Genomic DNA, 57,671 nt, shown 5'->3' with positions numbered 1-57,671 from the left:
AAGCAGTTCAGCGACTTCTGCGTAGCCACGAACCACGGGCACGAGCCGGGCGAGTTCAGCCGAGAACCGGCTGACTTCGAACAAGCATTTGCGCGCAAACTGATCGACGCTGGAGCGGATGTATATATTAATCATGGGCCCCATCACGTCAGAGGTATCGAAATCTATAAGGGACGACCAATTTTCTATGCCTTGGGTAATTTCTTCAATCAGGACTTAAGGTCCCCAGTTGGTGCCGACATGTTCGACGCGCACGAAAAGGATCCTCGAATTCACACCGATGCTGAGGTAAGTGCTCACGAAATGGCGGTGGGATATCCGTCAGCAGAGGGGTTCATTCCGCTTCGCGACGCAGAGTTCTACGAAGGGGTCGTCAGCGTGAGCCGTTTCGAGGAAAACCAGCTGGCCGAGATTCGGCTCTATCCAATTGAGCTCCGTCGGACCGCCAGATTTGCCAACCGCGGTGTGCCACGCTTGGCGCCTCCGCAACAAGGAAAGGTAATCCTAAGCAGAATTAAAGAACTTTCTAAACCATTCGGCACGGAAATTGAGATCGACAACTGCGTCGGAACGATCCGCCTGCAGCCAAGCTAGACCCCACGAAGCTAGCCGGAAGCACCGCAATAGCCGACCGCGCACATGACGGCGATGTGAAGCGCGCGTTCGAGCTGGCTGTTGTTTGCCCAGCAGCGTCGAAAGTTAAAGGGACCAAGTTCGTCAGAAGGGGTAAGCTACGTTTCACGCCGAAGAGCTTTCTGACGCATTTGTTTCAATAATCCTTGTTGTTTGGCGTCAAACTGGCGCTCCCATGCTGTTGCATGGCAACTGAAGGACTCACCTCCGACGTGCAAGCGCAGAAGCCTGGCGGTTTCGGCGATGACAATGCCCCAATCGCCTCAACGCGTTCCAGGACTCATTGCAGTAACATAAAGATAGAGGATGCTGAGATGCAGACGGGGATGGGTGTGATTGATCCGAGGGGCTTGGCGGCCCTCAAATGGCGCTGCATTGGACCCACCAGAGGCGGCCGCGTTGTGGCGGTCGCGGGCGACCCGATCCATCCGATGGTGTTCTATTTTGGCGCCTGCGCGGGAGGTGTGTGGAAGACGACCGACGGTGGCGTTTATTGGCGCTGCATATCCGACGGTTATTTTGCGAGTGCAAGCGTCGGAGCGCTGGAGGTTGCCCGCTCGGACCCCAACGTGATCTATGCCGGCATGGGCGAAACGACGATCCGAGGCGATGTCTCTTACGGTGACGGCGTTTACAGGTCGAGTGATGCAGGTGGCAGTTGGACTCATCTCGGTCTCAAAGAGACCCGGCATATCGGTAAGATTTGCATTCATCCGCAGGACCCCGAGCTTGTCTTTGTGGCCGCGCTTGGCGATGTATTTGGGCCCAACGAAGAACGCGGCTTATTTCGGTCGAAGGACGGAGGTAAGAATTGGCAGAAAATCCTTTATCGCGGTCCCGATGCCGGCGCAGTCGACATCTCGATGGATTCTAAGAATCCGCGCATCCTTTTTGCCACGACCTGGCAGACACGTCGGAACTTTTGGAGCCTGAACAGCGGAGGGCCGGGAAGCGGATTGTTCCGGTCGTTCGACGGGGGCGATAGCTGGGAGGAGTTGTCCGGACGAAACGGGCTACCAAGTGGTCTGCTCGGTAAGATCGGTGTTTCAGTTTCCGAGGCGCAATCCGGTAGAGTCTACGCGCTCATTGAGGCAGAAGGTGACAAGATTGGGCTTTATCGCACAGACGATTATGGCGACCAATGGATCCAGGTCTCGCAGAACCGCGATCTGATGCATCGCCCTTTTTATTACGCTCATGTTTTCGCCGACCCTGGCCAGCCCGAAACGGTTTATGTCAACAATCTACAAATGTGGAAGTCCTCTGACGGTGGGTTGAGCTTCACCGAAGTCACGACCCCCCACGACGACAACCACGCTCTTTGGATCGACCCGGCTGATCCCAAGCGAATGATTCAGGGCAATGATGGAGGCGCCTGCGTAACCTTTAACGGTGGCGAGACCTGGTCGACGATCTACAACCAACCGACGGCGCAGTTCTATCGCATTGACGTCGATGACCAATACCCATACCGCGTCTACGCCACCCAGCAGGATAATACCGCGATCTCGGTCCCAAGCGCTTCGGAGTGGGGGGTCATTCCATTGAGCGACTGCACCTATCCTGGCACCGGCGAGAGTGGGTTCATCGCTGTCAATCCCGAGAATCCTAATATCGTGTATTGCGGTGCGGTCGGCTCAAGTCCCGGCAGCACTTCATCGCTACAACGTTATGACCATCGCACCCGTCAGATTCGCGTGGTCAACGTCTGGCCGGAATACACGGTCAGTATGGCGCCGAAGGACATGCGCTACCGCTTTGGCTGGACCTTTCCGATCTCTTTCTCACCGCACGATCCGAATATGATTTACGCTGGCGGGAACCGCGTCTTCCGAAGCATCGACGAAGGGTCGAGTTGGACGGTGATCTCGCCCGATCTGAGCCTCAACGACCCGGCTAGACAGGACTATTCGGGGGGGGGCCTGACCAGCGACAACTCCGGCGCGGAGGTGCATGCCACCTGCGCTTCGCTTGTGGAATCTCGGCACCGCAAAGGCGAGATCTGGGCTTCCACGGATGACGGCCTGGTTCAAGTGACAAGGAACGAGGGAGTTCTATGGAGCAACGTCACACCGACGGACATGCCCGAACTCGCCTATGTTGGGTCCCTCGAAATCTCCCCGCACGATGCAGACACCGTTTATGTTGCGGCCACGCGATACAAACTTTGCGACTACCGGCCCTACCTTTTCCGCACTAAGGATGGTGGCAAAACTTGGCGGTCGATCAGCGGCGACTTCCCGATAGGCGAGATCACCCGGGTGCTGCGCGCCGATCCGGTTCGGCCGGGGCTGCTATTCGTCGGCACCGAAACCGGAGTTTTCTTTAGCCTCGATGACGGTGCCCGTTGGTCGCGCATGGTCGGCGGCTTGACCGTGGTTCCGGTCTACGATCTCAAGATCAAAGGAAGCGATCTCATTGCCGGCACCCATGGTCGGTCCTTCTGGATCCTCGATGACATTACCCCATTACGCGAACTGGCCGCAGATCAGAAGGATGTAAAGCTTATTAAGCCACGCCCTACAGTCCGAACCAAGCTGGCATTGGCTGCCGGGCAGGGTTTTTCAAAAGTCGGCATCTCCAAGGCTGGGATAGGGTACCAGACTTGGGGAATTGGTGCCGCCACAGAGGTCATGGAGTTGGAAGATGGACAGATCGCTCGCCGATGTCTCGACTGCGGTGAGAACCCGCCGGACGGAGCGATTGTCTATTACTGGTTGCCGAGCGATGCGGAACAGCCCGTCAAACTGACCTTTCAGAACGCGGATGGAAGCGTAATCGCCAACTTCTCAAGCGATGATAAAGACTTGCCCCCGCACGCTAAGCCAGGCACGAAGGCCGGGCTAAATCGGTTCCTCTGGGATCTCAGGTATCCGGGACCGACCAAGCTGGACCGATCGTTGGAGATCCGAAAGTACAAGCCTCTCGCGGCGGATAGCGATGACCCGAGCGGCCCTGCCATCGTTCCAGGTAGCTACAAAGTCCAGCTTCAAACTGGCGGCGTGGATGAAACGGTCAGCTTCTCCGTCGTCAAGGATCCACGCATAACTACGACTGAGAAGGAATTCACCGAGCAATCCGCACTTCTGCAAGAGCTGTTCGGCAGGCTTTCGGCACTCAATCAGACCGTCAATCACATTCGGTCAATCAAGCGACAGACGACGGATGTGCACAAGCGGCTCGGTGATAGCACGCCACTTAGGGAGCGTGCGCAAGCGTTGGTCGGGCAGCTTGAGGCAATCGAAGGAGCACTGATCGACATCAAGCAGGAGACGCCGCGCGACCAAGAGCGGAACCCGCCTGGCTTAAAGGACAAGCTTGTCGATCTCATCAGTGTAGTGGCGGTCGCCGACGAGGCGCCGACGCTCCCAGCCCGCCAAGTTGCTGACGAAATCATGTCGAAGGTCGAAGAGGAGATTCAAAAGTTTGGCGTGCTTGTGGACGATGAGGCCGCGGCGCTCAACGTCGCCCTCAGGAGTGCGGGCGTCGAGCCCATAAGGTTCAGCAGGGCTGGCGATTGAGAAATACGATTGCTTATTCATCTGGAAGGAGAAACATATGGACTTTTTCGAGCGCATTTTCGGCGTGGCTCCGGATGGAGGCGACGGTACTACCGAGATGCTCTACATCGCCGCCGGGTTCGTGGTCATAGCGATGGTAGCCGGTCGCAGGTGGCTCCGCCGACACTCCAGCGCGCGACGCCGTTAGCTGTCCTCTGAAGTCGAGAGTCTCTGCAGCGCCATCACCCAATTCGACACTCAGCCAGTGGTTCTGGGCGCGAGTCATTCAGAATTGTGGCCGGTCCAAGGAGACGGCGACCATCGTCCGTCCGCTCTGACCGAATATGTGGAGAGCTATGATGGATTTTGGGTGATGGGGGTTGATCAAGCGGCGCTTTGCGGCTTCATTTCGATGACCTCGATCCCATCCTGGAACCTGGCACCTGCGAGCAGTTTCGGCAACTGATTTTGTCCCTTCAATCGACGCCAGGATTTGGCGGCGGCCATGACGAGCTTGAAGACCATCAGCCTGGCGGTCTTCGACGACAGGGAGCCCTTCGTGCGCACCGTTCGGTGGCGAACGGTGGCAAAGACGCTCTCGATCGGATTCGACGTTCGCAGATGATCCCAGTGATCGGCGGGGAAGTCGTAGAACGCCAGCAACGTCTCGCGATCCTTCGTCAGGCAGTCGAGCGCCTTGTCGTACTTCGCGCCGTATTTCTCGGCGAACACATCGATCGCCATTTTGGCTGCTGAGCGTGTCGGCGCGCCGTAAATCTCGCGCAAATCCGTTTTCATGTTGGCCTGCACCTAGAGCGGCACCTTGTTCAGGACCTTGGCTGTCTTGTGCACCCAACAGCGTTGGTGCCTGGTCCCGAGAAGCAACTCATCGAGCGCCTTCCAGAAGCCGAGTGCGCCGTGGCCGATGGCAATATCGGGCGCGATCTTCAGGGCACGCCGCTTCACGTCGACCAGCAACTCGCGCCAGCTCTGCGCGCTCTCGCGAACGCCGGTCTGGAAACCGAAGTTCTTTCCTGCCCTCGGGCGTGGCGCCGATCAGAACCAGCATGCATTCGGCTTGGTCTTCCATCCGCGCCTGCAGGTAGACCCCGTCCGCCCACACATAGACGTAGCGGCGCGCCGAAAGATCGCGCTTTTGCCAACGCTCGTAATCGGCGTTCCACTCCGCCGTCAGCCGCGTGATCACCGACGGTGAAAGGTTCGGCGCATCTTGCCCACAAGCGCGCTCAGCGCTTCCTGAAAATCGCCCGTCGAAACACCACGCAAGTAGAGAACGAACAGACAAATGGCAATTCTCCTCATCGCCGAACACGACAACGCAACGCTTTCGGACCAGACCGCCAAGGCGCTTTCGGCGGCACTCCAGATCGGCTCGGACGTGCATGTGCTGGTTGCCGGCAAGGGCGCCAAGGCGGCGGCCGATGCCGCCGCCAAGCTGAAGGGCGTCAGCAAGGCGCTGCTCGCCGAAGCCGACGAACTCACCGAGCAACTCGCCGAACCGATGGCCGCGCTCGTCGTTTCATTGGCTGGTAGCTACGACACCATCATCGCGCCGGCGACCTCGTCGGGCAAGAATGTCGCGCCGCGCGTGGCCGCCCTGCTCGATGTCGCGCAGGTGTCCGAGATCATCGAAGTCGTATCGCCCGACACCTTCAAGCGGCCGATCTATGCCGGCAACGCCATCCAGGCGGTGCAGTCGAGCGACGCCAAGAAGGTCATCACCGTTCGCACCGCTTCATTTCCCGTCGCCTCCCAAGTCAATGCGGCTGCCGTCGAGATTATCTCGGCGGCAGCCGACCCCGGTTTATCGTCCTTCATTGAGAACAAGCTTTCCGGAACTGATCGTCCGGAGCTGACCTCCGCCAGAATTATCATCTCGGGTGGTCGTGCGCTGGGCTCCTCGGAAAAGTTCCAGGAGGTCATCCTGCCGGTCGCCGACAAGCTCGGTGCGGCGGTTGGTGCTTCGCGCGCCGCGGTCGATGCCGGCTATGCGCCGAACGACTGGCAGGTCGGCCAGACCGGCAAGGTCGTGGCGCCCGACCTCTACATTGCGGTGGGCATTTCCGGCGCCATCCAGCACCTTGCCGGCATGAAGGACTCGAAGGTCATCATCGCTATCAACAAGGACGAGGAAGCACCTATCTTCCAGGTTGCCGATTACGCATCGTAGGCGATCTGTTCGTCATCCTGCCGGAGCTGGAAAAGGCGCTCTCAGGTGGCCGAAGCGAGAAAGATGGCTTGGTTCGATCCTCTCGGTAGTGGTTAGGAAACGACGGCATCCTCTGGTCGGTACGCCACTAAAATTCGAGCGGTGACAGAGTGAACTTAATAAACAAGAGATTTGTGATCGAGCGGCAATCGGACGGCGTAAATCTAGATGTCTACCCATTCATGCCTTTGGCTGATGGAATGACGGAATTCTTGATAGTCCTTGTTCCGGGATTTTCACAACTGTGTATGTCGTCGTTCATCGATCCATTGCGGTACGCAAACAGATTGTCCGGCTGCGAGCGGTTTCGATGGAGGTTGATAAGCGACGACGGCACCCCTGTTATGTGTGCCAGTGGCGTCCGAGTGTGCGTGGATGCAAGTCTTAATGAAGAAGCCAAGCTTCTGAAATCGAAACGTTTACCCGATGGCATCGTGGTTTGCACGGGCGAGGGAATCGAGCACTATCAATCAGCACCACTGGTGGCGCTTCTACGCCTCTGTGCGCGTCGCAATGTGAGGCTTTACGGACTTGGCACCGGCGCGTGGATCCTTGCTGCGGCCGGTCTGTTGTCAGATACGCGCTGCACCATCCATTGGGACACGATGGCAGCGTTCTCGGAGACATTTGAAGGCCTCAAACTGACCGACGCGCTGTTCGTCGAGCAGAAAGGAATAGTTACTTGCGCCGGTGAATTTGCGGCGTTTGATCTCGCGATCAGCTCAGTAGAACACCGATGTGGTTCCGATGTGGCGCGATCAGTCTGCCGCTTCCTCACAGCCGATCGATGGCGCGAGGGGGAAAGCTGCCCCAGCTCCCCTTGGGCTTCGCTTCAGCGGCGCGAGCGAAAAGCTAATCCGCCTCATTCGCATTATGGAAAATTCTGTAGATGAGCCATTGACGATCCGCGCGATTGCTCAACAGCAAGGCCTTTCTTGCCGGGAAATCCAGCGCCTCTTTCTTCATCATCTCAAGGCGACGCCGATGCGATACTATCTTTTGCTCAGAATGGCGCGGGCGCGCCAACTACTCGAATTGACCGATATGTCCGTGCTGCAGGTGCCGATTGCTTGCGGTTTCGTCTCATCATCGCATTTTTCAAAATGTTTTCGTGATCACTTCGGTGAAGCACCCAGCAGTCTTCGACGCGGTTAAGTCGATTTTCTAGCGATTCCGGACCCTCGCAGCTAAGGCGAGAAGTATGTTTTGGTTCATTGGAGCTGCCCCCTCTAGAACACGCGTTCCTTTATGTTGAGATTGAACCAAAACGCTGGTTATTGGGTCGCCGTCCTGGCGGGGGAGGTCTCGACTGTCACCTTCTCGGGCTACCCGGGCATAACTGCTTTTATCTTAGGCACTCGCTGAGGTGGGCTGCGGATCGAGGATCATAATGCCCATGTCTTATGTGCGCGCCTGTGCCTTGTCCCGAAGCTGGGCAAGGGGTCCCAGCAGTCCTCGTGATATCGCCGCCGCGCATGTTTCGACATCTTCTCCCTACTGCCCGGCGACAGCGAAGTGATCAACCAGGTCGATCTACTCAGTTCCAAGGAACGAAGATCGCGCCAAGATCGGTGCGGATAGCGGCAGGCGCCGGAGATCGGATCGGCTACAACACGCATGATTGGCCTCAGCAGAGTTGTTGGTCAGGAGCCCCACCCGTACCCATCCGGTGAAGACCGCAGACGTGTATCCGGCAGCCATGAGGACCTGAGCACCGCGGTGCCGGCGTCAAGTTTTTGATGGGGAGACGCGATGATATTCTTCGAGGAGGAGTTCGACCTCCTCGATGCCTTCATCGGTGAAGGCCAAGATCCCGTCGTCGTCGTTGGCGCCGTAGACCCAGATGACGCCGTCCTCGGGCTCGAGACCGAGGATCAGTTCCTGGATGAGCGCTTCGCTGACGCCGAGGTCCCTGGCGACACGTTCGACGGTGTAGACGTGATGCACCTTATTGCGCTGCATGATCAGGCCGCCGCTGATTGGGTCCGCAGTTGTGCGGATCTCCAATTCCACGGCAGCAAATCATCGATCCGATGGGCTGGGTGGGCTGCGATGCGCGCCAGGATATCGGCGAGCCAGGCCTGCGGGTCGATATCGTTCATCTTGGCGCTGACGATCAGGCTGTAGAGAACGGCAGCGCGCTGTCCGCCGCGATCGGAACCGCAGAACAGCCAGGACTTTCTGCCGAGAGCCATCGCAGTGTCATTCTGCCCATGTCGGGCAGATGGTGGAGTTTCATTATCGCTGGCATCCATATTACGGCGGTCGTTTTCAGCATGAAGGTCGCGAGGACCGGGCCAATGGCGCGATCATCCGGGTAGAGATCAGGCCGGGTGAGATCATCCAGGTGGCGGAGTGGATGCTGGATCGGGCGTTTTGCGCCGACATGGAGATGGGCGAACCGCGTGTTGCGGTGATTGGGCTTGTAGAGCTTCATAGACTGCTTACCGAGCGCGGTTTCAGGCAGACTTCGAGGGGTGGACTCACGGCCATCCAGGAGGCGCGCCATGAAGGCTTTATCACTACCGCCGACATTACCAGTGCTGACCCAGCAGCTGAGCATGCCGTTCGATACGCCGCAGATGCGAGGCCTGAGCGACGGGGAACGAAGCATCGTTGTCGCCAGGCTGGCGACCCTCCTGATGGCCGCGGCCGGCGTCGCGACGAAGGAGACGAGCGATGACGGGCAATAATCTCCTTCCAGCCACGGTGCTGAAGCGCAAAGCTGTGGTCTACGTTCGACAGTCGACCCCGGGTCAGGTCCAGAACAACCTGGAGAGCCAGCGGCGACAATATGAACTTGTCGATGTCGCGCGACGCTGGGGTTTCCGTGATGTCGATGTGATCGACGATGACCTTGGTCGTACCGCCAGCGGTGCTGTAGACCGCCCTGGTTTCGAACGACTGGTGAGCGGCCTGTGCACGGGCAAGATTGGCGCAGTGCTCTGCCTCGACGCATCGCGTCTTTCTCGCAATGGCCGGGATTGGCACCATCTCCTGGAACTGTGCGGCCTGGTTGAAGCGCGCGTCATAGATCTCGACGGAGTGTACGATCCTTGTCGGCCTAACGATCGATTGTTGTTGGGCATGAAGGGCAGTATCAGCGAGTTTGAGCTCGGCATTTTGCGAACGCGCATGCTTGACGCGGCTCGCGCCAAAGCGCGGCGGGGGGAGCTGCGTCTCAGTGTCCCGATCGGTTATATCTGGCACCGCGACTATGGGCTGGGGCTTGATCCCGATTTGCGGGTACAAGAGGCGATCCGCCTCATCTTTTCGCGCTTCCGCGAGCTTGGCAGCGCCCGCCAGGTGCTGATTTCGCTGACGGCTGATAATTTCCATTTTCCTCGCCCTTCTGACGGGCGCAAAACGGTGTCCTTCGACTGGGTGCCGGTTCGCTATCGAAGCGTTATTTCGATCCTGAAGAACCCCTTCTACGCTGGGGTCTATGTCTATGGTAAAAGCGAGAAGCGAACCGAGATTGTCGATGGCAGGGCGCGTAAAAGCTACGGCCACGGCAAACCCTTTGGAACGTGGGACGTGCTGCTCCAGGATCATCACGAAGGCTATATCGATTGGAGTGAGTTTGAGAGGAACCAGAGCCACATCGCTGTCAATGCCTTCGGCCAGAAAGGCGGCATCAAGTCTGGTCGTGGCGGCCGCGCGTTGCTCGCGGGCTTGCTCACCTGCGGCCGATGCGGAAGGCGGTTGGGCGTTGTCTACTCGGGGCGGCCTCCCGGGCATCCCTATTACCGCTGCGAACGTATCAATCAGATGCTGGCCAAGCCACGATGCATGACTTTTGGCGCATCTCGCATCGACCCTGCTATCGGCAAAGAGATATTGAGGGCCGTGACGCCGATGGCGATCGAGGCCGCAATGGAAGCTGATCGCGCGCATCGGGATAATCTGGAAGAACGACACCGCATGGTGGAGTTGGACTTGCAGCAAGCCCGATACGAGGCCTCTCTCGCTGAACGTCGCTATGCTGCTTGCGACCCTGACAACCGGCTGATCGCTGCCCAACTGGAGAAGAGCTGGGAGGCAGCGCTCAGGCGCGTGGAAGCCTGTGAAGCTGGTTTGGCCCAAGCGCGACAAATCGATCTTGTCACCCCAGTTCCCGAATTTGCTGGCATTGCCACCGATCTGGAGGCCGCCTGGCGCGCACCTAACGTCGACATGCGATGTCGTCAGCAACTCCTTCGTGCTCTCGTGACTGATATCATTGCTGACATCGATGAAGAGCAGCGTGACGTCATTTTGACGATCCACTGGAAAGGCGGCCAGCACTCCCAGCTGCGCATTCGCAAACCCAAAGCTGGCGAACATGGCCAGAGTACTCCGGAGGCCGCCCTTGCCGTCATGCGGTCTATGGCGACCCGGTGGTCCGACACAGACATTGCCGCCACTCTCAACCGGATGGGAATGCAGACCGGGCAAGGCAAAACCTGGACTGGGCGCCGTGTCGGGGCACTGCGCACGGTCCATAAAATCCACGGCTACCGATCCGCCGAAAAGAATGGCGAGTGGCTCACATTGACCGAAGCCGCCAAAAAGCTTGGGGTTACTGCCCATCGGGTCCGTCGATTGATCAAGGAGGGCGTGCTCCCTACCGAGCAGGTGGTACCCGATGCACCGCACCAAATACGAGCTGCGGACCTGGAAAAGGATCAAGTGACCCAGTTTCCGCGTCACAGAGGCCCGTGTCGCATCAAAATGGAAAACCAAAAGTCCCTGTTTCCGGACATTTGAAGAGGAGGTGCAGTATGAATCGGTCATTGCGATGCCGCGCAGGGCTCGCTCGGCTGCATTGTTCGATAGGCAGATCCGCCCGTCGTCGAGGAACCGGGCGAAGGATGACCAGCGGCGCAGCATGTAGTTGAAGGCCTTGGTCAGATCATGTCCGCGCGAGAGCTTGTCGCGCGTCTCGATCATCCAGGTCTCGAGCTCGGTGACCAGCGGCACGCTCCGCTCCTGGCGCACGGCGTGGCGTTGGCCTGGCGACAGACCGTTGATCTCGCGTTCGATATCGAACAGGGCATCGATCCGCTTCACGGCTTACACCGCCAGCGGATAGACCAGGTTGGGCTTCTCGCCGTGCGCCTTCTTGCGCGCCGCCGCTTCGACATCGGCCAGCTCGAACACTTTGCGCCGGCTGTGGGCCCAGCAGCTGGCTTCCAGAATAGGCGCCGGCTGACGGCCCGTCGCATAGAGATCGCCATAACCACCAAAGGCATCGGCCTGCAGAATGCCGCTCCAGCCGGCAAGATGCGCCGCGGGATGTTCGCCTCGGCGATCGCGCGAATAATAGAACACCGCCGCCGGCGGATCGACACCGCCGAACGGTCGGTCATCACGCACATAGGTCCATAATCGGCCGGTATCGGTCTTGCCCTTGGCCAGGACCGGCACCGTCGTGTCGTCGCCGTGCAGACGTGAAGCGGCCAGCACATGGGCTTCGAGCCGCTTGAACAGCGGCATCAGCGCCGCGGCGCCGGCGCCGACCTGGTCGGCCAGCGTCGACAGGCTGAGCGGCACGCCTTCGCGGGCATAGCGTTCAGCCTGGCGGTTGAGCGGCTGATGCTGGCCGAACTTCTCGAACAGGATCATCGCCAGCAGGCCGGGACCGGCCCAGCCCCGCGGGGTGGCGTGGAACGGCGCCGGAGCCTGGCTGATCGCCTCGCAGTCGCGGCAGGTGAACTTCTCCCGCACGTGCTGGATCACCTTCCATTGCCGCGGCACCACCTCCAGCGTCTCGGTGATATCCTCACCCAGCTTGCGCAGCCGATGGCCGCCGCAGCAGTGGCAAGCGGTCGGCGCCGGCTCGACCATGCGTTCGCGCGGCAGATGCTCGGGAAATGGCTGGCGCGCCGGCCGCTTGCGCATGTAAGGCGCCACCTCGGTGGTCCGGGCCGCGGCCTGTTCGGCGGCGATCTCGTCTTCCGTCGCGGTGCTCTCGAGTTCCTCGAAGGTGAGTTCCATCTGGTCGTGCAGGCGGGCTGAGCGTTCAGAACTCTGACCATGCCGCCCGCTGCAGCTTCCGGATCGTCAGATGCTGATGCGCGATCAGCGCCGCATCATCCGATGCCTTGGCCCTGGCGACCGCCAGTTCGGCCTCGACCAGCGCAGCGCGTGCGGCCTCGTCTTCGGCTCTGGCCAGCGCCGCGCTCAGCGCTGCTCTCAGCGCGCCGATATCGTCCGGAACAGCATCCTGGGCGGTGGCAACCATGCTCTGGAGTGAATCATAAAACGCGTCCGCTGACTCGCGGAAAATGGCGCAAACGCAAAGAAAAACTCAGCCCGCGCGCTGCGGGCGGAACGTGTGAAGCGGGTTGCGCCAATCGATCCCGTCGAGCATGTAGGCGAGCTGCGCCGGTGATATGGAAACCGTGCCGTCCGCCGGCGACGGCCATAGGAACCGGCCCTTCTCGAGCCGCTTTGCATATAGCGACATGCCGAGCCCATCATGCCAGATAATCTTGATCAGATTGCCGCTGCGGCCGCGAAAGACATAAAGATCGCCGGCATGCGGATCCCGGCCCAACGTCTCCTGAACCTGCAGAGCGAGGCCTTGCATCCCGCGACGCATATCGGTTCGGCCGACCGCCAACCAGATCCGCACCTGGCTCGGAACCGGGATCATGAAACGCCCAGCGCCTTCACCATCGCCGCCGCCAGTGTCGGCGGCGTGGTCAGCGGTATCCGCAGCCGCACCTTGCCGGCGATCTTCAGCTCGATCACCGCTGGTGGCGCCGCCGGCACCGAAGCGGCGGCAGGCTCATCGGGAAGCACGATAACTTCGGCAAAGCCCGTCTCGCGGGCTCTCATCGTGCGGCGCCACTTATAGATCAGGCTGGTCGCGACATCGTACTGGCGCGCTACCGCCGCCACTGTGGCCCCGGGCGCGAATGCCGCAGCCAGTATCCGGCACTGATCCTCTTCACTCCAACGACGACGACGCTCAGGCCCGGTCAATAACGTCACATGGCTCATGCTGTGCTGCTAACTACGCTCGTAAGGACGACCTTAAGAGCGCAGCCTCGCTTCCGTGCCATGCTCGCGCAAGGCGGCCCTCGCCGGAGGCGTACCCCCACCCTGCCAGAGCGCAGGTCAGTTCCTCCACCGGTCATGGAATCTTTGCTGGGGCATCTGGCCGCGCAACCCGTTTCCGTCATCAAGCGTGCTGCGTTTCGAGAGGCTTGTTCAGGGACGCTTCGGTCTGATGATCATCACCGTCCGAGCGACCTGTGCATCATCTCGCCCAGTTTTGCCAGATAAGTTTCGTTCTGAGCAATCCATGGGAATGAGAAGTTGAGCGCTACGAAGTTTCGGAAGGAGGCCTCGATCGAGAAGATTGGACCTGGGAGAAAACTGAAGTCGGATTCTATCGCTTGAAGCAAAGCGCTAGTAGCATCGAAGCCGACAGGCCCTCGTACCCAGCACATGTACCCGCCGACGGGAGGCGATACAACACATTCACTTGGAAAATGTTCTGCGATTAGATCGAGGCCCCGTTGCATTCTCGCGGCAAGTGTGCCGCGCAACTGCCTCAAATGTCGATCCTGACTACGGGTAGCCAGAAACGTGGCGATCGCGCGCTGGACAATACCATCACCGCTGTTCAGTCCATGTGCATACTGGTGAGTCATCAAACGTCGTGTGTGCGTGCCGGCAATGATCCAACCTAATCCATACGCTGGCGGGAGCGAGGCCATGAAACTCCCGAATTGCACCACGATATCGGACGGATCGTGTTGCTTGAACGAAGGCTGTCTGCTGCCATCGAAGTTCAGGTCGCTGAACATGTCATTTTCGAGAATAAGTACTTGGTGTTGGCGAGCAATTTCCACAACACGGCGCATTGTTTGCTCGGAATAGGTCACGCCTGTGGGATAGTGATTGGAGCCCATAAGCAATGCCACGCGAACCGAATTAGAGCGGACAAGATGGAGGAATTGTTCGGGATCGATGCCCGAGCGCGGGTGGGAATAAATCTCCACCACGGAGAGGCTCTTGCGGTTCAAGCCGGCCAGCATTGGAAAATAAGAAGGACTTTCGACAAGAATGACGTCTCCTGGCTTGGTGAATGCATTGAGGCACATGTCGAAGCACGACATGCCCGTGTTGCCGACAACGATTTCCCCGTGCGATACGACGCTTCCCCGCCTTGAGGCGCGGCGCGAAATTTCATGTCGCAACTGCACGTCGCCTTGTGGTGAATCGCACCCAACAAGCCTGGTCTCGCCTTGGCGCAAGAGCTGGCGCAACAGCCGGTCTATGTCGTTGCGGTCGAATAGGTCCGGACTTGGGTAGAAGCTGCCGAATGCGCCAAGCTCATTTGAATACCAAATATGGAGCAAAGCCTCAGGCAGATTTTTTACAGTCTCTCCATGGACAACGTGGCCATTCTTCCCTGGGTCTGTCACTGGCGCCGGAACACCGACGACATAGAAGCCCGACCGGGGCCGTGCCTCGCATACCCCCTCAGCCTCCAAGAGCTCGTATGCATGATGCACTGTCATCGGGCTATAGCCGGTATCTTCGCTTAACTGCCGGACAGACGGCAGGCGATCACCGAGTCTCAGAGTCCCTGTGCGAATGCCGCGCTTGATGAGGTCAACGACAAATTCGTAGCGGCGCATAGCCACTGTCTTGGGGATATGGGGCAGAGGATTGGAGTTCATACCGTAAATGGCACCTGCGGTGTCTGCACAAGAAAGCTGTTTTACCTCTAAACGAACAATGGGTGGCAGTCCGATCCGTTGCAGTGCTTGGGCCTCCTGCACCGCCGTAGCCGGCCACCGAACAATATGGATCCTTCTGGACCGGCAAAATGCACAAAAGCCACCTATTCCGCGGAGCACAGTTTCTGGCAAGGAGGCGTTTCGAGGTTTGCTTTGGAACTGGGCCGTCTGTGCTGAACGAATTCGCAGGAATTTGACACTGGTGCATCTCCAGATTTTTGTTTCTTTTGTCATATTGGCAACGTTCAAATTTGCCAGGCGCTGAGGAAGGTTTATGGAAACGGTCGTTATCATCGGAGGAGGGCTAGCAGGACATCGTGCCGCCACAACGCTCGCCGAGCTGTGTCCTGAGCAGCGCACGGTCCTGATTCATGGCGAGAGCGGGACACCCTATGACAGGCCGCCGCTGTCCAAGGACTTTCTCTTGGAGGGCAAGAGGCCGACCCTGAAAGGGTCTGAGCTGTATGCAAAGGGCGTCGTTTTGCGAGATGGAACGAAGGCCACTCTCATCGACCCTCTTCGACGCATCGTCCATACTGACAACGGTGATCCGGAACACTACGACAAGCTTTTGATCGCAACGGGATCTCGGGTCCGGCAGCTGGAGAACTTCAATGTGGACCCAGCACAAGTTCATTATTTGCGCACTGAAGCAGACGCTTTACGATTACGCGCGGCTCTCGCGCGAGGCCGACGGCTGGCAGTTGTCGGCGGCGGTTTTATAGGACTGGAGGTATCGGCGATCGCTCGCCGCTTGGGCTGTCAAACAACGGTCTTTGAGCTGGCGCCGCGACTGCTGCCGCGTAGCGCCTCGCTCTCCTTATCAGAATGGGTCGCGACGCGCCACGCGAGCGAAGGTGGTGAGCTGCGTTTGAACTGTGCAAATCTGCGCATGTCGAATAATTCAAAGGGCGAGGTCCTTCTGACTTGGGATGGAGGGTCGGCCGTTGCTGACATGGTCCTTATTGCCATCGGGATCGGGCCAAATGCGGAAATCGCCGCTGACGCCGGCATCGACACTGCCGACGGGATCGTTGTGAATGAACGCTGCGAAACGTCCGTTCCGGGAATATATGCTGCCGGAGAAGTGACGAACTATCCTGTGCCCGCGCTTGGCCGGCGGCTACGCAGTGAGAGCTGGACTGTGGCCGGCGATCAGGCAGTCGTGGCCGCACAAGTCATGTGCGGTCTGGATGCACAGTATCAGGACCTACCTTGGTTCTGGTCCGATCAGTGCGGCGTAACCCTCCAGTCACTCGGACTGCCAGCCCTCGCGACGCGCCTGTATCGCATCGGGGACGTCGCGAGCGAACGGTGGCTGGAGATTGGCGCCGATGACCATGGGCGTTTTGTCAGTGCCGTGGGGGTCAACCCTGGTCGTGACATGACGCAGCTCCGGCGAGACGCAAAGGCTGCCAAGCCCATATCGCCGGATATTATGAGCCGGGCCGAGGAAGTCGATCCGTCCGACTTATACCTGGCAGCTGGCTAATTACGGAAGTCGGAGTGAACTGTGACAACAGCAGAAAAGAACATAGATACCGCGCTGCAAAATTCTGAATGGATAATACTTTGCGCCCTTTCCGATCTTGAAGAGGATACCGTAACGCCGGTCGAAATCGACGACAAACGGATTGCTATTTACCTAATCGACCACAAAGTATATGCGACCACCAACGTGTGTTCACACGCGTTCGCTCTCCTTTCCGACGGCTGGCTGGAGGGGACCCTTATCGAGTGCCCTTTGCATGGTGCTCAATTTGAAATCACCTCGGGTGAAGTGGTTCAAGGCCCGGCTGACTGCCCGATCACCGTGTTCGAGACGAAGGTGGAAAGTGGCCAGGTCCTGGTGCGTCTTCCCGTAGCGTGAAGTCGCGCCAGAGCTGGGGCCGAAACACGCTGTACGTTGGTGCCCGCGCACGTATTCGAGTGCCTATGACAGCGCTTGGGCAGACGGCATCGTCTTTCGCACCAGGTGCCATCCGAGATCTGTGACATCGCTTCGTCGTGTAAGCCTTGGGTCGCATCGACCAGCTCAAGTTGGGGAGGAACGGGGTGGATTACGTCAACGTTGGAAGGACCGGCCTCAAGGTTTCTCGGATCTGTCTTGGCTGTTTAAGCTTCGGCTTAACTGAGCGGCGCTGGGGTCTGAGCGAGGATCAAAGCCGACCGATCATCAAGCGTGCGATCGAAGGCGGAATCAATTTCTTCGATACCGCCAACGCCTACGGCAACGGCGCGAGCGAGGAGGTTCTGGGCCGAGCTGTCCATGATTATACCCGGCGCGACGAGGTAGTGATCGCGACGAAGGTCTACTACCCGATGCGGGCCGATCCAAACGGACGTGGCCTGTCACGCAAGGCGATCATGGCGGAGGTGGAGGCGAGCCTACGCCGCCTCAACACCGACTATCTCGACCTTTACCAAATCCATCGCTGGGACGACGCTACTCCGATCGAAGAGACGCTCGACACACTACACGACGTCGTCAAATCCGGGAAGGTTCGGTATATCGGTGCATCCTCAATGGCTGCATGGCAATTCTGCAAAGCGCTCCAACTCGCTGGCAATCATGGTTGGACCCGCTTTGTCTCCATGCAACCGCACTACAATCTCCTCTATCGCGAGGAAGAACGCGAGATGCTCCCTCTGTGCGAGAGCGACGGTGTTGGCGTTTTACCGTGGAGTCCGCTTGCGGGGGGGCGTCTCGCTCGACCTTGGCAGGAAGAGCCAGACACCCTTCGCGGGCGGACCGACGAATTAAGCGCGGGCAACTACGCCCGAACGCAAGAAGCAGACAACATCGTCGTCGACCGTCTTACGTCGGTATCGCAAACACGGGGCCTCCCTCATGCGCAGCTTGCCTTGGCGTGGCTGCTTTCGAAGCCGGTGGTGACTGCACCCATCGTCGGCGTGACGAAGCCGCAACATCTCGAAGACGCGTTCGCGGCTGTCGGCGTGAAGCTATCGGAAGATGAGGTCAAATTACTCGACGCGCCGTACGTGCCACATCCAGTTTCAGGACTTTAGCTATAGGCGATGGGAACGGCAGCGAGCACTAGATTACAAATTAACCTCGATCGCCGCGGCTGCCAAACTCATCCGCGCTTGCGAAACATCGACCCGATATTACCATCGGCAAACAGAGAGGCTAACCAGGATGAACAAAGTCTATGACTCGGTCATAGGTGCAATCGGCAGGACGCCGCTTGTAAAGCTGGATCGGCTTACGCGTATGCACCGGGTCGACGGCACAATCGTCGCAAAGCTTGACTACCTCAATCCGGGCTTCTCCAAAAAGGATCGTGCAGCACTCGCCATCATCGAAGAAGCCGAAGCACAGGGAATATTGAGCCCTGGGCAGACCGTCGTTGAGCTTACATCCGGAAACATGGGGACCGGTCTGGCTATTGTTTGCGCTATCAAGGACTACCCATTCGTCGCGGTTATGTCGAAAGGAAACTCTGTAGAGCGCGCCAGGATGATGCGTGCGCTCGGCGCTGAAGTCGTTCTCGTTGGCCAACTGCCTGGATCGCTACCCGGGCAGGTGTCAGGAGGTGATTTGGAACGCGTGAACGAGGAAGCGGTGCGCGTCACTGCTGAGCGAGGAGCCTTTCGGGCAGATCAATTCGTTCGCGACGGAAGTTGGCGTGCCCATTATGATCATACAGGTGTTGAATTTTGGGAACAGACCGGTGGCAAAATTGACGCCTTCGTAGACTTCTTGGGGTCCGGTGGCACGTACGCCGGTGTGACAAAATTACTCAAACAGCAAAACAGTGAAATAAAGTGCTTCGTTGTGGAGCCGATTGGCGCCGCAGCGGTTGCCGGTCACGACATTACACAGCCAGAGCACCCCATCCAAGGTGGTGGATACGTTATATCAAATCTGGCCTTTCTAGAGGGCGCGCCGATCGATGGCTGTCTGCAAGTGAGTGGTGACAAAGCGAAGCAAGTCGCCAGAGAACTCGCGCGGGTCGAGGGTATCTTTGCAGGATTCTCCTCGGGCGCGAACGTCGCTGCGGCTCTCCAACTGTTGCAAAGTGACCTTCGAGGGAAGACCGTCGCAGTGATGATTTGTGATTCGGGTCTCAAGTATCTTTCCACGGATTTATGGAGCTAGGAGGGCAACGGGGCACCGATGGCGGCGTTGTACTAACTCAATTTGGCGATATCTGCATCTAACACTGCGCCGAAGCTTGATGCTCTGCTTGGCGGAGCGCGGTCTCGAGAGAAGCCGGATATAGAGAACCAAGGCCTGCTAAATTAGACAAGCCGATGTCCATTCCCTCTCGCCATCGTAAAACGATCACCGTCCACATGTGACGATCTAAATCTCCTTAGAAACAAGTGTCGCATGCGGTGGAGAATAGTTTGATGACCATCCCGATCAATCGCCATGACCTCAAGGAATTCAGTGACTATGGAAAATGACTCTCTCAGCCTTGATGAAATCGTCCGCTGCGTGAACGCGAAAGCTGCCGAATACTGCGCCTTAAGCGACCGTATCTGGGCAATGCCCGAATTAGCCTTTGAGGAGCATCGCTCGGTTGCCGAGCACATTGCTATGCTCGAGCGGGAGGGTTTTCGCATCACCACGAATATCGGCGGCATCGCTACCGCCTTTGTCGCCGAATTCGGCGAGGGCAACCCTATCATTGGGATACTCGGCGAATACGACGCGCTTCCCGATCTTGCTCAAGTCGCGGGCGCAACTAAGCCCGAACCATCGATCGCGGGGGGACCAGGACACGGCTGTGGGCACAATCTTCTCGGCTCTGGCTCGGCGCTTGCAGCAGTTGCATTGAAAGATGCGCTCGCAGCTGAAGGTATAAAGGGTAGAGTTCGCTATTATGGTTGCCCCGCTGAAGAAAATATGGGGGGTAAGGCCTATATGGCCCGAGCCGGCGCATTTGATGATCTGGATGCTGCCTTTTGTTGGCACCCGGGGGCCCTTAATGAAGTGGTAACAAAATCCACGAACGCTGCAATTGGGGTTCGTTTCTCCTTCACGGGTCGCGCGGCCCACGCGGCGTGTAATCCCCATTTAGGGCGCAGCGCGCTCGACGCAGTGGAATTAATGAACGTGGGTGTCAACTACATGCGCGAGCACATGCCTTCAGATGCACGCGTTCATTATGCCATCACCAACACCGGCGGCGAGGCGCCTAACGTTGTGCAGGCATATGCTGAGTCAGCTTACTTGGTTCGTTCTCCGGATTTGCAAGATGCTGAGCGCGTGTTCGCGCGCGTGAAAAAGATTGCAGAAGGTGCTGCGCTTATGACCGAGACGTCTGTTAACGTGCAAATCACTGCCGGGTACTCCAATATTTTGACCAACAACGCGCTACAAGACGTCATGTACGAGAACATGCGCCGTGTCGGCCCGCCAGCGTTTGATAAAGCTGACTACGAGTTCGCCAAGGAGCTTCGTAAGACGGCCCTGACCGACGAAGATGTGCTGGCCAGCGTCGCGACGCGCGATATTGCACTGAAGGATAAGATTTTACACGATAGCCTCCTACCTTTGGGAACAGACACCTTCGATATGGGCTCGACAGATGTGGGCGACGTCAGCTGGGTCGTGCCGACTGCACAGTGCTACACGGCCTGTTTCGCAATTGGCACGCCATTCCACACTTGGCAGCTCGTCACTCAAGGCAATCTGCCCGCAGCCCACAAAGGAATGATATTGGCTGCCAAGGTCATGGCTTCTACAGCGGCAGATTGCATACGCAATCCAGATATCATCACTCGTGCAAAGGCGGAGTTCAAGCAACAAACGGGGGGGCGTCCATATCACTGCCCGATACCTTTTGACGTCATGCCGAGTGATCTGCGTGGGAAGGCGCTGTAAAGCTCCGCTATCAATACTCGCTCGACCGAGAAACCGATAGGTATTTTGGCTTAGAGCAGTGCGGGTCACGTTGGCAGCGACGTGCACCCAAACTCCGACGCCCAATTCCAGATATCACCCGATTAGGGAAAGAAATCGATGATTGAGACATATAGTATAGTTGCGCGCAACAATAGCGATAACACTATTGCAGATTTGAAGGACTTCTACTCACTGATAGACGGTTCGCTTGTGCGGGACGGCTTGAAATTGAAGGTCGTAAACCCGGCGACGCTTGACACTGTCGGAGTCGCAATAGTACCCTCTCTCAGAGATCTGCAGCAGGCGATCTACGCTGCCGACCGTGCTTTTCGAGCCTGGCGGGACGAGCCGTGGAAGGTGCGTAGCAGTCTCCTTCGTGGTCTCGCCGACGTTCTCCGCAGCAACACTGAGGAGTTGGCACGCCTTTTGACCCAGGAGCAGGGAAAACCGCTTCAACAGGCTCGAGACGAAACGATCTCCTGCGCAGGATTTCTTGAGCACTGTTCAGGCCAAGAGTTGCGCCCTGTCGTCTTGAACGAGAATCCGGAGACTTACGCGGAGCAGTTCTATCTACCCTATGGCGTGGTTGCGGGAATCGTGCCGTGGAATTTCCCACTCGATGTTGCGATATCAAAGATCGGTCCCGCGATCATCACAGGAAATTCCATTATCATCAAGCCGGCGCCGACGACTCCCCTGGCTACCCTGCGCTTCGGAGAACTGATCAAGGATGTTGTTCCGCCAGGGCTTATTCAGATCATCGCTGACGATGGATCAATTGGTCCAGCACTCGTTAGTCATCCCAGCATCGCAAAGATCTCTTTTACGGGATCCACCGCATCCGGGAAAGCAGTTATGGCGTCCGCCGCTCGGGGCTTGAAGCGTCTCTCGTTGGAATTGGGCGGCAACGATCCGGCAATCGTGTTTGAGGACGTCGACGTGACGCGTGTGGCGCAAGCCATTTTCAACGCGGCATTTTTAAATAGCGGACAGGTCTGCACTGCAATCAAGCGGGTCTATGTTCATGCGGCCATTGCTGATCGGTTCTGCGAATGCCTTGCCTCTCTGGCGCGAAATTCAGTTGTGGGCGATGGTTTGGACGTAAATGTCACGGTAGGTCCGCTGCAGAATAAGGCGCAGTACGATAAGGTTCTTCAATATTTGGACGAGGCAGAGAAGGTCGGCCGCATTGTGGCAGGAGGTAACGCACCACCTCTTGCTGGCTACTTCATCAACCCGACTATCGTCACCGATATTTCCGATGAAGCCTCACTCGTCAAAGATGAGCAGTTCGGCCCCATTCTTCCAGTCCTGACATTTACGGATGTAGATGAGGTCGTGCGCCGAGCGAACGGCACGCCTTTTGGTCTCACTGCTTCTGTATGGTCGGCTGATAAAGATCGAGCGGCGCGGATCGCTCGGCGGTTGGACTCCGGAGTAGTATGGGTGAACAAGCATCTGGAGTTCAGTCTGGACTATCCATTCAGTCCTTGTAAGCAATCGGGTTTTGGTACCGAGGGGGGTATCGAGGGGTTGAAGGAGTATGCTCAACTTCGCGTGCTAAGCTGACATGTTGAGGGCTTATTGTGGGTTGTAGTGCCTCACGGTTAAGCTCTTGATGTGATGCCTTGATCCATATCGTGAGCTATTTTTTTGGCGCTTGCATCGGGGCGCGCTGCCGGCTGGTTGGCGTGATCGGGACAGGTTGTTAATGTGCATTCCGTCGGCCAAAGTTGGGTTTGCAATAATTTCCTACCAGCGATCCACGGGCACCTGACTTGTGACGATGGTTGAGCGTCGTTCGTAGCGATCCTCAATGATCTCCAGGAGATCGCGGCGTTGGTCGTCATTGAGTTTTTCCGGTCCCCAGTCATCAAGGATCAGCAGGTCGGTCCTGGCAAGAGATTTGAGGATCCTGCCGTATCGCCCGTCGCCTCTTGCGAGCGCGAGGGCGGCGAACAGCCGGGGAAGCCGGTGGTAGGCGACTGAGAAGTCTTCGCGGCAGGCCTGGTGGCCAAGAGCGCAGGCAAGCCAGCTTTTGCCTACGCCGGCTGGCCCGGTGACAAGAAGACCGTGATGCTTTCTGATCCAGCCGCAGCCGGCAAGCGCCATGAACAAATTGCGGTCGAGGCCGCGTGCGGCGCGGAAGTCGGCATTCTCGATCTGCGCGTCATGGCGAAGCTTGGCAGCCCTGGCGCGAGCCTCGAAACGCTTCTGGCGGCGCATGGTCGCCTCGCGTCGAGCAGCATGGCAAGCCATTCGCCGTGCTCGAGGCCGCGCACTTCGGACTGTGCGTCGAGTTCCTGGAAAGCGGTTGCCATGCCGTAAAGGCCGAGCTCTCGCAGCATGTCGATGGTGGGATTGATCAGCATGGGCGGATCTCCTCAATGAAAGTAATCAGGGCCACGCAGATTGGCGTGATCGACGATGGCGGTTGGTTCGGTGGAATGGCGTGCGGCTTTGTGGTTGGCGATAAGCGAAGCGATGCTCTTGCAGTTCAGGCCACCGATCTCGACAGCGCGGGCTGACACGGCTTCGGCCCGATTGCGATCGATGTCGCGAAACAGACGTAGGATGCCCAGACATGTTCGAAAGCCCTGCTCGGGATGCGGACGGCTGGCGAGAATTGCGATGACCAGACCTTCGGTCTGCGGTCCGATCGACGTGGCCCAGCGCCGAAAGCGCTCCGGCGTCCATTCGGCATAGCGCCGGTGGGAACTGGGCATGTGATCCGGATCGGTTCCATGACGAGGACCTCCATAGCGGCGCTGATGCACCCGCGACGCGCTTGCCGCGGTGGAAGATCTCGATGGTGCGCGCCGTTGCTCTCAGATCGACCTGCTGACGAATGAGGCTGTGGGGCACGGAATAAAAGAAGGTCTTGAACTCGACATGATAATCCGTCGAGACGCGGGCCAAACGCCATTCGGCAGTGGAAGACTGGCCAAAAGCCGGGCGCTCGACGGTCTCGAAGAGCTGTCGGCGACTGACGCCCAGCCGGCGCATGACGTGGTCGTTGATGCGATCGAGCGCTTGGGCAATGGCGGCATTGGCCTCAGCCAGCGAGAAGAAAGTCTGGTTGCGCAGGCGCCCCAGAATGCAGGACTGGGCGAAACGCACTCCATTCTCCACTTTGGATTTATCCCGAGGCTTTCTTGGCCGTGCCGGAAGAACGCCGACGCCATAGTGGGAAGCCATCATGCCGTAGCTGCGGTTGATCTCGGGATCGTAGAAACTGGCGCGACTGACGCCCGACTTCAGATTGTCGGGAACGACGAGTCTGGGAGTCTGGGAACGCCGTGAAAAAAACGAAACATCCGGACATGCGAGCCAATCCAGTTGGGGAGCGTTTGCGTCCAGGTGGCCTCGGCAAAGGTGTAGCTGGACGCACCCAGCACCGCCACGAAGATCTCCGCCGCGCGGATCTCACCGGTCTTGCGATCGACAATCGGAATCTTTTTGCCGGAATAATCCACGAAGACCTTGTCGCCGGCCGCATGCTCCTGGCGCATCGTCGGTGACAGCCTGCTTAAATCCCCGTAGAAGTTCACAAAAGCGACTGTAGCCATAACCGTCGGGATGCGACCCTCGATACTCCTCCCACAGGATGAGCAAGGTGACGCCGGGCTTCTTGAGCTCGACCGCAAGATCGGCCCAGTTCGGTTCCGTGCGTCGTCGCGTGCCCTGTTTGACGCCGTTGCGACTGAAGAGCTTGTGCTCAAGCGCATCGTCGGTCAGCTCGCCCGGCGGTGCCGTAGCGGATCGTGTTGGAATTCGGCGGAGCAGCCTCCGGTAGGTTGAGATTATCGGTTCATGCGGCGAGGTCAATCTGCTGATCGAGTGGCTTCGTAGGAAGCGTCTGCCAGCCGTCGATCTTTCGCATCGAGATCTGGCCGGACGCCATCAATGCCCAGAAAAGCATGGCCGCGGTTTCGGCCGAAGGCAGCACGGTCTGGGTCTTGATGCGCCGCTTGAACTCCTCATGCAGACGCTCAATCGCGTTTGTAGTTCTGGCGCTTTTCCACTGGCTCGGCGGCAGCCGGGTGAAGGCGAAGAGACGCTCGCCGGCCTGCTCCAGGCTATCGGCCACCGCGCGGCATTTGAGCCGCCATTTGCGGATGAACGCCTGGCGGCGGGTTTTGATCTCCTCCGGCGTGGCGGCGTAGATCATGTCGGTGTAATCGGCGCTGATCTCCTCGTGCAGCCGCTCGGGGGCATGGGCAAGCAGGTTGCGATGCTTGTGAACCGTACATCTTTGCACCGGCACCCCGTCCCACAGGGCGGCGATCGCCCTGTCCAGACCGGGCGCGCCGTCGACGATGAGGAACTCGGGTCGGCGCAGGCCGCGCCCGACGAGATCGTCAAGGATGGCGCGCCAGGCCGCGGTCATCTCGCCGCCCATGTTCTTGACCGCAAGCAGGATCTTCTGGCCGTCCTCGCGCACGCCGATGACCACGAGCAGCGAGATCGAGGTCGCCTTCCGGTCCAGCCTGACACGGACCACCGTTCCGTCGAGGATCAGGCGCACGATCGGCGCGTCGGCCAGCGAGCAGGCGTTCCAGGCTTCCCAATCCGTCTTGACCTTGCGCCAGGTGCGGCTGACGACGTCCTTGCCGACCGCACCGCCGAACAGCGCGGCGAGCGCGCGCCGCACGCGCCTGGTGTTCGTGCCGGCGAGATAAACAGAGGCGATCAACGCGTCGGCGGCCATCGTGCGCCGCTGGTAGGCGCGCAAGGCCTTGCTCTTCCACTCCGCCGTCTTGCCGTCACCGGCATCGAGGCGCGCCCGCGGCACCGTGATCTCGGTGGTGCCGAAGCTCCCCGTCAGCGTGCGCGTCCGGCTGCCATGGCGGTGGCCGGCAATCCCGGCGCTTTCATCGCCCCGTGCGGCCGGCTGCCGGCCATGGCGGGGACGGGCAAGCACTGCTTCCAGCTCGGTCTCGAGCATCGTTTCGATGAAGCCACGCACCCGCTCGCGCAGGCCAGCTTCGATCGGATCAAACCAGTTGTCGAAAAGATAGCTCGTCGCCTCATCCGCAGGATGAACGGCATCGGCATTCATGGTAGTCCTTGTCATGGCGTAGTCTCCTGTCCGGCGCTGCAAGGCCGGATGATTCGAGGTTGAACACCCCGGAGACTACGCCAACTCCCAATTCCAACCACTCCCGCGACGGCACCCCGCCCGGCAAGGGCCAGCTCAATCCAACCGCGGCTGCACGCTGCAAATTATCCTGCACCGTACTGCGCGCTATCCCCAATACGACCGCAATCTCGCGGGAGCTCGTCCCGCTTCCGGCAAGCCGCAGCGTCTGTCTCAATTGTCTCATGGTCAGCCTTCTCTTTGCCGGCATCAAAATGTCCCCGTTCATGGCGAGGTGATTGATGCCAAAGTTGCTGACCCAGGAGGTAATCTTCAGTGCCGAAAACTGGCCGGCTTTTGATTGGAATGGTGGCCGGCTTCACGTCGGAATCCGCACCTCCGAGCCGCCAACAAGCAGTTGGACCGTTGGACCAGTAACTCCTCACCTAGAGCTCGGAAGCACATCCGCCCCGAAAATGATCCTGATTGCGCCCCTCGCAATTGCCGGCAAGTCATATTGGCGAGCGCCATATGATTCGCAAAGTGAGCCGCGTATGCGCTGGAACGAAGTGCTCGGTTCGGCTGCCGGCAGAATGCTACGCGAGCGGCTGCTCGAATAAGGTCACAAGGGCCGCAGTTTGCCCCCGCGGGCCCCCCCCTTGCATAATGCGCGGAACCTCCAGTCGATGCAGTAAAGTGGATAAGAAAGCTTGTCGCGCGGCGGGACCCACTACTAATGCAGATCGGCGGCACGTGCCGAGGCAAAGTACACGTCAAGTTCTGGCCATCTGCTAAGACCGCACTGGGGAGAACGTCACTCGGGTGCTCCATCGCTGAAGTAGCAGGCCGCCACAATAGGACAGGTTAAAAATGGTTGTCTCTCGCCTCGTGCCGCCGCGACCGTGACTGACGCTCGGCGTATGGGGCAGAGTGGCCTCTGCGTCACCGGCGGGGCATTGCATGGTGTGATGGCCAACTTTGGGGCGAACTGTATATTTAACTGCGCCGACAAAGCTGCCATCGTCCTGCCAAGCACACTCGCTTGCGTGCGCTTCACGCTACCAATTGAGAATACCAATGGAGGAAAACATGAATTCCGGGCCAGTGATGAGCAGTAGGAAGAAGATCACCATTGTGGACACCGATGTCCACCACTGCTACCGGACAAAATCGGAGCTTTTTCCTTACCTCAGCAAGTTCAATGCTGAGCGTTTTGAGGAGTTTGGCTTCGGCGGCCTCGAAATGGACCCTCACTCCTCTAGCGGAGGATATCACGGAACTCGGGTAGATTTTGAAGCGCAAGACAATGGGGAGATTTATGGCAGCAATGGTGACGCGCAGAGTTGCGGCAAGCGGCTGCTGGATGCGTATGGTATCGATGTAGGGATTCTCACTGGTGGTCCTGCACAAGTAGCGAGCGCGCTCGCCGACGTTGACTATGGGAGTGCTCTGTGTCGTGCGTTCAACGATTACTCAATGGACCATTGGATCGCCAAGGATCCGAGGTTTAGGCTTAACCTCGCAATCAATTCGCAGGACCCTTTAGGGGCGGCGGCTGAAATCGATAGGCTTGGCTCACATCCTTCAGTTTGTGGAATCATGTTCAGTTGTGGCGCACCAAGACCTTTTGGCCAGCGCTTTTATCATCCAATATACGAAGCATGCGTCCGGAACGGACTGGCCGTGACGATGCATTTCGGTTCAGAGGGAACGGGCATCAACCCGCCGCCCTCGCCGGCCGGCTGGCCAAGCTACTACATAGAAATGCGCATGCTGCGTCCCCCGTCTTATGCTGTGCACCTGTCAAGCTTTATTTTCGAAGGTGTGTTCGAAAAATTCCCGACCTTGAAGGTGGGCATGGTCGAAAGCGGATTTGCCTGGGTGGTGCCCCTGATGTGGAAGATGGATCTCGATTGGAAGGGGCTTCGTCGGCTCACTCCATGGGTTAAAAGGCTACCAAGTGAATACCTAATGGACCATGTTCGTTTCGGGACCCAACCCTTGGATGAGCCCGCCGATCCCGAAGCGATGAAGCACATTATCAACTGGATCGATGGTTCGCGAACGCTAATGTTTGCAAGTGACTTCCCGCACTGGGATTCGGATGATCCGACGATGACGTTGTCCGAACAGCCGGAGGCTCTGCGGCGACGCATCTTCGCGGAGAATGCCATCGAGACTTACAATCTGTCGCTACCGGCAATCTCTCAGGCCGCATAGGGAGCCATGCGCGGTGCCAAAGAAATATGAAGTTTGTTACGCAGACGAAATTCCGGTTGGCGGGCGACGGATTGTCAATATCGCGGGACGGAGCGTCGGGATCTTCAACGTCAATAACGAATACTATGCCGTTCGAAACAGCTGCCCACATAAAGGTGCACCCCTTTGTAGAGGACTTATCGACGGAATGGTCAAAGGCGCAACGCCAGGCCAGTACGAGTATGAGCAAGAAGGCGAAATAATTCGGTGTCCGTGGCATGGCTGGGAGTTCGCGATCAAAACGGGGCGGTCCGTGTTCAATCCCCATAAGGTTTGGGTGCGCGGCTATCCCGTGAGCGTGGAGGTCAAAAGCTCTGACTGCGCTGAAGCCAACCCAAACAGCATAGAGGAGGATCCATCGGTCGACACCTACCGTGTATCGGTAGAGGAAACTCACGATAACCGTCGAGCAGCGCTCTATATACATCTTTAGGTTGCCTTTATAGTAGGCGACTCTGCTGTGACAGGCGGTTGAAAGAACCTAAGCGCCTCAAATGAGGTGCAGTGGCTCACAACTCGCGCCTACGGTCCTCCGTCTCGTGGGTGGCAGACCGTGGGCGGAGGAGCAAAGCGATTTGGCTATACTGCCCTTGTTCGAAGCGGAAAATGCACGTCCTGCTCGAAAGGAGCTGGTCCAAATGGAACGCGATCGCTTGCGACGATCCGTTGTGGTGAGTGACTGAATTATCGTACGACAGCGGTAATAAGCCAATTGTGCAGGGATTAAAGATTAACCAACGAACGCATAAAAAAAGGGGAAGTGAGATGAAAGAACTGAATTTTCTTGCTGAGCGCGTCGCGAAAGCCAAGCTGTCCCGACGTGAGTTTCTAGGTCGGGCCGCGGTGCTTGGCGTCAGCGCGGCGTTCGCCAACAATCTTCTCGCCACGGCCGCAATGGCCGAGGGGCCTGTGAAGGGGGGCATGCTGAAGGCTGGGCTGCAAGGTGGGACGGCGACGGATAGCCTTGATCCGGCGACGATGACGAATGCATACCAATTTATCGCCAGTCGCCAGTGGGGCGAAACGATTGTTGAGCTGGACGCAGATAGAAAAGTGCAGCCGGGACTTGCCGAGGAATGGGGACCTTCGAAGGACGCCAAGACATGGACCTTCAAGATCCGGAAGGGCGTACAGTTCCATGACGGGCAGGAAATGAAGCCGGCAGATGTGGTCGCTACCATCGAGCGCCATTCCGACGCCAACTCGAAATCCGCCGTGCTGCCTCTTTTGGAGGGCATCGACAGGATTGCCGTTGACGGCCAGAACGTAGTCTTCGCGCTCAAAGAAGCCAACGCGGACTTTCCATACATTATCACCACGTTCCAACTGGTGGTCCAGCCGAATGGCGGCAAAGACAACCCGAATGCCGGCATCGGAACTGGACCTTACAAGGTCACGGTCAACGATGCTGGTATCCGGTTCGGCGGCGAAAGGTTTGGAGGTTACTGGCGGGACGATCGAGGCTTCGCCGATCAGATTGAAATCGTTGTCATCAATGACCCGACCGCCCGCACCTCCGCGTTGCAGAGCGGGCAGGTCCATATGATCAACCGAGTTGATCCGAAGGTAGTCGAACTTCTAAAGCGCTTTCCTGCAATCACCGTTCGCAACGCTAAGAGCCGCGGCCACTATATGTTTGTTTGCCAGTGCGATGCGGCGCCCTTCGACAACAATGACCTGCGCCTCGCGCTAAAATATGCCATTGACCGCCAGGAGATGGTTGAAAAGATACTGGGGGGCTACGGCTCAGTTGGCAATGACACGCCAATAAACAACACATATCCTCTGTTCACGGACATGGAGCAGCGCAGGTACGATCCTGACAAGGCAGCCTTCCATTACAAGAAGTCGGGCCACTCGGGATCGGTGCTCCTTCACACGTCCGACGTCGGCTTTCCAGGCGCTGTGGAAGCTGCCCAGCTCTACCAGGCGAGCGCGGCCAAGGCGGGCATTATTATGGAGGTCAAGCGCGAACCGGGCGACAGCTACTGGTCACAATATGAAAAAATGCCCTTCCACGTGAGCTACTTTGGGGGCCGTTCAACTCAGGACATGACGTATTCTCTCATGTACCATTCTAAAGCGCCATGGAACGAGTCTCGCTTCTTCAACGAGAACTTTGACCAGATGCTGGTCCAGGCACGCGGTGAGCTCGATGCCGACAAGCGCAAGAAACTCTATGCCGACATGGGGCAGATCCTCCGTGACGAAGGCGGCGCGATCCTACCGATGTTCAACGACTTCATCGATGCCACAGGGCCGCAGGTTGGCGGCTGGGCCACGGATGGCAACCAGGAACTTATGCACGGCTATGCACTATCCAAATGCTGGCTGCAGGCTTAAGGACCTACTATGGTTGCCAAGCTTATTGCCCAGCGCATCGCGCTGGGCATCCTGTTGCTAGCCGCCGTTTCGGTTCTGATATTTGCTGGGACCAATCTCCTGCCGGGCGACGTTGCGCAGGCCGTTCTCGGCAAATCGGCAAGCCCGCTGGCGCTCGAGAATCTCAGAAGGGAAATGGGCCTCAACGAACCTGCCCATGTCAGGTATTTCCACTGGCTGTTCGGAATTCTGCAGGGTGACCTGGGCACTGCGCTGACGACCAAGCTCGATATAGCCACTTCCATCAGGGAGCGGCTGTGGAACACACTGTTCCTCGCCTTCTGGGCCGCCATCGTGGCGGTCCCGCTTGCCGTCATCCTGGGGCTTGTCGCCGTGCATCATCACAACCGCCCGGTTGACAAGCTGATCTCGGGCTTGGCGCTTGCCTCCACTTCGGTGCCGGAATTCTTCATTGGCTACTTGCTGGTCTATTTCCTCGCGGTGAAATTCCAGCTCTTTCCAGGCATTTCTACCGTCTATGACGGCATGCCCTTCCTCGACAGGATGAAGGCGATAGCGTTGCCCTGCACCGCGCTGACCCTGGGCATCCTCGCACATATGATGCGAATGACGCGGGCCGCGATCCTCAACGTAATGCAGTCGGCTTATATCGAGACTGCCGAACTGAAGGGCTTGACGGCGTTCGAGGTCATCCGCAAGCATGCTCTCCCCAATGCCATTGCCCCGATCATCAATGTCGTGATCCTCAATCTCGCCTATCTCGTGGTCGGCGTCGTCATTGTCGAGGTGATCTTCGTCTATCCGGGCATGGGACAGTATCTGGTCGACCATGTCGCCATGCGCGACGTGCCGGTCGTCCAGGCGGTCGGCCTGATCTTCGCCGCCGTCTATATCTTCCTCAATGTCGTGGCCGACGTGGCATCCATTCTCGCCAATCCGCGCCTCAGGCATCCGCGGTAATGAGCACCATGCTAAGACGTATTCCCATCGGCGCGCTGATAGGCCTTGTTATCACCGCGCTTTTCTTCCTCGTGGCGATCTTTGCACAGTGGATCGCCCCCTACGGCCTCGGCGACGCCGCCGGCGGAGTCTGGGAGCCCATATCGGCGAAATTTCTCTTCGGCACCGACAATCTTGGCCGCGACCTGCTCTCGCGTATGATCTATGGCGCCCAGACGACGATCCTGATCGCGGTGCTGGCGACACTGCTTTCCTTCTCGATGGGCGCAATCCTCGGCTTCACCGCCGCCGTGGTTGGCGGCTGGTTCGATATGTTGATGTCCCGTTTCGTCGACCTGCTGATGGCAATCCCGACGCTGATCTTCAGTCTCGTGGTGCTCTCGGTCCTGCCTTCGACACTGGTCACGTTGATCCTGGTCATGGGCACTCTCGATGCGACTCGCGTCTACCGCCTGTCACGCGCAATCGCATTGGACTTGAACGTCATGGATTTCGTCGAGGCTGCCAAACTGCGCGGCGAAGGCAAGTGGTGGGTGATCTTCGCCGAAATCCTGCCGAATGCGCTGTCGCCGCTGGTCTCGGAACTCGGGCTGCGCTTCATCGGTGCAGTGCTCGTCCTCTCCGCGCTCTCCTTCCTCGGCCTCGGCGTGCAGCCGCCGGCAGCGGACTGGGGCGGCATGGTCAAGGAGAACAAGGATGGCATCGTCTTCGGCATCCCGGCGGCGCTGATCCCGGCTGCGGCGATTGCCGCGCTTGCCATCTCCGTCAATCTGGTCGCCGATTGGATCCTGAATCGCACCACCGATCTCAAGGGCGGGCGCGGCAATGGCTGATGTGCTGCTCGATATCCGCAATCTTCGCATTGAGGCGACCACCTATCCGCCCGGCGAAAAGCCGATGACGATCACCATCGTCGATGATGTGTCGCTGACGCTCGAGAAGGGCAAGGTGCTGGGCCTGATCGGTGAATCCGGTGCCGGCAAATCCACCATCGGGCTCTCGCCGATGGGCTATGGCCGCGGTGGTGTCCGCATCACCGGCGGCGAAGTCATCCTTACCGGGCGCGACATCCTCAAGCAGGGTAAGAACGGCATCCGCAAACTGCGCGGCCATGAGGTATGCTATGTCGCGCAATCCGCGGCGGCGGCCTTCAATCCCGCCCTGCGGCTGATGGATCAGGTGGTGGAAAGCTCGCTCAAGCACGGCTTAGCCAACCGCGCCGAGGCCGAACGCCGGGCGGTGGCGCTGTTCCGCAAACTCAGCCTTCCGGACCCGGAAAATATCGGCAAGCGCTATCCGCACCAGGTCTCCGGCGGACAATTGCAACGCGTGATGACGGCGATGGCTCTCTGCCCTGAGCCGGATCTGATCATCTTCGACGAACCGACCACGGCGCTCGACGTGACGACGCAGATCGACGTGCTCGCCGCGATCAAGCAAGCAATCCACGCCACAGGTGTTGCCGCGCTCTATATCACCCATGACCTTGCCGTTGTCGCGCAGGTGGCCGACGACATCATAGTACTGCGCCATGGCAAGATGGTCGAGACGGGGACCGCCCATCAGATCATCAAGGAGCCGAAGCAGGCCTATACCCAAGCGTTGGTCTCCGTGCACCATATCGAGCACGAAGAAAAGCAGCCGACGCCGAAACCGATCCTATCGGTGAAGAACGTCACGGCCGCCTACGGCAACGGCATTTTAAAGGTGTTGAAAAACGTCTCGGTCGATATCCATCCCGGCCAGACGCTGGCTGTGGTTGGCGAATCCGGCTCCGGAAAATCGACGCTGGCGCGGGCGATCACCGGCCTGCTGCCGCCGCAGCAGGGTGAGATCAGCTTCGAGTGCCGTAAGCTTTCCAACCGACTCGGCGGCCGCACCAAGGAAGACCTCCGCCAGCTTCAGATGATCTACCAGATGGCCGATGTGGCGATGAACCCGCGCCATACCGTCGGCACGATCATCGGCCGGCCGCTGACCTTCTACTTCGGTCTTAGAGGTGCCGAACGCGAAAGGCGGGTCAAGGAGCTGCTCGAAGAGATCGAGATGGGCACGGGCTTCATCGACCGCTATCCGGCCGAACTGTCAGGCGGTCAGAAGCAGCGCGTGTGCATCGCGCGTGCGCTGGCGGCGAAACCCAAGCTCATCATATGCGACGAGGTAACGTCAGCGCTCGACCCGCTGGTGGCCAACGGCATCCTGAAGCTATTGCTCAATCTCCAGCAGATTGAGCAGGTGGCCTATCTCTTTATCACCCATGACCTCGCGACAGTGAAATCGATTGCCGATTCCATCGCCGTCATGTATCGCGGCGAGGTCGTGCGCTATGGGGCGAAGAGCCAGGTGCTGACGCCGCCGTTCGACGACTATACGGATCTCCTGCTGTCGTCCGTGCCGGAGATGGAGCTCGGCTGGCTGGAGAAGGCTACCGCCGGGCGGAAGATGGCGAGCGCGGGGAATTAGCGATGTGAGTCTTCGCGAAACCGTGAGTTCAATGAGGTTCCTCTGCCCCGGCGGCTCTCTTCACCAGCAAGCCTGCTCGCGCCTTCCAGCCTGGCCTGTTCATCCGAATTTGCACGCGTCACAATGCCGGTCGGAGGCCGCAGACGCAAATCGGCGTGCCTGAGAACATATTGCGCGGACTATGCGGCGGGCGGCTGATCTTTAAAGACGGGGATTCTAGCGGCGTTGCTCGTCCACTTTACTGTCATTTGTCGAGCGACGTGAGTGGCATATTCTCAGCGTGACCGCGCTGGTCTATGCGTTGGACCCTATATAAACGGTGGGCATTGGCTGGTGTGATAGCCAACTTCTTGGCAAACTGTATATTTTGGGAACGCGAGAAACCTGCCATCTTCCCTAACAATAAATCATCTGATTGCGCGCAGTAGCATAAATCTATGGCTCCCTCCGACTCTAAGGTAAGCTTCCTTCCCTGCTTGGAACGAAGGCGTTCCAAGTGGGGCGGGTTGCTGCTGACCAACGCAGTTACCCCTCAGGCTACGCAAAGGATTGTTAAAATGCCAGGACACAAATTCGCGGAAACCATTAGGTCGGGAAAACCGCAAATTGGAGCCTGGATGCAGATTCCACACGTGATGGTCGCAGAGACACTGGCACAGACAAACCTAGATTTTCTATTGGTCGACGGTGAGCATGCACCCATTCCACCCGACGCACTTTTAGATATTCTTCCAGCGACCGAACGATACGGCATGCCTGTACTTTATAGGGTCGCCTGGAACAGGATTGAACTCATTAAAGCCGCGTTAGATCATGGGGCGAACGGCATCATGGTGCCGATGGTAAACTCCGGTGCCGAAGCCATCGAAGCTGTCTCGTCCGCAAAATATCCGCCTGCGGGCAAGCGCGGATCTGGAGCGTGGAGAGCATCTAACTATTATCAAAATGATGCGGAGTATCGCAAGAATGCGAACTCTAGCTTGGCCGTCGTACTCCAGATTGAAACACGAGAGGCCCTCAACAATCTCGACGACATAGCCTCAACGCCTGGTGTCGACGCGCTTTTCATCGGCCCGGCAGACCTTGCCCTTTCCTTGGGCATCGAACCGGGCAAGCTGACGCACGAGTTGCTGGATGCCTGTCAGGCAGTCGCCAATGCCGCTAAGAAGTACGGTATAGCATCGGGTAGTGATGTCGCATCCATAGACTATATGATACGGCTCCAAGAGCTTGGCCTCAGCTTGTTCACTTACGGATCGGACCCCGATTTTATTTTACAGGGAGGCCGCGCTGTGGCGAGAGATTTCCATAATGCGCTCGGCGGCACGATTGCCGAGATCGACGTCAACTCGGTCATCGCCTCGCCGAAAGATGCCATAGCGGTCGACGGCCTGATCATCCCAAGCAAGTCCGAAGGAGCACGGCAATGAGAGCGGCGATCATCGGCGGCGGAATTATCGGCGGCGGCTGGGCGGCGCGCTTTCTGCTGAATGGCTGGGACGTCTCGGTTTACGACGAGGACAGCAAGTCGATCGACCGCCTCCGGTATGTCATCGATCAGGCGCGGGTGAGCCTTCCGCAAATCTATGACGGTCAATTGCCTCAGTCGGGCAATCTTTCCGTCCATTCCGACCTGGCCAGCGCAGTCGCCGGGGCGGATTGGGTCCAGGAGTCGGTTTCCGAGCGCATCGACATCAAGTCGGCGGTACTCGGCGAAATCTGCAAGGCCGCTGACAAGGCCAAAGTGATCGGCTCCTCAACCTCAGGCTTGATGCCGTCGGTCCTCGCCGATGGGCTGCCCTGTGCGGACCGTTTCCTCGTCACCCATCCCTTCCACCCCGTCTACCTCCTGCCGGTTGTTGAAATAGTCCCATCGCCGAAGTCCTCCCAAGACACAATCTCCACGGCGAACGACGTCCTCGTCAGCATCGGCATGAAGCCGCTGCTGATGGGGCGCGAGATAGACGGCTTCATCGGCAATCGGCTCCAGGAAGCGATGTGGCGCGAGGCACTGTGGATGGTGAAGGACGGTATCGCCACCGTCGCCGAGATCGACGACGCGATCAAATACGGGTTTGGCCTGCGGATGGCGCAGATGGGCCAATTCGAAACCTATCGGATCTTGGGCGGTGACGGCGGCATGGCCCATTTCATCGCGCAGTTCGGTCTGGTACATCCGCTCTCGAAGCTCATGGACGCGCCCGGGCTGGATGACGTACTGGCCTCCACCCTCGCGGCGCAGTGGGACGAGCAGGTCGGCAACAAATCGACCGCGGAACTCGAACGGCTCCGCGACGCCAACCTCGTCGGCATCATCCGCGCGCTGCGGGCGACGAACAGCGGCGCCGGCGGCGCGGCCGTCGATCACGACGCGCGCGTGAAAGACAACGAACAGAAGAGAGGGGGGGCGGCAAGGGCTGAGAACTTTGACACGATCATCTCGGCGGCGGTCATAACGGCCTCACCTGACGATTCAATCACTTGACACAAAATGCTGAATTCCCTCACGAACATGTTGCAAACGGACAAATTGCGTCGGCTGAACGCGGTTATGCTGCTGCGTCGCCGTTCGGAAAGGCCACGACGATCCTGCCGGCCGGGTCCGGGCAATCGCCGACGGGACGCTCGACCTCGGGCAGATCGTTCACTTCTGACCTTGCCCCTCTTATCTAATCCGGTTTGAAGTTCGTTCTGGCCCATCGAGAGGACCAGGACATGAAACGTAGCCGCTTCTCTGAAGAGCAGATCATCGGAATTTTGAAGGAACATGAGACCGGGATATCGGTTGCCGATCTGTGCCGCAAGCACGGGGTCAGCGACGCCTCGATTTACAACTGGAAGGCCCGCTTCGGCGGGATGGACTCTCCGAGGCTCGGCGACTGAAGGCTCTGGAGGACGAGAACACGCGGCTGAAGCGGCTTCTGGCCGACGCCATGCTCGACAATGCCGCGTTGAACGATCTTGTGGGAAAGAAATGGTGACGCCCGCGGCCAAGCGGAAAGCTGTCGCTCGCCTGAAGGAAGGCTTCGGGATGAGCGAACGGCGGGCGTGTAAAGCCATCGGCTGTTGCCGCATGACGGTTCGCTACGAGACCAGCAGGCCGGACGACCGCGAGCTTCGCGAGCGGATGAAGGCGATCGCGCAGGAGCGTCGCCGGTTCGGCTACCGGCGTCTTCTCGTGATGCTGAGGCGGGAGGGCCTGGTCGTGATGACCTGCCACTGAATTTTCATCCGGCTGCAGTTAGAGCCTCGGCGGGTTTTACGTATGGCGCGGGTTGAGCAACGGGTGATCGGCGGAGCTGGTCGGGGTTGCGCAGCCGATCGTCCGTTGCGGTGAGATTGGCGGCATAGGCCGCAGGCGTGATGTATCGCGAATGTGGGCGCGATCGGTTGTAGTCGTCTGCCCATTCGGCGATGGTTGTTCGGGCATGGTCGAGGCCGAAGAACAGGGTTTCGTTCAGCAACTCGTCCCGCATCCGCCCGTTGAAGCTTTCGCAGAAGCCGTTCTGCATCGGCTTGCCTGGCGCGATGAAGTGCCATTCCACCTGATGATCCTTCGACCAGGCGAGGATCGCGTTCGAGGTGAACTCGGTGCCGTGGTCAGAGACGATCATGCCCGGCTTGCCGCGCCGGGCGATCAGTTCCGTCAGTTCACGCGCCACCCGGCGGCCGGAGATCGAGGTGTCCGGGATCGCAGCCAGGCATTCGCGCGTCACGTCGTCGACGATGTTGAGGACGCGGAAGCGCCGGCCGCAGGCGAACTGATCATGGACGAAATCCAGCGACCAGCGCGCGTTCGGCTTCGCCTGGACCAGGATCGGAGCCCGCGTGCCGACTGCTCGCCGTCTTGCCCGGCGCTTGCGCACGGCCAGTCCTTCTTCGCGGTATAGCCGGTAGATGCGGTTGATACCCGATGCCTCGCCCTCGCGCCTGAGCAGAATGAACAGCCGCCGATAGCCGAAGCGCCGGCGCTCGTTGGCAAGGTCTCGTAGCCGGCCGCGCAGTTCCATCTCAGGTGGGCGACAAGAACGATACCGGATCATCTTGCGATCAGCGCCCACAAAGGAACAGGCCCGCCGCTCCGACAAGCCCATCGTGGACTGCAGATGCGCGACGGCTTCGCGCTTGGCGGCGGGCCCTACCATTTTTTTGAAAGAAGCTCGCGCAGTGCCGCCGCTTCGAGCATCTGGTCGGCGAGCAGCTTCTTCAGCTTCGCGTTCTCGTCTTCTAAGGCTTTCAGCCGTTTGGCATCGGAGACGTCCATCCCGCCATACTTCGCCTTCCAGTTATACAGCGTCGCCTCGGAGATCCCATGCTTGCGCGCCAGGTCGCCCGCCTTTGCCCCCGCCTCATGCTCGCGCAGAACCGCGATGATCTGCTCTTCCGTAAACCGCTTTCTGTTCATCAGTCCGTCCTTCAATCGAGGCCGGACTCTAATCTCAGTTGGAGGAAATTACCCGTGGCAGGTCAGTGAACCACAAGAAGCTGTTCCGGCTCTATCGGGAGGAGAAGCTCGCCGTTCGCCGCCGTGGCGGCCGCAAACGGGCGATCGGGACAAGGGCGCCGATGCTGGTGCCGCTGAGGCCCGACGAGCGCTGGTCGCTCGACTTCGTATCGGACCAGCTCACCGACGGGCGCCGCTTCCGCATCATGGCCGTCGTCGACGACTGCACGAGAGAGTGCCTGGCACTCATCGTTGATACGTCTCTTTCGGGCATGCGGGTTGCCCGCGAATTGGACCGGCTCATTACCGAGCGCGGCCGGCCGAGGATGATCGTCAGCGACAATGGCAGCGAGTTCACCTCGAACGCCATCCTTTCCTGGGCGGATCAGAGCCGCGTCGAATGGCATTACATTGCGCCCGGCAAGCCGATGCAGAATGGCTTCATCGAGAGCTTCAACGGCCGACTGCGCGATGAACTGCTCAACGAGACGCTGTTTACCTCGCTGGCTCAGGCGCGCGTCGCCATCGCCGTGTGGCGCGCCGATTACAATCCTGTTTCATAACACCCATCTGTCTATGTCGTTGAAGTGAATAGGTTTTGCTGATCTGGATGCGATCCCGTGGGGTATTTTGGGTTTTGCCGCGCGCGATGAACGATGCGCTGTGCCGCAGGTTCGCCAAGCGTTGATCGGCTGAAGACCCATGGACCATCCGGCAGAGGATGAACGCCTTCGATCTCGCCCGCCTCGGCGGCGAGCCTGAGGGTCTTCGGTGCAACGCCGAGAAGGCGCGCCGCCTTGTTCAGGTTAAGCCATGGCTCTTTGCCGTCCGCCGCTGGCCGGAAGACAGGGATCTTATGATGCGACCTGTGCGCGGTGACCCGTTCGCGTGTCCATCGATTGCCGTGGCCGGTCACCAGTCCATTGCGGTTGAGGATGCCAGCAATCAGATCATCATTGGCGATGAGCACCAGTTGGCGGACGGCCGCGATGATATCGCCGGACGTGCTGTTGCGCTGTCCACGGCGCCGCTTCGGCAGGCGCAGTTCAGTATGGACGCCGCCAACCCAATGGATCAGAAGAACGATCTCTGACGCTTCGTCATCGATATCGGCGACCACCTCCCGGATGACGCGAACGATGCGCTTCTTGAGCCTTGCATCCGTCGTCGGCGTCGCCCACACAGCCTTGAGATCGGCGGCGAGCGCGGTGACGTGTATTGGCGACAGAAGTGATGGCTCCGATGTCGAGGCATCATGCGCGGCAATCCTGCTCTCGATCTCGCCGACACGCGTAAGCGCCCGGTTCCATCGCAACTCCAGTTCCGCCGCGACCAGCCGGTTCTGCGGATCGATGGCGTCGTATTGCCGGAACGCCCGATCGGCGTTGTAGCGTGCCGCCTCGCGATCGCGCATCAGAGCATCGCGGACCTGATCGCGGCGACTGGCCGCTTGCGCTTCGGCCTCGACGGCCGCGGCTATCGCTGCCGGCTCGACAACCCGCAGAAGAGCTTCCTCGATGGCGGCGTCGACGCGTAGTCCACCGAAGGCGATGCAACGCGGCTCGCCATTGTCAAGCAGACCACGCCAGCAGGATAGCGCGGAATGTTGTGGTTGGTTCCCGTGTAGCGGACCGTCAGCTTGCGGCCGCAGCGCCGGCAGCGGACAAGGCCGGCGAGCAGAGCGTCGCCATGCTTGGGCGCCCCGTGATGCCGGCTCGTGGGCACGTTGTCGCTCACCATCTTGCGGATCGCTTCCGCCCTTTCCCAGCTGACGTAGCCTTCGTGTGCACCCGGGATCAGCGCCAGCCATTCATCACGCGCCTTACGGCGGCTGCGCGAACGAATGGCTGTTGCATCATATCCCGACGCAGCACGAGTCTTACCATAGGCGTAGGCGCCGCCGTAGATCGGGTTCTCGATCATTCGGTGGACGGTCGCATAGCTTGGCCTGCGCCAGACCACATCGCCATTGTTGCGCTTGGCAGGCAAATCCAGCCCATGTTCGAGGAACCAGAGCAGGGCCTGGCGGGCACTGCCGAGTTCCGCCACCTTGTCAAACACAAGGATGATGGCCTCCTGCATGCGACGGTCGGGATCCTTCTCCAGCCGGTCGCCGACCTTCACGAAGCCGACCGGGGAAGCGACGACGAGTTCACCGCGCCGGGCCTTCTCATAGCGGGCCGACAAGGAGCGCTGACGCAGAAGATCGAGCTCATACTCGTTGAGACTGCCCTTCAATCCCAGCAGCAGCCGGTCATTGCCCTGGCGCGGTGCGTAGACCGTCTCCTGGTCGATCAGCACGGTATCGACGACGCGGCACATCTCGATGAGCTGCTGCCAGTCGCGGCTGTTGCGGGCGAAGCGCGATACCTCCCGCGCCGCAACCGCCCCAACCTTGCCGAGACAGACTGCTGCGACCATCCGATCGAAGCCCGCTCGCGCGACACCGCCAGCAGCAGAGCGGCCGAGATCGTCATCGACCGTCTCGATGCAAGACCAGCCGAGCGCGACCAGGCGATCGCGCATCGCATACTGCAGGGCGCTGCTCTCACGATTGTGCAGAACCTGATGGGCCGAGGACTGCCGCACATAAAGGATCGCCTTTCGCTCCAGATGGTGGGGCCGGATCTTCTCATGCATCATGGCGTGCCTCCTCCCGTGGAACGGCGCGCTCGCCGTCGACGTGGTCGAGGATCAGGCGCACCATCAGCTTTGTCAGCGTCAGGCGCGTCTCTTCCGGCAGCGCCTGCCATGGTGGCATCTGCGCGGTCTCCGCATCGTGCGGGTTGGAGAACAGATCGAACTGATATGTCGTGGGCTGGCGCGGCATGGACCTCTCCCCGATTCGCGTCGTGAGGATCCGATGCTGCGCCCGAAACCTCCAATTGCGATGGGGTGTGGGAATTGGCCGTCGCGTCCTGCAGCAGTGTCACCAAGACGCCAAGCGTTCTGGGATCGACATGTGGGGCAGCGGCAATGCGCCACGCGGTGCAGACCGCGCGATCAAACATCCAGGCCGGAACCTCCAGCCACCGATCGGAGGCGTGGCCAGAGAGACTGCAGCGGAAAACCTCCCGGTCAGCCTTCTCGATCACCTCATGAACGTGAACACAACGCCCGGCCCAGGGATGCCATGGATAAAGAAACTTGCGTTCCTCGGTCCCGTGGGCGTTCTCTCGTCGTGTTGTACAACACCGCCCGGCCGCACTCCCAAATCGCCTGGCAGACACCGGCCGAGTTCGCCGGCACCTTCAATCCGCGACGGTCGCTCGCGCTGCGCGATGCCAAAGGCTCCGCGCCAGCGCCCGTCGCTTCACCCGCCCAGCAGGGCACAACCCACGCCGGAAACGAACTCAAAACTGGATAGAAACTGGGGGCAACGTCACTTCGATCCTCGCGAAAGTTGCCATCGCCCGATCGGCCTCGGGCTCGCCGCCGGCCATCTGCTTGCGCCTAGCATAAAGCTGTGACGGAGCTGCGCCGAACACCTCCGCGACCTCGGCCACCGACGAACCCGCCGCGCTCGCCAGATCGACCAACGCGCGCTTCTCCGTGCAACTCCACAGCCGCCGCTGCCGCACGCGCCCAGGCACCGCTGCACAATCTTCGGCCGGCGCCCCGCCGCTGATCTCTGCGACCATATCGCCCTTCGCATGTTCCAATGTCATCGCGCGAAAGCTCCATGTTCATGGGCCTATTGCAAGGTGCTTTGGCGCATCGCTTACGCCGACATTGTCGATGGCGCGATAGAGACACATCGTAAGCGTCATCCCGCTAGCACCTTCTCCGGGGTGATGTAAGGGCGCAATTTGACGATCCGCATGGAGGATCGTTTTGTGCCTGGACTTGACCATAGACTTGAGCCGGAAGGCGAGGTTCGGCGCTTTGAGGTGATCAACGGCGCGATGGGGCGTCGGCGCTGGAGGGCTGACGATCGGGCACAGATCGTGGAGGAATCGCTTGCGCCTGGCGCGGTAGTTTCGGTAGTGGCCCGCCGACATGGGCTGACTATCGTTGCCAAATCACCGGAATTCATGGTTGAATCCGCTTCGTGACCGACGCGGCCACTATCCTTCCCAACGATCCTCATGCGCTCTAGGCGATGCTTCTGGCCGAGCGCGCGGAGAACGAGAGGCTGCGCCAGATCCATCAAGGAGCTGCAGCGCCATCGCTTCGGCCGGAGGGCCGAGAGCCTGCCTGAGGACCAACTGCTCCTCGGACTGGAGGAAGCCGAATAGGTGAAGGCGGAAAGCTTCGCCAGCGAGGAAGCGGCAGACCCTGCGAAGCGTGATGCCCGGACTAGCAAGCGCCGCACTAACCGTGGCTCGTTGCCCGCTCACCTGCCGCGCGTCGAGCAGGTGATCGACGTCTCCGACAAGCTCTGCCCGTGTTGCGAAGGCCAGTTGCATGTAATGGGCGAGGACGTCTCCGAACGTCTCGACATGATCCCCGCTCAGTTCCGGGTGATCGTCCCTCGTCGGCCAAAGTATGCCTGTCGCGCCCGCGAAGAGGTAGTGGTCCAGGCGCCGGCCCCAGCCCGCTTCGTTATCCATCACCGGCTTGCCAAAATGCATCTGGAACGACTCCGTCGCCGGGGCCACGTAGTTGAGACAACGCATCTGGGCATATGCCATCTACGTAGAGCGCGGAGCAGGCTCTGGAAAGTCGTCTTACGAGACGCCGTCACACCATCGTTTGAGGAACGATCGCCTCTGCCGAAAGTCCGGCTGCGGCGCCAGAGGCCCCGTTACCTATCTAGACAAGATCGCGCGCAATCTGCCGGTGCCAGGACCGGGAGAATATGCGCCTGTCATCGTCATAGGCGCGCAGGTTGGCCTCGACGAGAAAATGATCCGGGGTCGAGAAAAGCGCAGTTTCGACCTCCACTCGACTCCGCCATCCAGGATGGGCAAAGTCGTAGGTTTCACAAACTTCCATGCGGGCACTTGTCGGTTCGTTCGGCCGGATTCGGTAACGGACCTCCTTCATAGACGCGACCTCCACGCCAATGGCGTCGATGATCCAATTCCCGTCGTCGCGGATCACCGTGTGAACTGTCTCGCCTGTGACGATGTCCTGTCCGATAGTACGCTCGACCTTTCCCTGCCGCACCAATGTATACTTCGTCCGCGGTGCCGTCACGGGTTCTGCAAACCTAATCTCAGCATCCTCGGCGCGCCCGCTCCGGGTTGGCAACACAAGGTTGCTGGCGCCCATGAAGACGGTCAGCGTGACCGACCGTGGAGAGGGCCAGACAATCGGCCAATATGCCGTGGACAACGCAAGCCGGATCCGGTGCCCCGCCGGAAACATGTGGCCAATTTCATTGAGCTGGACCCTGACTCGATACCGCGCCCCCGGCTCAAGCGGCTTTGGCGTCTCATGGCTCTCCCGGTGCGTTAGATTGAGCACACCATATGTAACGCGGGTGGAGGTTCCATCTGGCGCAACATCGTTCAGCCGAACAGCGACGAGGCCGTTCGGCTGGTCGGCCGATATCTCCAGCACGGCAATCGGTGCACCTAGAATCTCCACAGGCTTTGTCAGTGGTGCGGTGTCGAACACGAGCGACTTACCGTCTTCCTCGCGCTGGTCCAGGGGCAACTCGGGTGACAACCCGCCCATGCCGTACGGGCACCATTCGCCGCCGTGCATCCCCGTGTTCCCGGGTGAATTCACCACCTGCGTCGTCTGATCGTTTGGTTTTTCACCGAGGGCGTGCGGCGCTAGCCATAACGTCTTGCTTTGAATATTCTCGCTGGGCCACGACGGCTCTCCGATCCAGTGGCCCGGACGCACATCATAATGCGATGCCGGAGGAACGCTGTCTTGCAGATAGGCTCGGAGCATCGGCTCGTCCATGATGCCCGTTTTGGCGCCCTTTAGCCAGTGATCCCACCAGCGCAGCGCTTCCTGCAAAAACCCAATTGCAGGGCCGGGAACTCCGGTGTGAGGATATTTGTGGCCCCATGGACCGACGAGACCGAGGCGCGGCCCCTTCAATCCGGCCAGCAAACGGAAGATGGCGTTGGAATAGCCGTCAGCCCACCCGCCCACGGCGAAGACTGCGGCCTCGATAGCGGAGAAGTCCTCACAGACCGAGCCGTGTCTCCAGTACTCGTCACGCCGCTGATGCTCGAGCCAAGTGGCGAACACCGGGGTCATGGCATCGAGCCGCTCCATCCACATGTCGCGCCAGCGTTCCTCGCCCACCATCAGCGGGTCCGGCGCGCGCGACATCCAGCCGAAGTAACTAGTCCCCCAGGCCAAGATGTCCGTGATGACACAGCCGCCCATGTAGTGCATGTCGTCGGCATAACGATCATCGGTAGAGCAGACGGTTATGATCGCCTTCAGCGCCGGCGGGCGGCGCGCCGCCACCTGCAGCGAGTTGAAACCGCCCCATGAGATTCCCATCATGCCGACTGCGCCGTTGCACCAGGGCTGCTTGGCGATCCAGGCGATCACCTCGACGGCATCGTCCTGCTCCTGCTTCAGATACTCATCGAGGATCACGCCATCAGAATCGCCGCTCCCGCGGATATCCAGACGAATGCTGGCATAACCATGCGCAGCAAAGTAAGGGTGGGCGAGGTCATCACGGGCGCGCGTAGCGTCACGACGCCGATAGGGGATATATTCGAGGATTGCCGGCACCGGATTACTCTCGGCGTCTTCGGGCATGAAGATGCGTGCGGCCAACCGCGTGCCCTCTGACAAGGGGATCCAGCACAATTCGATCTCGCGGACTTTGCGCATGTTTGACGGGTCGAGGGACATCATTATCTCCGAAGTCTATGGACCTGCTGTGAAATTGGCCCGGCGGCGCTACGCAGCCGGCCTACAGGATTAGGCCTTCTTCGGCCGGGGCAGGTGTACGGGCAATTGGGCGGCAGGAGCATCGGGCCATGTAGTCCCTGTAAACCAGGTTCGATACCAAGAATTCGGTTTCGTTGAGAATTTCTATCGTAGCTTCTACCAACACGAATGTACTCGGGGATCGCCAAACTAAGATCGCATCAAAGCACCGCTCGTATCGTATAGTGGTTCGATCATCACCACCGCTGGAAACATTTGTCCGTCGATTTCGACATCTAGCGCGGTGCCGTTAGTAGCGAACTCGACAGGAACGTAGCCTAACGCCAAAGACTTCTTGACGCGGTACCCATAGCCCCCGGAGGAAATATAACCGACCGCGACCCCATCCTTGAGCAGCGCTTCGTCTCCAACGACGTCACGGTCGTCGACATTGATCATCAGACCGACAAGCTTCCGAGCGGGCCCCGCGTCGCGCGCCTTGGCTGCGGCTTCCTTGCCGACGAAGTCTTTGTTCCAGTCGATGAAAGCGGCCAGTCCGCTCTCAGCTGCGTCGAAATCCGGGCGGAAGTCCATTGTCCAAACCCCGCAGTTCTTCTCGAGGCGCATCGACATGAGGGCCCGGCTTCCGTAAAAGCGCAGCCCGAGGTCACCGCCTGCGTGTTCGACCGCTTCAAACAAACGAATGAGGAACTGCGGACGGCAATAGATTTCATAGCCCAGTTCGCCTGAGAACGAGAGGCGCGAGAGGATAACCGGAACGTCACCCACGACGCATTCCCGGATATCGCGGAATTTGAACGCGTTGTTAGACACGTCCTCCCGCGTAATCCGCGATAGCAGTTCTCTTGATTTCGGACCCGAGATCGCCAGCCCGTGGAGCTCGTCCGAACGGTTCGTATAGGTTACCCCCTCGGTCGGCAGGAGCCGCTCGAACCATCTCCGGTGCATTTCCTGTGCCGCTCCTGATCCGAACAACATGAAGCGGTCTTCCGATAGGCAGGCGACGGTGAGGTCCCCATAGAGTTTGCCTTTGGGGGTCAACATTGGCGTCAACGCTATCCGACCAGGCTTGGGAAGTTTTCCGGCAAGGACGTAATCGAGGATCGCTTTCGCTCCCGGTCCGGCAAATTCGTGCTTCGAATAGTTGGCGATCTCGATGGCGCCCACGTTCGTGCGAACGCTCTCGATTTCCCGAGCAACGTAGTCATGGCTCCGGTTGCGCTCGAACGTCGGCTCTTCGTGCGCATCCTCCGGCCCGTCGGCGAACCAGAGAGCATGCTCCAGGCCAAAACTCACCCCCATGACCGCGCCCTTCGCGACCAGGCGATCGTAGAGCGCTGTCGTCTTCTGCCTCCGTCCTTTCGGCAGGGTCTCATTGGGAAACGTCATGACGAAACGGCGTTCATAGTTCTCTGAGGACTTTACCGTGCCCCAGTCCGCGGTCGCGAAGTTGCCAAACCGCGCGATGTCCATCGCCCAGACATCAATCGACGGTTCGCCTTCGATCATCCATTCCGCAATCGACCGGCCGACACCACCGCCCTGGCAGAAGCCGGCCATTACGCCGACCGCGGCCCAATAGTTCTGCAGACCGGGGACCGGGCCGATCATCGGGTTTCCGTCAGGGCCGAACGTGAAGGGCCCGTTTACAACGGTTTTGATACCCACCTGGCTAAGGGCTGGAATGCGTTCAAACGCAAGTTCGAGGCGGTCTGCGATCCGCTCCAGGTCGGATGGCAGCAGTTCGTGGCCAAAGTCCATTGGGGTGCCAGCCACCTTCCAAGGCGTGGACTTCGGCTCGTACGTGCCCAGCAGCATGCCGTTACGCTCCTGTCGGAAGTAAATGTTAGCCTCGTAGTCGATGCCCGCCGGGAGGCGCTTGCCGGAAGCCATTCGTTCGACGATTTGGGGGATATCCTCCGTAATCAGGTAGTGGTGCTCCATAGGCTGCACCGGCATGGTTACGCCAGCCATCTTGCCAGCTTCTCGCGCCCAGAGCCCGGCGGCGTTGACCACGTGCTCTGCACTGATGGTTCCCTTGGGAGTGGCCACGTCCCAGGTACCGTCCTTCCGTTGGCGAGTCTCAATAACAGGGGTGTGGGTGTAATACTGCGCGCCGTGCACGCGCGCAGATTTTGCGTAAGCGTAGCAGACACCCGAAGGGTCGACATCACCGTCGAGCGGGTCCCACAGCGCCGCGAGATAGTGGCTTGGATCGATGAGTGGGTGCCGGTCGGCCGCTTCTTTGACGCTGATGAATTCCTGGTCAATCCCCATGTAGCGGGCCTTCGACCGCTCCCGCTTCAGGTATTCGTACCAGGTGTTGTTCGACGCCAGGTAGAAGCCGCCCGTGTTATGAAGCCCGACCGAGTGGCCCGACGTCTCCTCGATCTCTTTGTAAAGATTGATTGTGTAGCCCTGGAGGCGGCTGATGTTCGGATCCGAGCTGATGGTATGGATCTGACCCGCCGCATGCCAACTTGACCCGCTGGTTAGTTCGTCTCGCTCAAGGAGCACACTGTCTTTCCAGCCGAATTTTGCGAGGTGGAAAAGGATGGAACATCCGACAACGCCGCCGCCGATGACGACCGCGCGGGCGTGCGTTGGAAATTGTTTTTCAGCTGTCATGTTTGTCCGCTTTTGGCTGGAAGAGGCGATCGCTTTTTAGTTCAGGGACCGGCCGGCTTAGCACTCGCTAAGCGAGGGGAAGACGTCTGAACCGACCAGCCTGAGCTGGGTCAAAGAAGTGGTCGAGAGGTCCGTGCTCAACAAAATGTGCGTGCCATGTCGCTAACGCACTTCTGTCGAGTTCCACACCCAGGCCAGGGCCTTCGGGCACGGTGACGACATTGTTGGTCTGACGGAACGGACCACCCTGGATGACATCGCCGATCTGCCATCGAAACAGGGACTGGGATGGCTCCGTAATCCACGGCATTGCCGCCGACATGTGCAGGTAGGCCGCCGTTGCTACCCCGGCGTCGCCCGAATAACACCAGAACCCGACGCCCATGGTCTCACAGGCGCCGATAAATCGAACGGCGCGGGAAATGCCGCCCAGAACCGCAAAATTGGTGACGATGAAGTCCGGCACGCCGATACGAACAGCCCAGCGGAGATCCGGCACGTGGGTGGAGAAGGGTATGGCCGAATGTCGGCGCAATACCTCCATCTCTTCGAAGGTGGCTACGGGATCCTCATAGTTCCTGATATCGAAAGGCTCGATTTCGCGAAGGATCCGGATGGCAGTCGGTAAGGACCACTGCATATTGCTGTCGAGCCGGATCATGTCTCGCGGCCCCAAGGCGGAGCGGAGCGCCTTCACGGTCTCGATCTCAAGAACCGGATCCCCCAAGATGAGTTTCCCCTCGAACATCGTCGAGCCGTGAAGCTCCCGCATGTGTACGCAATAGTCAGCCACCGCCTCGGGCGACATTTCTCCTCCCTCACGGAATCCGAAGTATTCGGTAAAGGGAATTTCCTTCCTGACAGCACCGCCCAGCAGCTTGTAAAGGGGCTCTTGCGCCACTTTGCCTCTGATATCCCAGAGACCGATTTCAATCGCGCCGAAAGCTTTGACAACGGAACTATCGTCGGTGTTTTGGACGATTTGCCATGGTGGGACAGTCAAGGATTCACAATTGGCGATGTCGAGGGGATCCTGACCGACCAGCCTTTCGCCCATAGCTAGAATGGTTGCCAAGACATCGACCGAAGGCGCCTCACCAAGACCGACAAGCCCTTGGTCAGTTTCAACTTCGATGATCACCTTGGATGTGCCGGGATAATGTCCGCCAGTCCACCAAAGTGGTTTCTCAAGCGGTATGTTTACCGGAGTCGCCTTTACGGAACGTATCTTCATTGCCTTGTCCGAAATCGAGAAAATTGAGCTGGTGCTGGCCTTGACTGCTCAGTACCACTGGTCAGTCTGCTGGGACTTCTTCCGCGCGCAGAAATCGGCCAACGCGTTGTCGATGGCCGGATCAAGAGGCGGCGCCTCGTACTCGGCAAGCAGCTTCTTCCACCGCGCGTTGGCTCGGACCAGGGAATCTTTTTCCCCGGCGTCACGCCACTGCTCGAAGCTGTTGTTGTCAGCGACCTCCGACTCCCAGAAAGCCGTTCGATAGTTCGCGATAGTGTGGGCGCAGCCAAAGAAATGCTTCCCTGGGCCTACCTCGCGGAATGCGTCGAGCGCCAGCTGGTTGGGATTGACTGAAAGGCCAGCCATGTAGACGTGCAGCGCGCTGCAGAAGTCGGCATCCAGGATCAGTTTCTCGTAGCCCATGGTCAGCCCGCCTTCGAGCCAACCTGCCGAATGCAAGATGAAATTGGCGCCGCACTGGACGGCGGCCTGCATGGCGACGGCGCTTTCCATCATCGCCTGACCGTCAGCCACCTTTGACGACGTAAAGGCGCCTGAGCAACGCAGCGGCAGGCCCAGACGGCGTGCGAGCTGGCCCACCACCAGCGATCCCAATGCCGGTTCTGGGGTACCGAAGGTTGGTGACCCGGTACGAAGGTCGGTCGAAGACAGAAAGTTGCCGAAGATGGTGGGGGCGCCTGGCCGCACCAGCTGGGTCAGGGCGCACCCTACCATCGTCTCCGCAAACGACTGTGCGATGGCGCCGGGCGTTGTCACCGGACCCATAGCCCCGCCCAGGATGAAAGGCACGATTACCGTCCCCTGATTGGCGCGGGCATAGACCTTGAGCGCGCCTGTCATGGTGGCATCGAATACGAGCGGAGAGTTGGCATTGATATTCGCGAGGATGACGCAGTTCTGGTCGGCGAACTCTCGGCCGAAAACGATACGGGCCATCTCGATCGAGTCTTCGGCCCGTTCGACCGAGGTGACCGAGCCCATGAAAGGCTTGTCCGAGTAGCGCAGATGGGCCGATACCATGTCGAGGTGCCGCTTGTTCACCGGAATGTCGACGGGCTCGCAGACAGTGCCGCCGGAATGGTGCAGCCACGGGATGGAGTAGGCGAGTTTGACGAAGTTTTCGAAATCGCCGAGCGTCCCGTAGCGTCGACCGCCTTCCAGATCGCGTACAAAAGGCGGGCCATAGGCCGGCGCAAACACGACATTTGGGCCGCCAATTTTGAGGGAACGCGCCGGGTTCCTGGCATGTTGCGTAAAAGTCGAAGGCGCGGTTTTCAGGATCGGACCGAGCATGCCCCTTGGAAAGCGGACCAGTTCGCCCTGCACCACGGCGCCCGCAGACCGCCACAGATCCAGAGATTCCGGATCTTCTCGGAACTCGATGCCGATTTCCTCCAGGATCACGGCGGCGGCGTCCTCGATCGCCAGTAGGCCTTCCTCGGAAAGCAGATCGTAGGGGCGGATCCGTAGCTCAACGCCGGCGAGAATGGCCGCCGCCTCATGGCCCCCGGCTGGAGGACGTCGGTTCGAGCGACCGCGTGCTCGAGGTGTCGGCGCCTGTAGCTCGGACATGCTTTTCCGTCTTCCCTTTTTCTTTTCCTCCTATAAGTTTGATTGGTGAAAACCTCGAGGTAAACCGCAATTAATCTGATGCGCGCATAAGTGGAAGTTATGCATGTCCCGTTTACGCATTCCGAGCCCTGCTGGCCTCATTACATTTGAGGCCGCGGGACGGCATCTGAGTTTTACCAACGCGGCCGAAGAGCTTCGCGTCAGTCAGGCCGCTGTGAGTTCGGCCATCAAGAGCCTCGAGGGTGACCTCGGGGTCGAGCTGTTCGTCCGCCAGCATAAACGGATTCTATTGACCGAAGCCGGCCAGCGTTTCTACGCCGACGTGGCGATGGGCCTCGGCCATATTGCGCGATCGGCCGAGGCTGTCCGCCGGACCACGGAGGACAAACATGTTGTTTTGTCATCGTCGACGGCGTTCGCCAGCCATTGGCTGATTCCGCGGCTCCCAAAGTTTCGTGCGTTGCACCCGGATATCGAAATTCGCATCCAGACGGCAGACCGAGACACCGATTTGGGGCCGGATCCCCATTTGATCGGTGTCCGCCGCGGGCTGGGCGATTGGCCTAACTATCGCGCTTTCCGTTTCGGCGGTGAGAGCCTCATCCCGGTCTGCAGCCCTAGCTACCTACTTCAGGCCAGCGCGCCACGCGATCTGCCCGATCTCGCTGGGCGGACCCTCATCCACCTCGACGAGCCCCACCGGCCACGTCCAGCGTGGAAGGACTGGTTCGCCCATTTCGGGGTTGACTTCACCGACGTCGGGGAGGGCCTGCGTCTCAACGATTACAGCCTTGTCGTCCAAGCCGCAGTTGGCGGGCAAGGCATCGCACTGGGCTGGACGCATCTCGTCAACCATCCGCTGAGCGAAGGTTTGCTTGTCCCAGCCCTCGATGCCAACTGGGCAACCGGATATGCCTTTTTCATCGTCAGCAACAGAGCGGTGGACCTCGCTCCGGAAGCTAAGCTGGTCAAGGACTGGATCCTCGAAGACGCTCCTGACAAGCTGGTTTGACCGACGTCATACAGGCGTCAGCCGCGGCTAAAGTAAACAGCCGAGTGCGAAGCGTGCCACCGCCCGAAGCCTCAGAGATCGCCGTTAGCTTCGCCATTCTCTCGGTGTCTTGCCAAAAATTTCGCGAAAGCACTTCGAGAAATGGGAAGACGAAACAAAGCCACAGGCGACCGCTATCTCCAGAAATGGCATATTTGTCTGCTCAATCAGGCGTTTGGCTCGCTCAAGTCTCAGGCGTGCGTAGTACCGGGCGTTATCAACTTAACTCGCGCTCAGGGATTTGCGGCACAGAGCGATGGCATGAACACCGCGACCATCAGCTACAAGCGCCATCGTTTCCCGCCGCAGACTATCGCCCATGCAGTCTGGCTCTACTACAGGTTCCCCTTGAGCCTGCGTCTGGTCGAGGAAATGCTGCTGGAGCGCGGGATCGTCGTTTCGTATGAGACAATCCGCCGGTGGGGCATCAAGTTCGGTCCGCACTACGCTCGCCGCTTGCGCCGCAAGCTGCCCAGTCGAAACGATGTCTGGCACCTGGACGAGGTCGTTATCACCATCGCCGGCAGGAAACATTGGTTGTGGCGTGCCGTCGACCAGGATGGCTCTGTGCTCGACGAGATCGTCCAGAACCGCCGCAACACCAAGGCGGCCAAGCGCTTGCTGACGCGGCTGTTGAAGAAGCAAGGCGTCGCGCCGAAGCGCATGATCACCGAATGGAGCAGCCAAGCGACAGGTGATGCCGGACATCGAGCATCGGTCGCACAAGGGATTGAACAACCGGGCGGAGAATGCCCGTGTGCCGTTGCGAAAACGAGAGTGGATGATGCAAGGCTTCCGATCACCAGGAGCATTGCAACGCTTCGTTTCGGTCTTCTCGGCTCTGCGCAATCTCTTCGTCCCGCCTCGCTCAAAACGCTCTGCTCTCGCTACACATATTCACCGCCTGCAGGCCATGGCGGAATGGCAAGCCGGTGGCCGTAGTCAGCTGACATCAGCGGCCGCAGGTCTCAACTCCTGTATATGCAGACAACGTGACATCGCCCCTGATTGTGCTCCCCCCTTTACCCCGGCCGCGCAACGATGCGCCCGCACGGCCGAGGAATCGATGAGAAGCTGGGTCGGCGGTCCATCCGCACCGGCAAGTGCATGGAAGATATCGCTCCATACTGCCATCGGCCTTCACGCTCTTGCAACTGCAGCGGACCGTGGAAGCGCTCGCCGGCCGGCTTATCAACAAGCAGAACTTTCGCCGGCTGATAGAGCAGCAGGAACTGGTGGAGGAGACCGGCGAAAGTGCTTTTGATACCGGCGGTCGGCCGGCGAAGCTTTATCGCTTCCGCCAAGACGTCCTCGACGAAACGGCGGCCGCCGGGACAAAATTGCCGCTGGCGCGGGCTTGACATCCCTTATAGTCAACGTAGTGATATGCCCTTATAATCAATTCGATTATAACGGGATATTCCCTCGCACCGTCCGAACCCACGATCTCGCTGCCGGGAAGCCCCTATGAGTGGATCGAAGTGATCTTGGAAATGAAACGCCCGAAGACGAGCTTTCAACCTTTGTCATGAAGGAGGTGCCGCGCGCCGAGCCAATGCCTTGCGGCAACGGCGAAGGATGTATACCGCCAGTAAATGCGCGCGTCAAAGTCGCTGTCGAATGTACAGTTCGTCCAAATGTGCAATACGTTCGGTTTGTGCAAGTAAAACTTGGAAAATTGTTGCATAAAAGCAACGTCTAATTATATAACGCTGGCAAGCTAAACTTTGAACTTGCACAAATGGGCGTCGCGGATAGCGTCACGCCGTGAAGCATGCACTGCAATGTGTGTCTGTTTCGATCGGGGGGGGGGGTCGTCATTGTAATTATTACCTTTTTTTATTGAGAGGCACAAGTTGTAGCCGCAAGACGGCTGCTAGGTTGCGAGCATACGAAAACGCAACACATCGCCATCCCCCAAACTTCATATCTTCAACGCTCTTTCGGCGGCTTGCTGAGGGAATGCTATTGGGAAAGCCACATATGTCCGCGTCGAGTGATCTTGGGGATGAAACGCGCCAGACCGAGCTTTCAAGCTTTGTCATGAGGGAGGTGCAGCGCATCCTTGCCCAATGCGATGAGGCGAGGCAGCGTGACAAGGCGGCTGTTGCGCCTTCGGGTTCTCCTTCCGGCGATTTGACCGACGTGGCCGCCGAATTTCTTGGTAGGCTCGAGGCCGAAGCAGCGCGAGGGCTAAACGCCCAGGCGGGTGAGATCGCTTCGCGACCACGGGCAGCCGATCATCCGCTCGCGCATCCGGTTCTGAAAGATTGCCCGAGAGAAGGAGCGCGCATTGCAGAGTGGGCCGGTCCAGTTGCGGGGTCGACGCATCTCGAGAGACGTTTTGGAATACCGCGATCCACGCTGTATTGGTGGCAGCGGCATAATGATGTGGTTGCCTTCCGGCGAGGCTCCCGCAAGCATGTATTTCCCCTGGCTCAGTTCATCGACGGCAGGCCCATGCCCGGAATTAGGCAGGTCCTTTCCTCGATCTCCGATCCCAGATTGGCTTGGCTGTGGCTGATCAGCCCGTCGCCCCTTCTCAAGGGTCGCGTTCCTATCGAATTGCTCAGGGAAGGTATGAACGCAGAAGTCGTCGCATCCGCCGCCCAGGCTGTTTCTCTGATTGAATCTATCTGACGATTGGCCGGATGCCGACGGCTGTCCGCGCATTATGTACGTGCGCACAAAGCAGATGTGCCAATTGTGCGATTTGTTCAAATGTATAGTTGTCCAATTTGTGCAACTAATACTGGTGATTTAGTGGTAAAAATGCAACTGATACTTAGATAAGTGGCTGGCAAAAGGAATTTGAACTTGCACTAATTCGCCCGGTGAATAGCGTTGGAGCCGGGAAGGATGCATTGCGAATGCGCATCTTTTTCGATCGTGGGGACAGGGAGCGGTTCGTCCATCGACGTCCTCGCCCCTTTCAAATCATTGAATGGAGATCAAGTATGAACATCAAGAGCCTTCTTCTCGGCTCCGCTGCGGCACTGATCGCAGTTTCCGGTGCGCGCGCCGCCGACGCCGTAATCGTCGCCGAGCCAGAACCCGCTGAATACGTCAAGATCTGCGACGTCTACGGCGCTGGCTACTTCTACATCCCCGGCACCGAAACCTGCCTGCGCATCGGCGGCTATGTCCGTTACGACATCAGCGCTGGCGACGTTGGCTCCTACGACGGGGCGCGGACCCACGACGTCCAAGACGGTAGCGACCAGGGCACCTGGCGCAAGAACGCCCGCTTTGACCTAAGGACTTGGACCGGCCAGGAAACCGAACTCGGTACTTTGAAGACATACACCGAAACCAAATTCAATTTCGGTAACCGCAACGCCTATTCGGGTCCCGACAGTCCCCAGAACTATGCCTTCAACAGGGGCATCACACTGAACTTCGCCTGGATCCAACTCGGTGGCCTTCGCGTCGGCAAGGACGAATCGGCCTTCGATACGTTTATCGGCTATGCCGGCAACGTCCTCAACGATACGCTCGTTCCCTACGGCGATTTCGACACCAACGTCGTGCAGTACTACTTCGACGCCGGCAATGGCTTCTCCGCCGTGGTATCGCTCGAAGAGGGGTCTGGCGTCGTCGGCACGATCGACAGCTACGTTCCGCATCTTGTCGGCGGCGTGAAGTACGCGCAGGGCTGGGGCGCCATCACCGGCGTCGTGGCTTACGACAGCAACTACGAAGAGGTAGCCGGCAAGGCCCGCTTGGATGTGAACGCCACCAACGAACTGTCGCTGTTCATTATGGCTGGCTATGGGACCGACGACAACCTAACTGACGGGACCTACGCTATTCCTGCCGGCGGTCGCGGCTTCTACAAGCAGTGGGGTGGCAACTGGGCCGTCTGGAGCGGCGGCACCTACAAGTTCAACGAGAAGACCTCTTTCAACCTTCAGGCGGCGTATGACGAGTTGAAGAACCTCGGCATTGCCGCCAATGTCGCCTACGATATCGTTCCTGGTCTGACGATCACGGCCGAAGTCGACTATCTCCACGCTGGCAAGTTCGGGGATGTGGACTTCTCTAACTGGACCAATGCCGACAAGAAGAACAGCGTCGGCGGTCTCCTCCGCTTCCAGCGCTCGTTCTGAGGATTGAAGAGCCCGTTGCCGCGTTCGAAGCGGTAACTGTGAGCCTAATTTGCGGCTGAACCATTGTGGTGAGGCTTAGAGGTTTTCGGCGGATTGCTTGATCACGGACCTCCAATCCGAGCATTTCGTCGATGAGAAGGGCGCCCTGTTCCCGGGCGCCCTTTTTAAGGTTATCAGACTCGCGCAACCGAGAGGATCGCGCGCAACAGTGAGGCGGACCGCACTCTCCATGCCAGAACGGCATGATCTGCAACTCGGCGCTGGCGGCAGTTCAATGTTGAAAAGCAAAGGCGTCGAGCCGGCATCCGGTCACCCGATTCCGCGCCGGCAAGAGGTCCGCGCCGCCGCCCCCCTGGGACCAGCGTCTCGCACTTGGAAAGTTAGGCGCCCCTGCCGGCTGCGTATCGAAAGCGCTCTCGCCGATCTCCTCGACTTCTATTGAGACAGGCGGAAGTTTTTTCGCCAGCGAAACCCCGACGACCTTGATGGGGAGTCGCGCCAGCAGGGTGGGCGGCACGTCCAGTGCCACCGACCATGCGAGATGCCGATTGTTGGCGCGTCTCTCAGTGGCGCGGCCATATTCATTCTGGTGCCGATCTGTTGCCTTTTCTGCTTTTCCCATGCGTTTTAGGCCGAGCCATTTGTGAAGGGGGCCGTCAGATCGTCGAACGGTCGAAAAGTTCCAAGTATAGTGGATGGGAAGTCTTGAAACGAGCCGCCCCTGTCGAAGGGCGCCGGATCGGCTGCGTGACGTGCTGTGCAAGCGTGAACAGCGTCATGTCGGCCAGCAATTGTCGTTTTCCTATGAACGGCGGCAGATCATGCTTGAGAAGAACGAGATCTCGATCGGCCTGGTTGGCCAGTATGTCGATATCTATGAGTTTGCCGATGGCCGCCTGGACGTTCGCTGGAAGGCGTGCTCCCTGCCCTACACCGTTTTCGACAAGGAGCAGCGTGTGACGCACACCGCAATCACCGAGAACAAGCGGCTTGGCGAGGTGCTGTCCTGGATCAAGGCGCAGCAGGATGAGGCGCGACCGGCGCCGAAGGTCAAGACGAACAGTGAGCAGATTCAATACCAGAAGCGTGGCAGGAAGGCTGGTCGGAGAGCGGATTTCATGAACGATCCGGCTGTCATTGCGCAGCGAGAACAGGCACTGGCAAGGTTGGCCGCTGCGGAGTGTTATCGCAGGCCTTGCAATCCTTTTTCTTGGTGAGCGACCTCACGAAGCCACCTTGATCGCTCTGGTGGTTGGTTTGGTCGGCGTGATCATCACGCTGCAACCCGGTCTTGCAGCCTTCCAGTGGGCAGCCGTGCTGACCCTCCTGGCTGCAGCCCTGTACGCGTCCGCCCAAATCCTAGCCAGGAAACTTGGCGACAGCGAGAGCGCCGCCGTTATCACCTTCTATCAGAATTTGGCCTTCCTCATTGGTGCGCCCGCGCTGGCGGATTTACCTTCTGTCTTGGTCATGGTGGCGTTCCTTCGCGGGAATCAGGTGACGTTGAACATCACCAGCCTGCCATGAACGCCCTCGCTCAGCGAATTTGCAGAACTCTCAGCACATCTGTGGACGCCCCCGTGAGCGCAAGAAGAATCTTCGAAAGGCAGTATAGCGGCGCGTAGTCGGGTGCTGACATCTGTCCGGCCTCTGATGCGGCCTTCCATTTGCCGCCGGCCCGTATGGGAGTTCGCCGATCGGATCCA

The 57,671-nt window shown here is 59.1% G+C and carries 43 protein-coding genes and 15 pseudogenes (1 of these 58 running past the window's edge); 32 read left to right on the top strand and 26 right to left on the bottom strand.

The features are described 5' to 3' along the window. Together NKH17_RS28200 and NKH17_RS28195 are read left to right on the top strand one after the other, a co-directional pair. Positions 1-594, top strand: partial view of a CapA family protein gene (locus tag NKH17_RS28200; RefSeq protein ID WP_352972913.1) — the end only. 807 nt of this gene lie to the left of the window's left edge; only the last 594 of its 1,401 coding nucleotides appear in the window; its start codon lies off the left edge, out of view; it ends in the stop codon at positions 592-594. A gap of 353 nt (positions 595-947) precedes the next feature. Then, complete coding sequence (locus tag NKH17_RS28195; RefSeq protein WP_352972910.1) at positions 948-4,154, top strand: VPS10 domain-containing protein; 3,207 nt, start codon at positions 948-950, stop codon at positions 4,152-4,154. Between the two features lie 363 nt (positions 4,155-4,517). On the opposite strand, the pseudogene NKH17_RS28190 reads toward NKH17_RS28195, so the two are convergent. Then, positions 4,518-5,435, bottom strand: a pseudogene (locus NKH17_RS28190) (IS256 family transposase); the annotation flags it as partial. A gap of 4 nt (positions 5,436-5,439) precedes the next feature. On the opposite strand from NKH17_RS28190, the pseudogene NKH17_RS28185 reads away from it, so the two are divergent. The 3 genes and pseudogenes from NKH17_RS28185 to NKH17_RS28175 all read left to right on the top strand — a co-directional run bounded on the left by NKH17_RS28185 (position 5,440) and on the right by NKH17_RS28175 (position 7,518). Beyond that, positions 5,440-6,413: pseudogene (locus NKH17_RS28185) on the top strand (electron transfer flavoprotein subunit alpha/FixB family protein). A gap of 132 nt (positions 6,414-6,545) precedes the next feature. Further along, complete coding sequence (locus NKH17_RS28180) at positions 6,546-7,256, top strand: AraC family transcriptional regulator (protein WP_352972964.1); 711 nt, start codon at positions 6,546-6,548, stop codon at positions 7,254-7,256. A gap of 4 nt (positions 7,257-7,260) precedes the next feature. After that, the gene (locus NKH17_RS28175) at positions 7,261-7,518 is read left to right on the top strand and encodes a helix-turn-helix domain-containing protein (RefSeq protein WP_352972908.1); all 258 of its coding nucleotides are present in this window, start codon (positions 7,261-7,263) and stop codon (positions 7,516-7,518) included. Between the two features lie 320 nt (positions 7,519-7,838). Here NKH17_RS28175 and NKH17_RS28170 read toward each other — a convergent pair. The 3 genes and pseudogenes from NKH17_RS28170 to NKH17_RS28160 form a co-directional block, all read right to left on the bottom strand. Further along, positions 7,839-7,966, bottom strand: a pseudogene (locus tag NKH17_RS28170) (IS110 family transposase); the annotation flags it as partial. Between the two features lie 125 nt (positions 7,967-8,091). Further along, complete coding sequence (locus NKH17_RS28165; protein ID WP_352972906.1) at positions 8,092-8,325, bottom strand: hypothetical protein; 234 nt, start codon at positions 8,323-8,325, stop codon at positions 8,092-8,094. Between the two features lie 2 nt (positions 8,326-8,327). Further along, positions 8,328-8,558, bottom strand: a pseudogene (locus NKH17_RS28160) (transposase domain-containing protein); the annotation flags it as partial. A 312-nt stretch (positions 8,559-8,870) separates the two neighbouring features. Between NKH17_RS28160 and NKH17_RS28155 the strand changes: the two are divergent. Then, positions 8,871-9,056 (top strand): hypothetical protein, encoded by a 186-nt coding sequence (locus tag NKH17_RS28155; protein ID WP_352972904.1) that lies wholly within the window; start codon positions 8,871-8,873, stop codon positions 9,054-9,056. After that, complete coding sequence (locus tag NKH17_RS28150; protein WP_352972902.1) at positions 9,043-11,112, top strand: recombinase family protein; 2,070 nt, start codon at positions 9,043-9,045, stop codon at positions 11,110-11,112. The genes NKH17_RS28155 and NKH17_RS28150 overlap by 14 nt, the downstream gene beginning before the upstream one ends. Before the next feature lie 24 nt (positions 11,113-11,136). Here NKH17_RS28150 and tnpC read toward each other — a convergent pair. From tnpC to NKH17_RS28130, 4 genes and pseudogenes are all read right to left on the bottom strand, one after another. Next, positions 11,137-12,589: pseudogene (gene tnpC / locus NKH17_RS28145) on the bottom strand (IS66 family transposase); the annotation flags it as partial. Positions 12,590-12,655: 66 nt separating this feature from the next. Beyond that, positions 12,656-13,003, bottom strand: coding sequence for an IS66 family insertion sequence element accessory protein TnpB (gene tnpB, locus NKH17_RS28140; RefSeq protein WP_127297977.1), 348 nt, complete (start codon positions 13,001-13,003; stop codon positions 12,656-12,658). Then, on the bottom strand, positions 13,000-13,353 hold the full coding sequence (gene tnpA, locus NKH17_RS28135) for an IS66-like element accessory protein TnpA (protein WP_352972900.1): 354 nt from the start codon (positions 13,351-13,353) through the stop codon (positions 13,000-13,002). Before tnpA ends, tnpB begins: the two co-directional genes overlap by 4 nt. A 236-nt stretch (positions 13,354-13,589) precedes the next feature. Next, entirely contained in the window at positions 13,590-15,338 is a 1,749-nt protein-coding gene (locus tag NKH17_RS28130) for an aminotransferase-like domain-containing protein (protein ID WP_352972898.1), read from the bottom strand. 40 nt (positions 15,339-15,378) lie between these two features. On the opposite strand from NKH17_RS28130, the gene NKH17_RS28125 reads away from it, so the two are divergent. From NKH17_RS28125 to NKH17_RS28100, 6 genes are all read left to right on the top strand, one after another. Further along, positions 15,379-16,596, top strand: a complete 1,218-nt coding sequence (locus tag NKH17_RS28125) for an NAD(P)/FAD-dependent oxidoreductase (RefSeq protein WP_352972896.1) — start codon at positions 15,379-15,381, stop codon at positions 16,594-16,596. Positions 16,597-16,617: 21 nt separating this feature from the next. Then, the gene (locus NKH17_RS28120; RefSeq protein ID WP_352972894.1) at positions 16,618-16,974 is read left to right on the top strand and encodes a non-heme iron oxygenase ferredoxin subunit; all 357 of its coding nucleotides are present in this window, start codon (positions 16,618-16,620) and stop codon (positions 16,972-16,974) included. 185 nt (positions 16,975-17,159) lie between these two features. Then, complete coding sequence (locus NKH17_RS28115; protein ID WP_352972891.1) at positions 17,160-18,134, top strand: aldo/keto reductase; 975 nt, start codon at positions 17,160-17,162, stop codon at positions 18,132-18,134. Between the two features lie 130 nt (positions 18,135-18,264). Beyond that, complete coding sequence (locus NKH17_RS28110; RefSeq protein ID WP_352972889.1) at positions 18,265-19,227, top strand: PLP-dependent cysteine synthase family protein; 963 nt, start codon at positions 18,265-18,267, stop codon at positions 19,225-19,227. Between the two features lie 300 nt (positions 19,228-19,527). Then, entirely contained in the window at positions 19,528-20,961 is a 1,434-nt protein-coding gene (locus tag NKH17_RS28105; protein WP_352972962.1) for a M20 family metallopeptidase, read from the top strand. A 138-nt stretch (positions 20,962-21,099) separates the two neighbouring features. Beyond that, the gene (locus NKH17_RS28100) at positions 21,100-22,551 is read left to right on the top strand and encodes an aldehyde dehydrogenase family protein (protein WP_352972887.1); all 1,452 of its coding nucleotides are present in this window, start codon (positions 21,100-21,102) and stop codon (positions 22,549-22,551) included. A gap of 186 nt (positions 22,552-22,737) precedes the next feature. On the opposite strand, the pseudogene istB reads toward NKH17_RS28100, so the two are convergent. The 5 genes and pseudogenes from istB to NKH17_RS28075 all read right to left on the bottom strand — a co-directional run. Beyond that, a pseudogene (gene istB / locus NKH17_RS28095) lies at positions 22,738-23,354 on the bottom strand (IS21-like element helper ATPase IstB); the annotation flags it as partial. 12 nt (positions 23,355-23,366) lie between these two features. Further along, entirely contained in the window at positions 23,367-23,708 is a 342-nt protein-coding gene (locus tag NKH17_RS28090) for a hypothetical protein (RefSeq protein WP_352972885.1), read from the bottom strand. 112 nt (positions 23,709-23,820) lie between these two features. Next, positions 23,821-23,988, bottom strand: a pseudogene (locus NKH17_RS33510) (Mu transposase domain-containing protein); the annotation flags it as partial. A gap of 251 nt (positions 23,989-24,239) precedes the next feature. Then, a complete protein-coding gene (locus tag NKH17_RS28080; RefSeq protein WP_352972881.1) occupies positions 24,240-24,494 on the bottom strand; it encodes a hypothetical protein in 255 nt (84 codons plus the stop codon). Between the two features lie 299 nt (positions 24,495-24,793). Continuing rightward, on the bottom strand, positions 24,794-26,044 hold the full coding sequence (locus NKH17_RS28075) for an IS256 family transposase (protein WP_352972961.1): 1,251 nt from the start codon (positions 26,042-26,044) through the stop codon (positions 24,794-24,796). A gap of 1,095 nt (positions 26,045-27,139) precedes the next feature. Between NKH17_RS28075 and NKH17_RS28070 the strand changes: the two genes are divergently transcribed. From NKH17_RS28070 to NKH17_RS28030, 9 genes and pseudogenes are all read left to right on the top strand, one after another. Beyond that, complete coding sequence (locus tag NKH17_RS28070; protein WP_352972879.1) at positions 27,140-28,282, top strand: amidohydrolase family protein; 1,143 nt, start codon at positions 27,140-27,142, stop codon at positions 28,280-28,282. Between the two features lie 13 nt (positions 28,283-28,295). Next, a complete protein-coding gene (locus NKH17_RS28065; protein WP_352972877.1) occupies positions 28,296-28,754 on the top strand; it encodes a Rieske (2Fe-2S) protein in 459 nt (152 codons plus the stop codon). Positions 28,755-29,086: 332 nt separating this feature from the next. After that, entirely contained in the window at positions 29,087-30,664 is a 1,578-nt protein-coding gene (locus tag NKH17_RS28060; RefSeq protein WP_352972874.1) for an ABC transporter substrate-binding protein, read from the top strand. 9 nt (positions 30,665-30,673) lie between these two features. Beyond that, positions 30,674-31,624, top strand: coding sequence for an ABC transporter permease (locus NKH17_RS28055; protein WP_352972872.1), 951 nt, complete (start codon positions 30,674-30,676; stop codon positions 31,622-31,624). An 8-nt stretch (positions 31,625-31,632) separates the two neighbouring features. After that, positions 31,633-32,457 (top strand): ABC transporter permease, encoded by an 825-nt coding sequence (locus tag NKH17_RS28050; RefSeq protein WP_352972958.1) that lies wholly within the window; start codon positions 31,633-31,635, stop codon positions 32,455-32,457. After that, positions 32,450-34,087: an ABC transporter ATP-binding protein gene (locus tag NKH17_RS28045; RefSeq protein WP_352972870.1), complete on the top strand. Its 1,638-nt coding sequence runs from the start codon at positions 32,450-32,452 to the stop codon at positions 34,085-34,087. Before NKH17_RS28050 ends, NKH17_RS28045 begins: the two co-directional genes overlap by 8 nt. Positions 34,088-34,524: 437 nt before the next feature. Next, complete coding sequence (locus NKH17_RS28040; RefSeq protein WP_352972867.1) at positions 34,525-35,517, top strand: HpcH/HpaI aldolase family protein; 993 nt, start codon at positions 34,525-34,527, stop codon at positions 35,515-35,517. Further along, positions 35,514-36,572 (top strand): 3-hydroxyacyl-CoA dehydrogenase NAD-binding domain-containing protein, encoded by a 1,059-nt coding sequence (locus tag NKH17_RS28035; RefSeq protein WP_352972865.1) that lies wholly within the window; start codon positions 35,514-35,516, stop codon positions 36,570-36,572. The genes NKH17_RS28040 and NKH17_RS28035 overlap by 4 nt, the downstream gene beginning before the upstream one ends. A gap of 230 nt (positions 36,573-36,802) precedes the next feature. After that, positions 36,803-37,295, top strand: a pseudogene (locus NKH17_RS28030) (transposase); the annotation flags it as partial. A gap of 19 nt (positions 37,296-37,314) precedes the next feature. Here the strand turns inward: NKH17_RS28030 and NKH17_RS28025 are convergent. Both NKH17_RS28025 and NKH17_RS28020 read right to left on the bottom strand, forming a co-directional pair. Beyond that, positions 37,315-38,373: an IS3 family transposase gene (locus NKH17_RS28025; protein ID WP_352972955.1), complete on the bottom strand. Its 1,059-nt coding sequence runs from the start codon at positions 38,371-38,373 to the stop codon at positions 37,315-37,317. Beyond that, positions 38,340-38,492, bottom strand: a pseudogene (locus NKH17_RS28020) (transposase); the annotation flags it as partial. The pseudogene NKH17_RS28020 and the gene NKH17_RS28025, both read right to left, overlap by 34 nt. A gap of 56 nt (positions 38,493-38,548) precedes the next feature. Here NKH17_RS28020 and NKH17_RS28015 point away from each other — a divergent pair. After that, positions 38,549-39,082: pseudogene (locus NKH17_RS28015) on the top strand (IS3 family transposase); the annotation flags it as partial. A gap of 23 nt (positions 39,083-39,105) precedes the next feature. On the opposite strand, the gene NKH17_RS28010 reads toward NKH17_RS28015, so the two are convergent. The 4 genes from NKH17_RS28010 to NKH17_RS27995 form a co-directional block, all read right to left on the bottom strand. Beyond that, the gene (locus NKH17_RS28010; protein WP_352972862.1) at positions 39,106-39,945 is read right to left on the bottom strand and encodes a MerR family transcriptional regulator; all 840 of its coding nucleotides are present in this window, start codon (positions 39,943-39,945) and stop codon (positions 39,106-39,108) included. 62 nt (positions 39,946-40,007) lie between these two features. Continuing rightward, on the bottom strand, positions 40,008-41,174 hold the full coding sequence (locus NKH17_RS28005) for a recombinase family protein (protein WP_352972860.1): 1,167 nt from the start codon (positions 41,172-41,174) through the stop codon (positions 40,008-40,010). Further along, entirely contained in the window at positions 41,164-41,361 is a 198-nt protein-coding gene (locus NKH17_RS28000) for a hypothetical protein (RefSeq protein WP_023722661.1), read from the bottom strand. The genes NKH17_RS28005 and NKH17_RS28000 overlap by 11 nt, the downstream gene beginning before the upstream one ends. Positions 41,362-41,884: 523 nt before the next feature. Further along, positions 41,885-42,172, bottom strand: coding sequence for a transposase (locus tag NKH17_RS27995; RefSeq protein ID WP_352972857.1), 288 nt, complete (start codon positions 42,170-42,172; stop codon positions 41,885-41,887). 180 nt (positions 42,173-42,352) lie between these two features. On the opposite strand from NKH17_RS27995, the gene NKH17_RS27990 reads away from it, so the two are divergent. Then, positions 42,353-42,586: a transposase gene (locus tag NKH17_RS27990; RefSeq protein ID WP_352972953.1), complete on the top strand. Its 234-nt coding sequence runs from the start codon at positions 42,353-42,355 to the stop codon at positions 42,584-42,586. Between the two features lie 47 nt (positions 42,587-42,633). Further along, positions 42,634-43,078, top strand: a pseudogene (locus tag NKH17_RS27985) (transposase domain-containing protein); the annotation flags it as partial. 208 nt (positions 43,079-43,286) lie between these two features. Here the strand turns inward: NKH17_RS27985 and NKH17_RS27980 are convergent. The 4 genes from NKH17_RS27980 to NKH17_RS27965 form a co-directional block, all read right to left on the bottom strand. Continuing rightward, positions 43,287-45,314: a CocE/NonD family hydrolase gene (locus NKH17_RS27980; RefSeq protein ID WP_352972854.1), complete on the bottom strand. Its 2,028-nt coding sequence runs from the start codon at positions 45,312-45,314 to the stop codon at positions 43,287-43,289. A gap of 225 nt (positions 45,315-45,539) precedes the next feature. After that, a complete protein-coding gene (locus NKH17_RS27975; protein WP_352972852.1) occupies positions 45,540-47,978 on the bottom strand; it encodes a GcvT family protein in 2,439 nt (812 codons plus the stop codon). 67 nt (positions 47,979-48,045) lie between these two features. Then, a complete protein-coding gene (locus tag NKH17_RS27970; protein WP_352972850.1) occupies positions 48,046-49,212 on the bottom strand; it encodes a mandelate racemase/muconate lactonizing enzyme family protein in 1,167 nt (388 codons plus the stop codon). A 48-nt stretch (positions 49,213-49,260) separates the two neighbouring features. Continuing rightward, on the bottom strand, positions 49,261-50,805 hold the full coding sequence (locus tag NKH17_RS27965) for a trimethylamine methyltransferase family protein (protein WP_352972848.1): 1,545 nt from the start codon (positions 50,803-50,805) through the stop codon (positions 49,261-49,263). Between the two features lie 103 nt (positions 50,806-50,908). Here NKH17_RS27965 and NKH17_RS27960 point away from each other — a divergent pair, with 103 nt between their 5' ends. Next, positions 50,909-51,817 carry a LysR substrate-binding domain-containing protein gene (locus tag NKH17_RS27960; protein ID WP_352972846.1) on the top strand — a complete coding sequence of 303 codons (909 nt, stop codon included), beginning with the start codon at positions 50,909-50,911 and terminating at the stop codon, positions 51,815-51,817. An 84-nt stretch (positions 51,818-51,901) separates the two neighbouring features. Here the strand turns inward: NKH17_RS27960 and NKH17_RS27955 are convergent, their stop codons facing one another. Further along, positions 51,902-52,009 (bottom strand): AraC family transcriptional regulator, encoded by a 108-nt coding sequence (locus tag NKH17_RS27955; protein ID WP_352972844.1) that lies wholly within the window; start codon positions 52,007-52,009, stop codon positions 51,902-51,904. A 108-nt stretch (positions 52,010-52,117) separates the two neighbouring features. Between NKH17_RS27955 and NKH17_RS27950 the strand changes: the two are divergent. Continuing rightward, positions 52,118-52,787, top strand: a pseudogene (locus NKH17_RS27950) (IS6 family transposase); the annotation flags it as partial. Positions 52,788-52,846: 59 nt separating this feature from the next. Here the strand turns inward: NKH17_RS27950 and NKH17_RS27945 are convergent. Next, positions 52,847-52,984: pseudogene (locus NKH17_RS27945) on the bottom strand (IS5/IS1182 family transposase); the annotation flags it as partial. Between NKH17_RS27945 and NKH17_RS27940 the strand changes: the two are divergent. The 3 genes and pseudogenes from NKH17_RS27940 to NKH17_RS27930 all read left to right on the top strand — a co-directional run. Next, a pseudogene (locus tag NKH17_RS27940) lies at positions 52,981-53,217 on the top strand (NrtR DNA-binding winged helix domain-containing protein); the annotation flags it as partial. The pseudogenes NKH17_RS27945 and NKH17_RS27940 overlap by 4 nt on opposite strands. 622 nt (positions 53,218-53,839) lie before the next feature. After that, entirely contained in the window at positions 53,840-54,496 is a 657-nt protein-coding gene (locus NKH17_RS27935) for an antitoxin Xre/MbcA/ParS-like domain-containing protein (RefSeq protein WP_352972842.1), read from the top strand. Positions 54,497-54,813: 317 nt separating this feature from the next. After that, on the top strand, positions 54,814-55,965 hold the full coding sequence (locus NKH17_RS27930) for a porin (protein ID WP_352972840.1): 1,152 nt from the start codon (positions 54,814-54,816) through the stop codon (positions 55,963-55,965). A gap of 271 nt (positions 55,966-56,236) precedes the next feature. On the opposite strand, the gene NKH17_RS27925 is transcribed toward NKH17_RS27930, so the two are convergent. Continuing rightward, complete coding sequence (locus tag NKH17_RS27925) at positions 56,237-56,587, bottom strand: hypothetical protein (protein WP_352972838.1); 351 nt, start codon at positions 56,585-56,587, stop codon at positions 56,237-56,239. A gap of 79 nt (positions 56,588-56,666) precedes the next feature. Between NKH17_RS27925 and NKH17_RS27920 the strand changes: the two are divergent. After that, positions 56,667-57,182: pseudogene (locus NKH17_RS27920) on the top strand (ISNCY family transposase); the annotation flags it as partial. A gap of 19 nt (positions 57,183-57,201) precedes the next feature. Continuing rightward, the gene (locus NKH17_RS27915) at positions 57,202-57,492 is read left to right on the top strand and encodes a hypothetical protein (RefSeq protein WP_352972836.1); all 291 of its coding nucleotides are present in this window, start codon (positions 57,202-57,204) and stop codon (positions 57,490-57,492) included. Positions 57,493-57,671 lie beyond the last annotated feature (179 nt).

It is taken from the genome of Mesorhizobium sp. M1334 (assembly GCF_040317995.1).
Lineage (GTDB): Bacteria > Pseudomonadota > Alphaproteobacteria > Rhizobiales > Rhizobiaceae > Mesorhizobium.
The sequence above is the reverse complement of the archived record's forward strand: the minus strand, read 5'-3'. Positions and strand labels throughout refer to the sequence as shown.

Coding starts and splice junctions, on each gene's coding strand:
- NKH17_RS28125 (WP_352972896.1), top strand. CDS start 15,379: ATGGAAACGGTCGTTATCATCGGAGGAGGGCTAGCAGGACATCGTGCC.
- NKH17_RS27960 (WP_352972846.1), top strand. CDS start 50,909: ATGTCCCGTTTACGCATTCCGAGCCCTGCTGGCCTCATTACATTTGAG.
- NKH17_RS27980 (WP_352972854.1), bottom strand. CDS start 45,314: ATGATGTCCCTCGACCCGTCAAACATGCGCAAAGTCCGCGAGATCGAA.
- NKH17_RS28010 (WP_352972862.1), bottom strand. CDS start 39,945: ATGCGCGATCGCGAGGCGGCACGCTACAACGCCGATCGGGCGTTCCGG.
- NKH17_RS27925 (WP_352972838.1), bottom strand. CDS start 56,587: ATGGGAAAAGCAGAAAAGGCAACAGATCGGCACCAGAATGAATATGGC.
- NKH17_RS28050 (WP_352972958.1), top strand. CDS start 31,633: ATGCTAAGACGTATTCCCATCGGCGCGCTGATAGGCCTTGTTATCACC.
- NKH17_RS28055 (WP_352972872.1), top strand. CDS start 30,674: ATGGTTGCCAAGCTTATTGCCCAGCGCATCGCGCTGGGCATCCTGTTG.
- NKH17_RS27970 (WP_352972850.1), bottom strand. CDS start 49,212: ATGAAGATACGTTCCGTAAAGGCGACTCCGGTAAACATACCGCTTGAG.
- NKH17_RS27975 (WP_352972852.1), bottom strand. CDS start 47,978: ATGACAGCTGAAAAACAATTTCCAACGCACGCCCGCGCGGTCGTCATC.
- NKH17_RS28110 (WP_352972889.1), top strand. CDS start 18,265: ATGAACAAAGTCTATGACTCGGTCATAGGTGCAATCGGCAGGACGCCG.
- NKH17_RS28155 (WP_352972904.1), top strand. CDS start 8,871: ATGAAGGCTTTATCACTACCGCCGACATTACCAGTGCTGACCCAGCAG.
- NKH17_RS28150 (WP_352972902.1), top strand. CDS start 9,043: ATGACGGGCAATAATCTCCTTCCAGCCACGGTGCTGAAGCGCAAAGCT.
- NKH17_RS27995 (WP_352972857.1), bottom strand. CDS start 42,172: ATGGTCGCAGAGATCAGCGGCGGGGCGCCGGCCGAAGATTGTGCAGCG.
- NKH17_RS28060 (WP_352972874.1), top strand. CDS start 29,087: ATGAAAGAACTGAATTTTCTTGCTGAGCGCGTCGCGAAAGCCAAGCTG.
- NKH17_RS27930 (WP_352972840.1), top strand. CDS start 54,814: ATGAACATCAAGAGCCTTCTTCTCGGCTCCGCTGCGGCACTGATCGCA.
- NKH17_RS27935 (WP_352972842.1), top strand. CDS start 53,840: ATGTCCGCGTCGAGTGATCTTGGGGATGAAACGCGCCAGACCGAGCTT.
- NKH17_RS28105 (WP_352972962.1), top strand. CDS start 19,528: ATGGAAAATGACTCTCTCAGCCTTGATGAAATCGTCCGCTGCGTGAAC.
- NKH17_RS28180 (WP_352972964.1), top strand. CDS start 6,546: ATGCCTTTGGCTGATGGAATGACGGAATTCTTGATAGTCCTTGTTCCG.
- NKH17_RS28035 (WP_352972865.1), top strand. CDS start 35,514: ATGAGAGCGGCGATCATCGGCGGCGGAATTATCGGCGGCGGCTGGGCG.
- tnpB (WP_127297977.1), bottom strand. CDS start 13,003: ATGATCCCGGTTCCGAGCCAGGTGCGGATCTGGTTGGCGGTCGGCCGA.
- NKH17_RS28005 (WP_352972860.1), bottom strand. CDS start 41,174: ATGATGCATGAGAAGATCCGGCCCCACCATCTGGAGCGAAAGGCGATC.
- tnpA (WP_352972900.1), bottom strand. CDS start 13,353: ATGAGCCATGTGACGTTATTGACCGGGCCTGAGCGTCGTCGTCGTTGG.
- NKH17_RS27965 (WP_352972848.1), bottom strand. CDS start 50,805: ATGTCCGAGCTACAGGCGCCGACACCTCGAGCACGCGGTCGCTCGAAC.
- NKH17_RS28080 (WP_352972881.1), bottom strand. CDS start 24,494: ATGCGCCAGGAGCATGCGGCCGGCGACAAGGTCTTCGTGGATTATTCC.
- NKH17_RS28165 (WP_352972906.1), bottom strand. CDS start 8,325: ATGCAGCGCAATAAGGTGCATCACGTCTACACCGTCGAACGTGTCGCC.
- NKH17_RS27990 (WP_352972953.1), top strand. CDS start 42,353: ATGGAGGATCGTTTTGTGCCTGGACTTGACCATAGACTTGAGCCGGAA.
- NKH17_RS28000 (WP_023722661.1), bottom strand. CDS start 41,361: ATGCCGCGCCAGCCCACGACATATCAGTTCGATCTGTTCTCCAACCCG.
- NKH17_RS28040 (WP_352972867.1), top strand. CDS start 34,525: ATGGCTCCCTCCGACTCTAAGGTAAGCTTCCTTCCCTGCTTGGAACGA.
- NKH17_RS28090 (WP_352972885.1), bottom strand. CDS start 23,708: ATGCCCAGTTCCCACCGGCGCTATGCCGAATGGACGCCGGAGCGCTTT.
- NKH17_RS28075 (WP_352972961.1), bottom strand. CDS start 26,044: ATGAATGCCGATGCCGTTCATCCTGCGGATGAGGCGACGAGCTATCTT.
- NKH17_RS28070 (WP_352972879.1), top strand. CDS start 27,140: ATGGAGGAAAACATGAATTCCGGGCCAGTGATGAGCAGTAGGAAGAAG.
- NKH17_RS28195 (WP_352972910.1), top strand. CDS start 948: ATGCAGACGGGGATGGGTGTGATTGATCCGAGGGGCTTGGCGGCCCTC.
- NKH17_RS28130 (WP_352972898.1), bottom strand. CDS start 15,338: ATGACAAAAGAAACAAAAATCTGGAGATGCACCAGTGTCAAATTCCTG.
- NKH17_RS27955 (WP_352972844.1), bottom strand. CDS start 52,009: ATGCCATTTCTGGAGATAGCGGTCGCCTGTGGCTTTGTTTCGTCTTCC.
- NKH17_RS28100 (WP_352972887.1), top strand. CDS start 21,100: ATGATTGAGACATATAGTATAGTTGCGCGCAACAATAGCGATAACACT.
- NKH17_RS28045 (WP_352972870.1), top strand. CDS start 32,450: ATGGCTGATGTGCTGCTCGATATCCGCAATCTTCGCATTGAGGCGACC.